The following is a 54,454-nucleotide window of genomic DNA, read 5'->3' on the forward strand; positions in this document are numbered from 1 at the left end:
GCCGGAATTGCGCAGCAGTCTGCGCTGGATCTTCCCTGTATGCGTCTTCGGCAGGTCGGACATGACGTGAACGATGCGCGGGTATTTGTAGGCGGCCAGGCGTTCCTTCGTGAACGCGATGAGCTCCTCGGGGGCGGCCTGCTGACCGGTGCGGAGCGAGACGTAGGCGACGACGGTTTCGCCGCGGTAGTCGTCAGGTTGGCCGACGACGGCGGCCTCGAGCACGGCCGGATGTTCGTAGAGGACGTCCTCGACTTCACGCGGCCACACCTTGTAGCCGGAGGCGTTGATCTGGTCCTTGATGCGGTCGACGAGGTAGATCCAGCCGGCGCCATCCATGACACCGACGTCGCCGGTGCGCAGCCAGCCATCATCGAAGGCCGCTTCGTTGGCTTCGGTTCGGCCGAGGTAGCCGGGCGCGACCTGCGGTCCGCGCAGCTCGAGTTCGCCGGCGGTGGTGTCGGTGATGACGGACCCGTCGGCGACGTCGACGATCCGCGCTTCCAGCCCCGGGAAAGGCACCCCGATGGCCAGGGTGTCGGTGGCAGGGTCGACGGGTGCCTCGGTGTTCGGTGGGACACCGATGACCGCCGAGGCGGTTTCTGTCATGCCGTAGATGTTGTGGATGTAAAGGCCGAATCGGTTCCGGAACCGCTCCACGGTGGCTGGGGGCACCGGGGCGCCGCCGGAGTAGAGGTAGCGGACGCTTCTGAGGTCGTCGGCGGTGGCGGTCTCGTGTTCGAGCAGAGCGTTGTAGACGGTGATCGACCCGATCGTCACGGTCACCTCGTCTTCACGCATGGCCGTGACGATCTTCTCCGCACTGACGCGGCCGATGAAGTCGAGCGTGATCGGGTGGATGAGTGAGGTCGCTGCACACGCCACGGCTCCGGTGATGTGGAAGAGCGGGGCGATCGCGAGCATGACGTCACCCTCGCCGAGGCTCATCCACGCCCCGTACGAACGTGCCACGGCGAGGATGTTGCGGTGGGTGGCGATCGCCCCCTTGGCCGGGCCGGTGGTCCCGGACGTATAGGTGAGCAGGCCGGCATCGTCGAGGCCGGGCAGCAGGTCAGCGCGGTGGGTCCCTGCGTCGGCGCGGTGGGCTGCGAGGACGTCGGACCACGCCTCGACGGTGATTCCGGGTTCGGGATCGGCCGCCTCGGCGCCGGTGGACGTTGCGGGGGTCGCGCTTGCATCGGTCGAGGTGACGGTGGTGTCGCCGGCGTATTCGTCATCGTTCGTCGTGAGCACCCAGGTCACGGAGCTGCCGGTCAGCGTTGTCCGGACCTGGTCGAGGTCGCCTTTGTCGCAGATGATCGCCGAGGCGGCCGAATCGTCGATGAGTGCGCGCAGTTCGCGGCCGCGGTACATCGGGTTGAGGACGAGGGGGATGACGCCGATCTTCCACGCCGCCAGCAGTGCCACGGCGAACTGCGGGACGTTCTGGAGGTAGATGCCGATGATCGACGACTTGTGCAGACCGCGGGCGAGGAATCCGCTGACCAGCGCTTCGGCTTCGCGATCGATGTCGGAAGTCGTGAAGGTTCGACCGCGGTAGAGGACGGCACGCTGGTCGGGTGAAGCCGCGACACGGGCGCGCCACGCATGGGCTGCGGATTCGTCGTGGATCTCCGGGTCTTGGCCGACTCCGGCGGGATAGATTCGCGTCCACACATGTGCCGTGGAAGCGGTGTCTTCGACTGCCATCAGGTGTCCGTCCTTCGTACCTCGTCGTACTCGGGCAGGAGGTGCTCATTTAGCGTTTTAACCCGCCCGACCGATCGCTCGCTCGGTGTTGAATGTATCGTAGGTCACGAAACGTTTCGGGCGCAAGAGGCGACCGAGCGGGCATACACGTGGCGGACGGGGCAAGCGCATGGTCGACTAGGCGGGCGTGTGGTCGACCAGCTGGGCGCGAATCAGTCGCGACGATCAGGCGGAAGCCTGTGCGAGGATTGCGGGGCACCTATTCGGGGATCCCCTGGGCATCTCCCCGCTGATTTGCCCGTAGATTAGAGATGACTTCAGACGATGCAATTGATGAGCAAGGACGACTCGTGAGCGACACATCCGCGACCCACTGGCGTAACTACGACACACCGCTGCTGTCGCCGATCCTCGCCGCCGCACTCGAGCGATTCGTCACCGGAGGATTCCACGGGACGAGCATCCGACAGCTCGCCGGAGCCGCCGGCCTGTCGGTGCCCGGCCTCTATCATCACTTCGCGTCGAAGCATGCGATTCTCGCCGAGATCGACCGGCTGGCCATGGAGGACCTGTGGCAACGCAGCATCGCAGCCTTGGCCGATGGTCCGCAGACCCCGCTGGCGAGGTTCGACCGCCTCGTCGAATGCCTGCTGCTCTTCCACGCCCACCAGTCGGCTTTGGCGTTCATCGCCTTCAGCGAGATCCGCGCCCTTCAGGGTCAGCACCGGCAGGCACACATCGCCGCCCGTGACCGGCAGCAGAAGCTGCTCGACGAGGTGCTCGAAGAGTGCGTCGCCGACGGCACATTCACAACGGAGCACCCGCGCGATGCGTCTCGGGCGATCACGACGATCTGCACGGGCGTGTCTCAGTGGTATCGCCCCGACGGCGAACTCGACCCGGCGGGGGTGGCGAAACGCTACGGCGAGATCTGCGCGCATGCGGCCGGGCTGCCGGCCGAGTAACCGGACTGCCGGCGGAGAAACCGGACTGCCGGCCGAGTACGACGAAGCAAGAGCTTGACGAAGCAAGAGCTTGCGGACTCGCCGATGAATTGACCCTCGCAGCTGTCAGCCACAGAGAGAAATGGTCGCAATCGGATACATTTCAGCCCTTGAAAGTATCCGATTGCGACCACTGCTTGAGTCTTCAGTGCCTCCGCGACCCGGCAACGGCGGCCTCAGGCGCTGTCCGCGCCGTCAGACGCCCCGCCGTCGGAAGCCCCGCCGTCAGGCGCCCGTGTGTCAGGCGCTGCCGCCGGCGGTGATGACGCCACCGTCGGCGGTGAGCACCTGGGCGGTGATCCAGTCGGCATCGGCCGAGGCGAAGTAGGCCACGGCCGCGGCGATGTCCTCGGGCGTGCCGAGGCGCTTGACGGGATACGCCGAGGCAACTTCCTCCTCGCGTCCTTCGTAGAGGGCGGTGGCGAAGTTCGTCTTGACCACGGCCGGCGCCACGGCGTTGACGCGGATATCGGGCCCGAGCTCGACGGCCAGGGACCTCGTCAGATGGGAGACGGCGGCCTTGGAGATGCCGTAGAAGCTGATGCCTGGGCTCGGGCGCTCACCTGCGACCGAGGAGATGCTCACTATCCGGCCCTTGTTCTCGCGGAATCCCAGCTTCTCGTGGTGGACGGCTCCCTGGACCCATGCGAGGGTGCCGAGCACGTTGACATCGAGGATCTTGCGAGCGGCGTCGAGGTCGAGGTCGATGAGCGGACCGTAGACGGGGTTGATGCCGACGTTGGTGACGAGCACGTCGAGACGGCCGAACTTCTGGGCGATCGTGTCGAAGACCTCCGCTCGGTGCGCCGGGTCGTCGGATTTGCCGGCGATGCCGATCGCGGAGCCTTCAGGGAACTGCGCGACCGCCTCCTGCAGCGCCTCGGGCTTGCGGGCGGTGAGGACGACCGTGGCGCCTTCGTCGTTGAGACGCTGCGCGATGCCCAACCCGATTCCGCGGCTGGCTCCGGTGACGAGGGCGACCTGTCCCTCGAAGCGGCGGCCCGAGCGGGGCGAGGTTTCGGTGCGATCTGACATAGATGAACTCCAATGTTCCCGTAGACGACGAGCGGCCCTCGCAGTGAAGCGAGCGTTCGTTCAGTGACCTGGTCTCATCGTATGCAGGTCTGCGACCGAAGACAAGGAGAACCTGGCGCATGCTCGAACGGGCCCGGCGCCGACCGCGGGGACAATGGAGGAGTGAACCATCTTGAGCATCACCTCGGATTCCGCTCCCGGGCATCCGCTGCTCCGAGCCTTCTCCCCGCTTTCGGTCGCGGCGCAGCGGATGATGGCCGCACGGTACGCCGAGGGGATGAAGCAGCTGCTCTCCTCGACCCTGGATCGTCACAGACGCAGCTGAACCCCGCACCGGGGCCCGCGGCTCAGACGCCGGTCCGCTGCAGAGTCCCGACGACACGGCGAACGGCCGCGACCACCTGGCTCGGCGCCTCCAAGTGCGGAGAATGCCCGCAGTCGTCGATCACTGTGACCGCAGCGTTCGGGAAGACGCGCTCCCACTCCTCGGCGTTGGCCGGAGTCCGCTTCTCATCGAGCCTGCCGTGCAGCACCTCGACCACCAGATCGCTCGACTGACCACTGGCGAGCAGGTCCAATTGCGCCTGACTGCGCAGGATCGAGGCCGCCGTAGCGGCTCCGGCGCGCCTGCTGAACTCGATCATGTCGTCGATCCAGCGCCGAGGCGCTCCCGGCGCCACGTTCTTGAGCGCGAAGCGCTCCCACACCTCGTCGGTCGGGCTCTCGCGCAGTGTCTGAAGGATCTGGCCCACAGCGCCGTGACCGATCATATTCGGACCCGAGTTGATGAGAACCAGCCCGGAGACCAGCTCAGGGTGGTTGAGTGCCGTGACCGCGGCGATGGTGCCGCCGGTCGAATGGCCGACGAGGATCGCCGGCCCTGTGCCGCCCCGGATCCTCTCTGCCACACAGTCTGCTGCACGAGGGATGTCGCAGTGGGGAACGTCGAGCATCCACTCGACGCCGTCGACGTCGAGCCCGTCGGCGCGAAGATCGGCATGGGCCCTCACAGCGTCGTATGACTTCGCCGACATCAGCGTCCCAGGCACCAGCAGAACTCGCTGTTCGGTCAGGCTCGGTTGTTCGTCCACACATTCATCATACGAATCACCTGCGAATTCCCCCTGGAGCTGGCCGCCCTGATTCGCGGTCGACCGCGCCCGAGGCGGTCGGAATCGGTCCACTCCCTGGGCCGCCGGGCTCCCGGGTCTGCCGTACCCCCTGACCAGACGGACTCTTGCCGGAGCCCGCTCAGACTCCCGAGCGACTCCTGACCAGCACACCGTCAATACTCTAATCAGCAGTAATGCATGTACATTATTACTGTTTGCGTTATACGATGAGGCCGAACACACGCCACAGACGTCGCAGAGCCACATATCAGTGCGGCCCCAGCGCCGCACCGGCGCCGCCCGGACACCGATCGCGGCCGGCTGCAACTCGGCGCCGCCCGAACGCCGATCGCGGCCGGTTCCGCCAGACCACGACAGACGGGAAGACATTCGCCGATGGAGCAGTCGACCACCGCCGCAGACGATCACCGCCGCTCCCCTGCCCACGACCCTGCCCACGACCGCCTCGAGGAGTTCCTCCCCCGCGACGGGTCCGGGCCGCTGTCGGGGCAGCTCGTCGTCGATTTCTCCCGCGTCCTCGCCGGCCCCTACTCGACGATGATGCTCGCCGACCTCGGGGCGACGGTCATCAAGGTGGAAGGGCCCAAGGGCGATGACACCCGACATTGGGCGCCGCCGGTGCGCGACGACGATGCCACCTATTACCTGTCGGTCAACCGCAACAAGTACGACATCGTCCTCGACTTCGCCGACGCCGAAGATCTCCAGGTCGCTCAGAAGCTGGCGGCCCGTGCCGACATCATCGTCGAGAATTTCAAACCGGGCGGTCTGAAGAAGTTCGCACTCGACTACGACGGCGTCACGGAGTCCAATCCGGACGTCATCTTCGCCTCGGTCACGGGGCTCGGCCCGCGGAATCCGCTTCCCGGCTACGATCTGCTCATGCAGGCACTGTCGGGTTTCATGTCGGTGACCGGCAGCCCCGAAGGATCGCCCTACCGCGCCGGAGTCGCTGTCTTCGACGTCATCACCGGACTGCACACCACGATTGGCGTCCTCGCCGCCGTCGCACACAAGACGCTGACCGGCGAGGGCCAGCTCGTCGAGACCAACCTCATGTCCTCGGCCATGTCCGGCCTGGTCAACCAGTCCGGCGCCTATGCCGCCGCGGGTGTCACTCCGACCCGGATGGGCAACGCCCACCCGAGCCTGTACCCGTATCAGCCGATGGCCGCGAAATCCGGTGAGCTCATCATCGCCGCGGCCAATGACGGCCAGTTCGCCATCCTCGCCGAGGTGGTCGGACGACCCGATTGGTGCGACGATGCGCGGTTCGCCACCGCGAAGAACCGCAACGCGAACCGGGACGCCCTCGAACCCGAGCTGCTCGAGGCCCTCCAAGCCCACACCGCACAGGAATGGTTCGACAAGCTCTCGGCCGCGGGCCTGCCCTGCGCCCCGATCAATACGATCGCCGAAGGCGTCGAACATGCGAAGAGTCTCGGTCTCGAACCTGTCGTGGAGACCGGCAGCGGCGAGCGCATCATCCCGACGGTGCGCAATCCGATCACCCTGTCGAAGTCCGAGGTCTCCTACGATCTCGCCCCACCCGAACTCGGTGCCGATTCCGACCGCATCCGCGACTGGCTCGACACCCTCTAGACCGCACCCCACCCGGCACACCAGCAGCTCCACACACCCGCACCGCAGCGACCACCGTTCGAAGGAGACACACTCATGGACACCACAGAACTCGATGACATCCTCGCCGCAGTTCGCGAATTCGTCCGCGAGAAGGTCGTTCCGCTCGAGACGCAGGTCGAGGACGAGGACGCGTTCCCCGAGGCGATCATCAGAGAATCCGCCGAGATGGGCCTCTTCGGCTGGGCTCTGCCCGAGGAGTACGGCGGCCTCGGACTCAACGCCGAACAGGATGCCCTCCTGGCCATGGAACTCGGCTACACGACGCCGTCGTTCCGGTCGCTGTTCGGCACGAACAACGGCATCGCCGGGCAGGTGCTCGTCAACTACGGCACCGACGCACAGAAGTCCGCATGGCTGCCCCGCCTGGCCTCCGGCGAGGTCGTCGCGTCCTTCGCGCTGACCGAATCCGAGGCCGGTTCCGATCCTTCGGGCCTGCGGACGAAGGCCGTGCGCGACGGCGACGACTACATCATCAACGGCTCCAAGCGCTTCATCACCAACGCCGAGGCCTCCGACGTGCTCATGGTCTTCGCCCGCACCGACCCGAACGCCACCGGGTCGAAGGGCATCTCCGTCTTCCTCGTGCCCACCACGGCAGAGGGTGTGACCGTCGGCCCGCACGACCACAAGATGGGTCAGGCGGGCGCCTGGACCTCGGAGATCTTCTTCGACGATGTCCGCGTGCCCGCTGCCAACCTCATCGGCGGTGAAGAGGAGAAGGGCTTCTACGCGGCCATGGCCTCACTGAACAAGGGCCGGCTGCACATCGCCGCGATCTGCGTGGGCCAGTCCATCCGCATCCTCGACGAATCCGTCCGCTTCGCCGCCGAGGCGAAACAGGGCGGGGAGCCCATCGCTCGCTTCCAGCTCGTCCAGGCGATGCTCGCCGATATCTACACCGACACCGCCGCAGCGAAGTCACTCGTGCTCTCGGCCGCACAGCGCTGGGACGAAGGCACCGATCGCAAGCTCGGCCCCTCCTCGGCGAAGCTCTTCGCCTCCGAAGCACTCGCCCGCATCGCCGACAAGGGCGTGCAGATCCAGGGCGGAATGGGCTACATGCGCGAATCCGCGGTCGAACGCTTCTACCGTCACGCCCGGCTGTTCCGCATCTACGAAGGCACCTCCGAAGTCCAGCGCGTCGTCGTCGCCCGGCAGCTGCTGGGCGGCGCGCACAAGCCCCAGTTCAACCTCTGATCGAGCCCGTCTCTGACGAAAGGAATCACCATGACCGAATCCACCACCGCAGCGAGCACCGGCATCACCGTCACCGAAACCGGCGGGGTCACCGCCGTTCCCGGCCTGCTGACCGGGAAGGTCGCCGTCGTCACCGGCGGCGGGCAGGGGCTCGGCCTGGCGATGGCCCGCAGCCTCGTCGACTCGGGCGCGAAGGTCGTCCTCGGCGATATGAATGAAGAGAACCTGCAGGCGGCCGTGACCGAACTCGGCGGTGAGGGCTCCGCGGCCGGGGTCGTGTGCAATGTGTCCGACCTCGATGCCGTCGAGAAACTCGCCGAGGCGGCCACCAGTATCTTCGGCGGCGTCGACATCTGGGTCAACAACGCCGGCATCACCCGCGACGCGACGATCCGGAAGATGACCGAGGCAGAGTTCGACGACGTCATCTCCGTCCACTTGCGCGGCACCTGGAACGGCCTCAAGGTCGCCACGGCGCTCATGCGCGAACAGGACCGCGGCGGGTCGATCATCAACGTGTCCTCGATCAGCGGCAAGGTCGGCAACCCCGGACAGTCGAACTATTCGGCGGCGAAGGCCGGAATCGTCGGCATGACGAAGGCCGTGTCGAAGGAGGTCGCGTTCAAGAACATCCGCATCAACGCGATCCAGCCCGGCTTCATCAACACCGCGATGACCGCGGCCATGCCCCAGCACGCCATCGATTCGAAGCTCGCCGACATTCCACTGGGGCGTGCCGGTGAACCCGAGGAGGTCGCCTCGGTGGTGCTGTTCCTGGCCTCGGGCCTGTCCAGCTACCTCACGGGCACGGTCACCGAGATCTCCGGCGGCCGCCACATCTGAGATTCGCCGAGGCGGGGCGACGTTCGGGCCCGCCTCGGCGAAGTCAGTCTCATTGTGCTCAGTCCTCGGCGGTCCGCCGGCCGGGCAGGCGGACGACGCCGAAGGCGAGCATGCCGACGATCGGCAGCAGCGGCCAGATCCAGGTCACACCGTGCCCGTCGACCATCCCGGTATCGGCCATGATCGCCAGGCCCGCGCAGATCGCGGCCGAAGCGGCGATCGGCATCCATGTCGGGGGTGCGGGACGGTCGTCGGGCTGCGGTGATTCGAAGCGACCGAAGATCGCCACGAGCACTCCGGTGATCGCCAGCAGCGCGATGGCCCACAGCGGCCGGGTCAGCCACCAGATCCCGGTCAGCGGTTCGGGCAGCACAGCGTCGGCGTCAAGGCCGATGAGGACATTGGCCAGTGCCGTGAGCGCGGTCAGGTGCCAGAGGAACCAGGTCATGATGCGCTGATTGACCATAACGGTGACGAACCACAGACCGGGGCTGCGCAGCAGTGCCGCCAGTGGGCGCCTCAGCATGAGGACGATGCCGGCCTGGGCCATGCCGAGGAAGGCCATGGTCACGCGGGTCGGCGAGGAATTCGAGATGGCATCGGTGCCTGCCGTGATCATCGACACCGGGTAGGGGCCGAATCCGACGAGGAGCCCGAGGCCGATCGCGCCGATGGCGAAGAGCGCCGCGCAGCGTTTGAGGCTGGTCAGGCGGTCGTCGAGCCAGGCGTAGCCGAACTGGTGGAAACTCGCCCACACGAGCAGGTAGTTCGGGTAGCCGGCGAGTGTGCTCTCGGTGGCGATGCTGATGACGTCGATGACTCCGGCGAGGCCGATGCCGACGATGATCGACCACCATCCCCATTTCTCCCACAGGATCAGGCAGGGTGGGGCGACGATGACGACGAGCAGGTACGCGGCGAGGAACCAGGTCGGCACCAACGCCATCTGGGAGGCCAGCTGCACGGCCCCGGGCTCGGCCCCGGCGGCCACGGCGATGACGCAGGTAGCCAACCACACGAGCAGCAGCGGGATGAGCGGCAGGCCGAGGCGGCGCAGGCGAGCTCGCAGCCATTCGGCATATCCGATGTTCCGCCGCCTCGCCGAGCGCCACGACAGAGCGTTGGAGTAGCCGCCGACGAGGAAGAAGATCGGCATCACCTGGAACACCCAGGTCAGCGGGTGCGTCCAACGGGCTTGATCGAGCAGACCATGCGGGTTGATGCCGCCGCCGACGCTGACGGCGATGATCGTCCAATGCCCGAGGACGACGACGGTGATCGCGGCCGCGCGGAGGAAGTCGACTTCGCGGCTGCGGGTATCCGGGGTGGCCTCATCGACCTTGAGAGCCTGAGCCAGAAACGAACGAGGCATGAGCGGGGATCCTTCACGGTCAGCGGCCGGGGCCGGTTTCGGCCTGGCCGAATCAGTGGCCCGGCCGGGCGGGGCCGGTTTCGGCGTGGGCGGCCGGGCCAGCGGTCAGGCTTCGTATTTGATCTCGCCGCCGACGACGGTGAGCGCGACACGGGTGTCGCGGATCGCCTCGGCGTGGGCGAACAGGGCTTCTTCGGAATCGTAGCCGAGGAGCCCGTCGGTTCCGTCGACCTCCGCCCGATCCGGTCGTGTCGATGTTCCCTGCACTGTCGCCTCGGCGCTCACCCCTTCGGCCGCACAGGAGTCGGCGTTGAACCCGTCGGCCCGGCAGGAGTCGGCGTTGAGCCCGTCGGCCGCGCACGGATCCGTGTCGACGACGATGAAATCGGCGTCCATGCCCGGTGCCAGATAGCCGCGCCGCGCTTCCAGACCGGCGGCGAACGCCGGCCCCTGCGTGTGCAGACGGATGGCCTCGGGGGCACTGAGCCGACGCGCGGGCTGAAAGCTCGTCGATGCGTCCCCTGAGATGTTCGCCCTGGTCATCGCCGCATAGATCGCGGCAAACGGGTTCGCCGGTTCGACCGGGCCGTCGGAGCCGAACACCACATGCGCACCCGCATCGAGCAGATCCGGCCAAGCATAGGCGGCCAGCTGCGCGGACTCGTCGACGAGGTGGAGCAGATGGAGATCGGAGATGCAGTGCCGTGGCTGCATCGAAGCGACCACCCCGTATTCGGCGAACCGGGCGACGTCGCCCGGTTGGATGAACTGGGCGTGTTCGACACGGTGGCGCATGGTCCGACCGAAACGCTCTTCGGCGGCACGGGTGGTCTCGCGCAGACGTTCGAAGACTCCGAGCACATGGTGATTCGCCTGGTCGCCGATAGCGTGGACGGCCACGGAGATTCCCGCCTCGGTGGCGATCCGAGCCTGGTCGAAGAGCTCGTCCTCGGTCATCTGTGCGATGCCGAAGTTCTCCGTGTCCCCGTCTGTTTCGGGGAAAGGTGAGGACATATGCGAAGTGTGCGAGCCGAGCGCCCCGTCGGAGAAGAGCTTGAGTCCGCCGCACTGCAGCCAGTCGTCACCGTCACCGGTGTGCCACCCGGTTTCGATCGCCCATGGCAGCTCAGGGCCGCGCAGGTACAGCGTCACCCGCATGTCCTGCCGGTCGGCTTCCCGCAGGTCGTTCCACCCCAGCGTCGCGGCGATGCCGTCGAAGTCGTGGATGCCGGTCAGGCCCTGGGACAGGAACAGCTTCTGTGTGACGGCCAGCCGTTCGACCTGTTCCTCGCGGCTGGGTTCGGGAATGAATCGGGCGACGAGATCGGTGGCATCCTCGCGCACCAGGCCGGTGAGTTGCCCTTCACCGTCGCGCACGAAACTGCCGCCCGACGGGTCCTGGGTCGTCGAGTCGATGCCGGCGATCTCGAGTGCGTGGGCGTTGACCCACAGGGTGTGCAGATCGAGTGACCACATGGCCACGGGGTGATCGGGCACCTCGGTGTCGAGGAGCGCCTTGTCGGGGTAGCTCGGGTCGTCCCATTTGTTGAGGTCCCAACCGGAGCCGACCACCCAGGAGCCCACCGGGAGGGAATCAGCGCGTTCACGGATGGCCGCGACCGCCTCGGCGAGGGATTTCGTCTGGGACAGGTCGAGGTCAGTCAGGGAATCGGCGTACATGATCGAGTGCATGTGCCCGTCGACGAATCCGGGGAGGATGACCTGCCCGCCGCAGTCGATCTCGTCGATTTCGAGGCCGGGGATGACCGTGGTCGCTCCGACCCCGCCCGCCGAGGCGAGCGCCGCCGTCGTCGACGATTCCGCGGCGGCGATGTCGAGGAGTTCGGCCCGGGTGCCGACGGCGACGATGGTCTCACCGTCGACGAGGATCGCATCGGGTGCGACGGATGGGCGGGTATCGTCGGAGTGGGCGGCATTATCCGGGTGGCCGGCGGTCGCGGGGTGAGTGGATTCGTCCGGGCGAGCGGCATCGTCCGGGTGGGGATCGGCACTGTCGGGGCGAGCGGCGGGCGCAAAGGTGCGCACAACGGCGTTGGAGAACAGACGCATGGGCACCAGTCTAAGTGCCGCCTCAGCTCCCCCACGAGCAGCCTTTCTACCGGGAGTAGAATGCTGGGCATGGCCAACTTCTTCAGCACTCAGGACACCCGGCTCGCGGCGGGAGCACGCATCCTTCTGCCGGCGGTGTGGCTCGGGCTCATCATCGGTATCTCGCTCATCGAGGCGCCGCTGAAGTTCACCGCCCCGGGGATCACGATTCCGCTGGGGCTGGGCATCGGGCGTCTGGTCTTCGGGGCGATGAACTGGGTGGAGCTCGTCATCGCGGTGATCCTGCTGTGGGCGATGCTGAAGACCGGTGTCGACCGTGTCTATCGAGCCCTGACCAGCGGTCTCATCGGCATCCTCATCATCAAGGTCATCGTCATCCGCCCCCTGCTCAATGAACGCACGAATGCCGTGCTCGCCGGCACCGACGACGGCGGATCGGCCCTGCACCTGTTCTACATCGCCGCCGACGGGCTCCTCATCATCGGCCTCGTCACCACGCTCGTCGTCGCCGTCCGTCGTTGGGTGACGGTGCGGCCCGCTGCAGGGTGACGTTCCGTCCCGTCGCCGTCCGACGCCGGGTGACACTCCGCCCCGCTGTGGATCGCCCCACCCAACCACCAGCCACCAGCCACCAGCCACCAGCCAGCTAACCGGCCAGACCGGCCGAACGTGTCAGTAGTAAACGGCCAGCGGCCCGCGCGGACCGTCGATGACTTCGACCGGGGTGTCGAACACCCCGGACAGCACCTCGGCGGTCATCATCTTCTCGGGAGTGCCGAACTCGACGACCTCGCCGTCCTTCACCGCGCAGATGTGGTCGGCGTAGTGACCGGCGAAGTTGATGTCGTGGAGGACGATGACGATGGTCCGGCCCATCTCGGCCGCGGCTCGGCGCAGGTGCTGCATCATCTGCACGGACCGCTTCATGTCGAGGTTGTTCAGCGGTTCGTCGAGCAGCACATAGTCGGTGTCCTGCGCCAACACCATCGCCACATAGGCCCGCTGCCGCTGCCCTCCGGAGAGCTCGTCGATGAACCGGTTCTCCAGTTCACCGAGCTCGAGAAAGTCGATGGCCTGGGAGATGATCTCCTCATCGGCGGTTGTCAGACGCCCCTGCGAATGCGGGAAGCGCCCGAACCCGACGAGCTGCCTGATCGTCAGACGGGTGATGAAGTGGTTCTCCTGACGCAGGATGGACACGATCTTCGCCAGGTCCTTCGACTTCGTCGAACTGACGTCGAAACCGGCCACCGAAATCGACCCCGAGTCCAAGCCCAGCAACCGGCCGATCATCGTCAGCAGCGTCGACTTTCCGGCGCCGTTGGGGCCGACCAGAGCGGTCACTCCTCCGGCCGGGATCTGCAGGTCGACGGGCCCGATCGAGACCTCGTCGCTGTAGGATTTGCGGACCGAGTCCAGCGTGATCACAGGCGCCCCTTTCGCAGGATGACAAGCAGGAAGGCGCCGCCGCCGACGATCTCGATGATGACCGACACGACCCCCTCGGCGTAGAAGATGTTCTTCATGACGAAATACGCTCCACCCAGGACGACGAACCCGATGAGGGCCGCCATCGGGAAGAGCCGCTTGTGGTCATAGGTGTCGGCGAACTGGTAGGCGAGCATCGCGACGAGGAATCCGAGGAAGACCATCGGGCCGATCATCGACACGGACACCGCCATGAGGATGGACACGAAGAAGAGCACTTTGAGCAGTTCGCCCTTGAAGTTCAGCCCCAGGTTGCTCGTCATATCCCGACCCAACGCGAGCACGTTCAACCGCGACGAGCTGAGGTAGAGGCCGAGGCACGCGAGCACGCACAGTGGGATCGACACCGGCAGGTAGCTCGAATCCGAGTTCGAGATCGATCCGAAGAGCCGTGCGGAGAGGATGTCGAATTCGCTCGGCGTCAGCGTCCGCTGCATGAATGTCGCGACCGAGCCCAGTCCCCCGCCGATGACGACGCCGATGAGCAGCATGAGTGCCACCGACGAGTGCCGACCGGACAGCAGCCACCCGTAGAGTGCCAGCGACAGCCCGACCATGAGCGCCAGTTGGACGACGAATGGGACGAGCCCCTTGAGTTCGACGATCGCGGTGACCCCGAAGAAGTACATCGCCGAGGTCTGGATCGCCACGTACAGGGACTCGAATCCCATGATCGAGGGCGTGATGATCCGGTTGTTCGTCACCGTTTGGAAGGCGACGGTCGCGAAGGACTGGCACAGTGCCACCATGACGATGACGACGAGGTTCGTCAGCCGCAGCTTCGCGATCAGCCAGAAGCCGGGGTCGTTGATGGGCATGGGATTGTCCCACGCCAGGATGCCGCCGGCGATACCCGCCGAGGCGAGCGCGAGGACGATGATCATCGTCCAATATCGGCGCACCGACCTGGCCGTCGGCAGCGGTCCGGACGCACGCTGAGCAGAGGCACCCTGAGCAGCGGCGGAACCTCGCCGAGGCGGCTCACCGTCCCGCACGTCCGCAGCGGCCCGGCCGGCCGCCTCGGCGTCGGTGTTCGTCATGGGGTCTGCGGGGATTTCGTCCTTTGCGCGCACGGCACTCACCCGACCTTCCGCTGACGCAGCAGCAGGGCGACGAACACGGCAGCGCCGACGACGCCGAGGATGAGGGAGACGGGGACTTCGAAGGGCATGACGATGATCCGACCGATGAGGTCGCAGACAGTGACGATGGCGATGCCCAGCAGGCACACCCACGGCAGATTCGAGCGCAGGTCGTCGCCGCGGACGAGTGAGACGATGTTGGGCACGATGAGTCCGAGGAACGGCAGGTTGCCGACGACGACGGTGACCACGCCTGTGGCGACGGCGACGAAGACGGTTCCCAGCAGCAGGATCTGGTTGTAGTTGAGGCCGACGTTCGTGGCGATCTCCTTGCCCAGGCCGGCCACGGTGAAGCGGTCGGCGAGGATGAAGATCGCGACGACGACGGCCGCGACGATCCACAGGGTCTCGTACTGGCCGCGCAGAATCGAGGTGAAGCTGCCTGCGAACCAGATGCCCAGGCTCTGCAGCATATCGGTCTGAACGGCGACGAAGGTCGACACGGCACCGACGACGGCGCCGAGCATGATGCCGACGATGGGCACGATGAGCGAGGATTTCAGTGACACTCGCCGGAGGAAGAGGAAGAACACGAGGGTGCCGACGAAGGCGGCGATGATCGCTCCGACCATCCGCGCGACGATCGAGGCATCGGGGTAGACGATGACGGTGAGCATGAGCCCGAGGCCCGCCCATTCGGTGGTGCCGGTCGTCGTCGGTTCGACGAAGCGGTTCTGGGTGAGCAGCTGCATGACCAGCCCGCACATCGCCATGGCCGCTCCGGCCAGGACGAGGGCGATGGTGCGCGGAATCCGCGTGATCTGGAACATCTGAGCACCGCCGTCACCGCCGAAGATGTCGTAGACACCGGTGAACAGCGAGACCGCGAGCAGGAGGGCGACCCCGAGGACGCCCAGCAGCAGCGGCCATCCGAAGAGGGGTCCCTTCGCCGAGGCGGCCCCACGTGGAGACTCATCCGGCCGGTTGCCTCGGGAGTCCTTCCGACGTCGGGCCGCCTCGGCGATGGTCATCACTTCTGGTCTTCGAGCTTCTCAGCGAAGTCGTTGAAGAACTCCGTGTAGGTCTGAATGCTCTCGTTGAGGTAGGTGTCCTCGGGGAAGTACACGATCTTCTCGTCCTTGATCGCGGGGACGTCCTTGAGCGCCTCGGAGTCCTCGAGCACCTCGGCGGCCGGGGCCGAGCCCTCATCGCGCTTCTCCGGCGCGAAGGAGGCATCACGGTCGAGGACGATCATGAGGTCGGGGTTCGACTTCGCGATCGCTTCGACGGAGACATCGTCGCCCTGATGGTCCTCGGTGCCGTCCTCGACCTCGAGGGCCGGGGCGAGGTCGAGGATGTCGAACACGGGCCCGACGGTGCGTCCGACCGAGGGAGCGGCATAGCCGATGTCACCGGCCGAGGTGATCAGCCCCATGGCCTTGTCATCACCGTCATAGGCGGACTTGGCGCGGTCGATGGAAGCGTCGAAATCATCGACGAGCTTCTTCGCTTCGTCCTGCTTGCCGAAGATCTCGCCGAGCACCGTGGTCTGACGGCGCAGCTCGTCGTCGAAGTCCTCGTCGTCGCGGGGATCGAGTTCGAGCACGACCGCCTCAGGGGCGAGCTTGGCCAGATCGTCGTGGAACTGGGCGAAGCGCTGGCCGTTGATGATGAGGTCGGGCTTGGCTTCGACGACCTTCTCGAGGTCGGGTTCGCGGTGGTTGCCGAGGTCGAGGATCGACTCGTCCTTCGTGTAGTCGAGGTCGTCGCTCATGAGGGACACGGCTCCGCCGCTGAGTTCGACGCCCCAGTCGCTGAGAGTTTGGAACGTGCGGTTGTCGGTGGCGACGACGGACTCCGGCGGGGAGTCAACGGTCTGTTTGCCGTTGTTGTCTTCGACCTCGATCGTGGTGTCAGCGCCGTCGGCCTGTGCCGAATCGGAATCAGAGGAGCCGCAGCCGGCCAGAGCAAGAGCGACAACGCCTGCCAGGGCGCTCAGTTGAAGGCGAGTCGAAACCATGGGGTCCTACTTCCTGGGATGAACGAATCAGAGAAACGTGTGCACACACTGAAAGTAAGCTTAGCCTATGCTTTGAAAATAAAGTCAAAGAAATATGACGTTATCTGCATCACACCTGATGAGCGGTTTGCGGCGCAGAGAGCCCAGCGCGGCTCGGCCGGCGCGGGCGGGGCGAGGTCGGTTCAGATGGCGGCGACGAGCCGATCGACCTCGGCCTGGGCGTCGGCTGCGGCGGTCGGACCGCCTGCTCCCCCGCGGCTGACCTTGAGTCCTGCCTCTTCGACGATGACCGCACCGCCGGCGTAGTCGTAGATGCCCAGGCCCCGTTCGGCGTAGCCGTTGACGCGGCCTTCGGCGACCATGCACAGGTCGATGGAGGCCGCGCCGCAGCGCCGGAGATCGTCGTAACCGCTCATAAGGTTCTCGAGTTTGGCCAGCTGTGGGCCGCGATTGTTCCCGGTGTAGGCGAACCCGGTGGCGAGCAGCCGTCCGGACAGCCCGCTCGGCGTACCCCGCAGCCGGCGGGCGGGAATATTCGCCGAGGCGGCCGTTCCGTAGTCGGCCAGTCGACCCTCGACCCGGTAGGCGCCGAGGCCCTCGGCCGCCAGCCAAGTGGCACCCAGCCCCGGTGAGGCAACGAGCCCGATGCGCCAGCCGCCGAGACCGAGACCGGGATCGGTGTCCGGCTTCTCGCAGACACCGACAGAGAAAGCATGGTGTTCGATGTTCCGGACATAATTCACGGTTCCGTCGATGGGGTCGACATGCCACTCCAGCGCCGGGCCGTCGTCGCTGAGGTCGGCGAGCAGCCGCGCCTCGGCATCGTAGGCATGGAGCCGGCGAAGGATATCGGCCGAGAAGAATTCGACCGGGTCGAGTGCGTCCGCCCCCTCCTCGCCGACCATGAGATCGTGGGGCCTGACCCGCGAGAGGTACCCGCGGACGAGTGCCTCGATCTGCGCATCGGCCTTGGTGACGAGGTCGTTCGGCGAGGTCTTCGTGTCGACGACCCGCGCATCGAGGCTCGCTCCGAGCAGTGACCTCCAGGCGAGCATCTGCTCCCAGGCCATGACAGACAGGTCGGACGCGATGCGAATGAGGGGAAGGTCGACGATCTCAGCGGGCAGTGATTCGGGCTCGGAGTTCATATCGCCACTCTAGACAAGACGCCTCTCACCACGCCTGCGGGTCCGGAGTCCGGTCGGCCGCACGCCGAACGCCCCGGACCCGCGGTGCAGCCGAACGCCCGCTATCGGGGCGTGAACAACCGGTCCGCCTGTAACAAGACTGCAATACTGCGGCGAGTATGTCGTTCTTGTATCTAAGCCGCTGATAGCCGCATCATGCCGTGGGAGCTCACCAATTGACCTGCCCACGAACCCGCCCGCAGCTGCCGGTGTCGGTCGCGGGGAACTTCAGTTTCGCATCGACAGATCGAGCGAATCAAAACATGATTATCCATATGGGCCGAACTGCCGGTTCCCGTCATTACACACCACCTGCCCCATTGTCAGCACAATGAAAATTCCTGTCGCCGAACGGCTCCGAGAATCGGCCATACAACGGTCAGGTACCGCCCATGCAATACACAAGGGCGGTGACCCCATCTCGCCGATGGATCACCGCCCCTGTTCGAGCGCGGGAAGAATGAAGGTCCGGGGAGTCGATGCTTCTTGCCTCGACCCCTTGATTCCGGGCTCAGACGGGGTCTGCGACCTCCGATTTCGGTTCGCTGCGCTTGACCGGTCCGTGCCGACGCACGATCTCCTGCACCGCCTGCGAGGAGGTGCCGGCCGCCTCGGCGATCGCCCCGAAAGTCGCGCCCTCTTCGCGCGCCCGAAGAATCGCCATCACATAGTCGGTGTTGATTTTCGATCGCTGCCGAGCGACCTTTCTGACCGCCCCGACTAATGCGGCCTGATCTACTGTCAATTCACGAGCTCGACGAGACATGGCTTCTTCCCTTGCATTCATGTAGTGGCCCCTTGCCACGAATTGGTGTAGTCCCATTAGATACCACGAATATGTCAATACACCAAGAATTCCCGGATATAGGAACTCAAACTCCACAAAGCCGTCGTTCTGAGCTTGTCTGATAACGAAACGATAACGGTTCCGGTGTTGCCCGATGACCCTGACGACCCTGCAGGTGTGGGCGGAGGATCTCGAGAGTGAAAGGGTCTCGATGTTCCGGCAACCCAAGTGGCACAATGCGAACATGACGACTATGGCCCATCCCACCGGAGCGAATCGGGCGACCGTCGACGAAGACGAGTCCACGACAACGCTTCCCGCCGCCCTCGCGACCGAGTTCCGCGCAGTCGGCATCCGCGACTTCAGCATCGACGACACGGACCGTGCCGCCTACTCCTCCGATGCCTCGCTCTTCAGGCTTGTGCCCGCCGCCATCGTCTTTCCCCACGACGAAGAGGAGGTGCGTGGCGTCCTCACGATCGCCCGCCGCCTCGGCGTGCCGATCACCAGCCGCGGAGCCGGCACCTCGATCGCCGGCAATGCCATCGGCCGCGGCATCGTCCTCGACTTCTCGCTCCATATGAATACCGTCCTCGACCTCGACCCCGACGCACAGTCGGCCTGGGTTGAAGCCGGCTGCATCCACGCCCACCTGCAGGAGAAGGCCAAACCGCACGGTCTGCGCTTCGGTCCCGATCCGTCGACGCACACCCGCTGCACCATCGGCGGAATGATCGGCAACAACGCCTGCGGCCCCCGCGCCCTGGGCTACGGACGCACCGGCGACAACATCCTCGCGCTCAAGGTCATGCTCATCGACGGCACCGTCGTCACCCTCGACGACGCGGACGCCTCCGCGACCTTCCCGCGTCTGCACGAACTCGTCGCCGAGAACCTCGGCACCATCCGCACGAACTTCGGCACCTTCTCCAGACAGGTCTCCGGCTACGGGCTCGAGTCGCTCCTCCCGGAGAACGGCTTCGACCTCCGCCGTGCCTTCGCCGGCACGGAAGGCACCTGGGGTGTCGTCCTCGCCGCGAAGATGCGCCTGGTCAAAGACCCGAGCTTCACCTCAGCTGTGGTGCTCGGCTACGAGGACATGGTCGCGGCCGCCCATGATGCGCCGCTGCTCAAGGACTTCCCCGTAGCCGCGTGCGAAGGTCTCGACTCACGCATGCTCAACCGAGTCATCGACACCAAAGGCGCCGAGGCGGTCCCCACGCTGCCCGAGGGCGCGGGCTGGCTCGTCGTCGAACTCACCGGTGAGGACGAAGCCGAAATCGAGCAGGAGACCCAGCGCCTCATCGCCGAATCGCAGGCCCTGGACTCCTCGGTCCTCGACGCCGCGGCCGCCGCCGCGGTGTGGGCGATCCGCGCCGACGGCGCCGGTCTGGTCTCGCGCACCCCCGATGGTCGCGACGCCCACGCCGGGTGGGAGGATTCAGCGGTCCCGGTCGACCACCTCGGCGATTATCTGCGCGATCTCATGGCTCTGCTCGACGAACACGGCCTCTGGGGGATCCCCTACGGTCACTTCGGTGACGGCTGCCTGCACATGCGGGTCGACTTCCCGCTCGAGCACCCGACCGGACCGCAGGTGATGCGCGACTTCATGGTCGCGGCGACGAAGCTCGTCGCCCGCTACGGCGGTTCGGTCTCCGGTGAGCACGGTGACGGTCGGGCACGTTCGGAGCTGCTGAGCCTCATGTACACACCGGCGGCGATCGATCTGTTCGCCCAGGTCAAGAAGCTCTTCGATCCGCAGCATCTGCTCAACCCCGGTGTCATCGTCGACCCGGATGCGCTCAATGAGTCGCTCCGACTGACGCAGCTGCCGTTGCGGCAGGAGCTTCCGGGACAGTTGGCGATGGCCTATGAGGGTGAGTCCGCGGGCTTCGCCTCGGCGGTGCATCGGTGCACCGGCGTCGGCAAATGCCGCGCGGATTCGGCGGCCGCCGGCGACATCATGTGCCCGTCCTACCAGGCCACACGCGATGAACGGCATTCGACCCGGGGACGCGCTCGGGTGTTGCAGGAGATGGTCTCGGGCGATCTGCTCGAACCGAAATGGGACTCGCCTGAGGTGCACGAAGCTCTTGACCTGTGCCTGTCGTGCAAGGCCTGCGGGACCGAGTGCCCCACCGGAACGGACATGTCCACGTATAAGGCCGAGGTCCTCTACCAGTCCTACAAGGGCAAGCTGCGGCCGATGAAGCATTATTCGCTCGGGTTCCTCCCGCAGCTCGCGCGCCTGGTCACACCGGTGGCACCGGTGCTCAATCGGGTGTCGGGCCTGCCGGGACTGTCGACCGTGGCGAAACGGATCTCCGGCATCGATGTGCGCCGGTCGATTCCGCAGTTCGCGGCCACGACGTTCCGCAGATGGTGGACATCCACCGCCGAGGCGGGGCCGCGTTCGGGCGCGGACGCCGCGCCCAGCGCGAAGGCCCAGACATCGGGGGCCAAGTCATCGGGTGCGCAGACATCGGGTGCGCAGTCGGACGAGTTGCGGTTGGTGCCGCGGCCGAGCGCCGAGGTGATCCTGTTCGCTGATTCCTGGTCGAACCATTTCGCTCCGCGCATCCTCGCCGCGGCCGTGGCCGTGCTCGAGCACGCCGGCGTCACAGTGCGGGTGATCGATCAGACGGTGTGCTGCGGCCTGCCGCTCATCTCGACCGGGCAGCTCGATGCGGCAAAGGCGAATCTCGCGGAGACGATCACCGCCCTCGACGCCACCGGTGATGTCCCGATCGTCGGCGTCGAACCCTCCTGTCTGGCCACGCTCAAGGACGATTCGGCCAAGCTGCTCGCCGATGACGCCTCGCGTCGGGTGGCTGCGCGCGTGCAGACCCTTGCCGAGTATCTGCTGAGCATCGGTGCCGAACTGCCGGATCTGTCCGGGGTCGACGCACTCGTTCAGCCGCACTGCCATCAGTCGGCGATCTTCGGCACCGCTGCCGACAGAGAGCTGATGGCCCGGACCGGCGCCAGCACCGAGTTCATCGGCGGCTGCTGTGGCCTGGCCGGGAACTTCGGCGTCGAGGAAGGGCATTACGAGACCTCGGTCGCCGTCGCCGAGGTGGCCCTGTTGCCGGCGCTGCGAAAGCGCGGCAAGGCGGGGACGGACGACTCACGGCTGGAAGTGGTGCTCGCCGACGGGTATTCGTGCCGGACTCAGATCACGGATCTCAGCGACGCCGAAGGCGTGTCATTGGCCGAGCTGATCGCCTGGGGGTGGGGGCTGGAACCGCGCCGGTAGCGCGGACGAAGCGCCGCCTCGGCGAGAGCGGATCTGCACCTCGGCGACGCGGATGGTCGATTCGACGCTTACGGCGCCGCCTCGGCGAAGTGCGCTCAAGCCTTCGCGGTGAGGACCGGGACCTCGGCTTCGAGGAGGATGCGCTGCGCTTGGGAGCCGAGGATGAACTTGCCGATGGCCGAGCGCTTGCGCAGTCCGATGACGATGAGCTGCGCTTCGTGTTCGACGGCGAGGTCGTTGAGCGTGCCCGGCAGATCGTCTTCGTGATCAGGCTGGAGCACCTCGACGTCGATATCGGATTCCCTGCCGAGGTCGACGATCCGTTTGATCTCGTCCTCACCGATCTCCGTCGGCGTCCCGCTGGCACCTCGTCGCTGCGAGTTGATCACGACGGCAGTGCTCGACCGCAGCTTGGCTTCCGCGAAACCCGCACGCAGAGCAGCCTCACCCTCGGGAGCAGGTAGGTAGCCAATGAGAATCGTCATGGCCCCCAGTATATGGACTCTCCGATGATTCGTTCACTTCGGGACCATCGCAAGGTCAGATTCATCGTCACTGACGCCCTCACTTGAGTGCTCACGCCCCCACTCGCCCCTCCCAGAACTACGTGACGGCGGCCCAGCAACCTTGCGCAAGGTTGCTGGGCCGCCGTCGGGTAGTAATTGGTCAGGCTACGGAGGCCTCGGTCGCGGCCTTCTTCGACACCCGGTCGACCAGGTGCTCGGTGTAGGCCGGCATCGTGAGGAACTCCGCGAAGGGCTCGTCGAGGGCCGTCGTGCGGAAGATCTCCACTGCCTCGTCGAGGTGATCATCGGGACGACGATCCATCGCCGCCAGCTCCTCGCCGAGGTAGCGCTCAGCCAGGTGACGGGTCAGCTTCTGCCCATTGTCGAGAGTCACCTCATGGTGGATCCACTGCCAGATCTGCGAGCGGCAGATCTCCGCGGTCGAGACATCCTCGAGCTGGTTCTCCAGCGCCACGTGACCGTTGCCGCCGAGCCATTCGTTCATGTACCCGATGGCCACACGGATGTTCACCCGCACGCCCTCTTCGGTCACGATCGGCTCGAGACCGGTGACGTCGAGGATGTTCTCACTGGTCACCTGCACATCGGGACGCATGTTCTCCAGCTGGTGCGGCTTCGAGCCCAGAGCCGCGTCGAACACGGCCAGAGCGGCCGGCACGAGCGCCGGGTCGGCGACCCAGGTGCCGTCGAAGCCCTGCCAGGCCTCACGAGCTTTGTCCTCACGCATGCGTTCGAACTCGGCAGCGACGAACGCTTCGTCCGGATGGTCGGCCATGAGGTTCGACATCGTGCCGATGGCGTGCGCACCACGACGGTGGCAGGTCGCCACCAGACGATCGGTGAACGCCTTCATCAGCGGCAGGTCCATCGTCAGGCGCTCCCGGTCGGGCAGCACGTAGTCGGTGGCGTTGCGCAGGTTCTTCACCACGGAGAACAGGTAGTCCCAGCCGGCAGCCTCGAGACCGGCGCAGTGCTCGCGCAGTTCGAAGAGGATCTCTTCCATCTGGAACACCGCGGTGATCGTTTCGATGTGAGCGGTGGCGCGGATGGTGCCCTGCTCGATGCCGAGCATGTTCTGCGCACGGACGAAGATCTTGTTCCACAGACGTGCTTCCTGCGAGGACTCGAGCTTCGGCAGGTAGAAGTACGGGCCGGAGCCGGCGTCGATGAGGTGGCGGGCGTTGTGGAAGAAGTACAGACCGAAGTCGACCAGTGCACCGGAGGCGGCGAATTCGCTGCCGCTGTCGTCGACGTAGAGCAGGTGCTTCTCCGGCAGGTGCCAGCCGCGGGGACGCAGCCCGATCGTCGGCTGCTGGTTCGGGTTCTTCACTCCGGGCAGCTGGGCGCGGATGGCGCGGTAGAGATTGAGCTGACCGCCGATGATGTTGGCCCAGGTGGGGCTCGTGGCGTCTTCGAGGTCGGCCAGCCACACCTTCGCCTGCGAGTTCAGCGCGGCCACGACTTCGGTCTCGGTGACCGGGCCGGTGAGTTCGACGCGGCGATCTTCGAGTCCGGGAGCTCCTGCCGAGCCGGCGACGGTCCAGGACCGGTCGGCGCGGATGCGGGCGGTCTCCGGCTTGAAGCGCGGGAGGGTTCCGCCGTTCATCTCGGCCTGGCGATTGCGGCGTGCCCGCAGCAGATCGGCGATGGTGCCGGCGAACTCGTCGTGGAGTGTGGCGATGAACGTCAGAGCGGGCTCCGAGAGGACGGTGCCGAAGCCGGTTTCGAGCGGCGCGTTGATCTTGATGTAAGACATGGGCTTCTCCTCACCCGTCGTAGTGTGCTGCCGGAGTGTCAGTGCTGCCGGAAGGTGTCATTGCAGTGGAAGTGATGCGGTGCTTGTGTGGTGCTGTGGGGGTTCGTGCCGTGTAGTAAGTGGTCGCTGCCATCGGTGGGTGTGACGGCGCGGACCGACAATGCAAACCCCGTGAAAACATTGCCGATCCGCGCCGGGTTCCAAGCGGCCAATGGCCGGTGCCGCACCCGGGCCGCGAAGCCCGGGCGGGCGGGGCTCCGAAGAGCCGGTCGGACTCAGCTGAACTGAGCGGTCTCGGTCGAACCGGCCAGAGCCGTCGTCGAGGACTCCGGGTTGAGCGCGGTCGAGACCAGGTCGAAGTAGCCGGTGCCGACCTCGCGCTGGTGGCGGGTTGCGGTGTAGCCGCGATCCTCGGCGGCGAACTCGCGCTCCTGCAGCTCGACGTAGGCCTTCATCTGCTCGCGGGCGTAGCCGTGGGCCAGATCGAACATCGAGTAGTTCAGGGCGTGGAAGCCGGCCAGGGTGATGAACTGGAACTTGTAGCCCATGGCTCCGAGCTCGCGCTGGAACTTCGCGATGGTCGCATCGTCGAGGTGCTTCTTCCAGTTGAACGACGGCGAGCAGTTGTAGGCCAGCATCTGGTCCGGGTACTCCGCGTGGATCGCATCCGCGAATTCCTTCGCGGCGGCGAGGTCCGGGGTGGAGGTCTCCATCCACAGCAGATCCGCGTAGGGAGCGTAGGACAGACCGCGGGCGATGCCTGCTTCGATGCCGTTGCGGATCTTGTAGAAGCCCTCGGAGGTGCGCTCACCGGTGACGAACTGCTGATCGCGCTCGTCGATGTCCGAGGTCATGAGCGTGGCCGCCTCGGCGTCGGTGCGGGCGATGACGAGGCTGGGCACGTTCTCCACGTCGGCAGCCAGACGCGCCGCGTTCAGCGTGCGGATGTGCTGCGAGGTCGGAACGAGGACCTTGCCGCCGAGGTGGCCGCACTTCTTCTCAGAACCGAGCTGATCCTCGAAGTGCACACCGGCCGCGCCGGCATTGATCATCGAACGCATGAGCTCGTAGACGTTGATCGAACCGCCGAAGCCTGCTTCCGCGTCGGCGACGATCGGAGCGAACCAGTCATCGACCTGCTTGTTGCCTTCCGAGGTCTCGATCTGGTCGGCACGCATGAGCGCATTGTTGATGCGGCGAACCACCTGCGGAACCGAGTTGGCCGGGTAGATCGACTGATCCGGGTAGGTCTGGCCGGCTGCGTTCGCGTCGGCGGCGACCTGCCAACCGGAGAGGTAGATGGCGTTGAGACCGGCCTTGACCTGTTCGACGGCCTGGTTGCCTGTCAGCGCACCGAGTGCGTTGACGTATTCGCCGGACTTGATGTCGCTTGAGCTGATCTGCTTCCACAGGCGCTCGGCACCGTGACGGGCCAGCGTGTGCTCCTCGATCAGAGACCCGCGCAGTTTGACGACGTCCTCGGGCTCGTAGTCGCGAGCGATTCCCGACCAGCGGGCGTTGGTCGCCCAGTCGCGGCGGATCGCCTCAGCATCATGCAAGCTGTTCTGCGTGGTGTTCTCAGTCATTGTCCTTCACTTTCCCTTTCGTTCGGGGTTGTTGATGTATCCAGTCTGCGGGGGCCGCAAGGGTTCAGGTAGGGGATTTTCGGATGAATAAGTGCGAAATTTCCGGTTTCAGAAATTTCCTCGTTCTGTCATACTGATTTTCACGCATGTGAACCAGCGCACAGAAACGATTGGAGCCGCCTTGGTCAGCATTAGAGCGGAAGTCGAAGACGAGGAACAGCAGACCGATCCCTTGAGCATCGGCAGAAGAATACGGTTTTTTCGAAAACAACGCGGGCTGACACTGAATGAGCTGGGACAGGAAGTCGGGCGTGCAGCCTCGCAGATCTCGACGATCGAGAACGGTAAGCGAGAAGCTTCTGTCACGCTCCTCGCCGCCATCGCCAAGGCCCTGAAGACCGATGTCGCCGACCTCATCGATCCCGCCCCGATCGACGACCGGCAGGCTCTCGAACTCGAAGCCGAACGCAATCAGGCCTCGCCGATGTACTCCTCCCTGGGACTTCCGCAGGTGAGGATCAAATCGCTGCCGGCGGATGCGCTCGAGGCGATCGTCGGTCTGCAGCGTCAGCTCGGCGAGGTCCTCGAACGTCGCGCGGCCACCCCCGAAGAAGCGCGGCGGGCGAACCGTGAGCTGCGCGATCGGATGAAGGAGAAGAACAACTACTTCGCCGAGCTCGAGGCCACCGCCGCCGAGTTGCTCGACCTCGTCGGCTACGAATCGGGCACGGTCTCGCAGCGGCAGACGGCGCTCATCGCCGAGAAGCTCGGATTCAGCCTCCACTACGTCTCGGATCTGCCCGAGTCGACCCGGTCGATCTCGGACACCGCGAACAAACGGCTCTACCTGCCCAACTCCGATGCCGCTTTCGACCCGCGTTCCCACCTGCTCATGAGTCTGGCCCCGCACGTGCTCGGCTATGACTCCCCGAAGGACTTCCATGAGTTCCTCCAGCAGCGGGTGGAGGCGAACTATCTGGCTGCCGCAATCCTCCTGCCCGAGTCTGCGGCCGTGCCGATCCTCGAAGAGGAGAAGAAGAAGCGGGTGCTCTCGGTCGAGCACCTGCGCGATATGTTCGGCGTCGGCTACGAGATGGCCGCCCACCGGTTCACGAACCTCGCCACCGAACACCTCGGCCTGCCCGTCCACTTCATGAAGGTGCACAACTCGGGCACGATCCACAAGGCGTACTCGAACGACGGCCTGCCCTTCCCCACCGATCCGCTCGGCGCGATCGAGGGTCAGTTCGCGTGCAAACGCTTCACCTCACGCACGGTCTTCCGCGTCGCCGACCGCTTCAGCCCCTACTACCAGTACACCGACACTCCGCACGGTTCGTATTGGTGCACTGCCCGCGTTCTGCCCGGCGGTGATTTCGCGATCAGCGTCGGCGTCCCGTTCGCCCACGTCCGGTGGTTCGAAGGCCGCGAATCATCGATCCGCTCGAAGTCCGAATGCCCGGACCCTTCCTGCTGCCGGCAGGCACCGGCAGACCTCGCGGAGAAATGGGAGGATCAGGCGCTTCCGTCAGCGCGCATGCACGCCTCGCTGCTGGCCGCTGTCCCGCCCGGTGCGGTGCCCGGCGTCGACGACACCGAGGTCTACGAGTTCCTCGAACGGCACTCCGACTGAACGCGGCCGCGGCTCACAGTGTGCTCATATCCCGGGTTTCGGCGAGCAGCTCGGCGAGGTGGCCGGGGAGGAGCTCTCTCCACCACAGGTACTCGTGGCCTCCGGAGAACGTGTCGCATCGTGGGCTGAGCCCGCGACGGGTGAACTCAGCTCTCGCCTCGGTGACGGAACGGGCGATCTCCGATTCCAAGGCGCCGTGGTGGATGAGGAATTCGGGACTGGTTCCTGTCCGGAAGTGCTCCCAGATTCGCTTCTCTTCCGAATCAGAGGCCCAGAACGAGGGTGAGAGGCTGATCGCGCGGCACGCCTCCGGATGCCTCAGGGCGAAGTAGGTCGCGGCCAGTCCGCCGTAGGAGGCCCCGGCCACGATCGTCCGATCGCGGGCATTCGGCGCCAGCGAAGCGACGAGGGTGAGGACGTCGTCGCAGAATCTCGGGTTCATCACCAGGTCAGAGGCCCGCAAGGCGAACGCCTCACCCCGGTCGGCCCCGCTGTCCGCTGCGGTGTCGATCGGTGCGTGATCGACCGCGATGACGAGCGAGGGCGGGCCGACGAGTTCGTCGATCGTGGTGAGCAGACCGCCGTCGACGAAGGCCTTCCCGTCGAAGACGACGAGCACCGGCGCCGAGGCGGATGCCCGCTTCGGCTGGTACGTGAGAACCCGCCTGGCGGTGCCGTCGAGCACTTCGATCCGTTCGCCGAGGTGGGGCGGCCTCCCGTCGCCGCCCGAAGTTCCGTCGGCCGCCTCGGCGTCAGGGGCCGCTTCCGCAGTCCAGATGAGGGGTTTGGCATCGGGTGCGGAGACCTCGAAGACGGGGCGTCCGAACAGGTCTGCAACCGTGCGCAGCCCGGTGCCGGCCGGGAGGAACGCATTCCCGTAGGCTGCCAGCCATGTGTCCCGGTCCGCGATCTCGATGCCGCGGGGCACGGGCATGAAGGTGAGACTGCCCCGGAATCCGCGGGGGACGCGGAGGTCGACGATGTGGGCCGGACCGCTGTCCGTCTGCTCGAACGCCATGACTCCTTCGGGCACACGCCGACGGTCGGTGATGCCGTTGAGAGCAGCGAACAGGTCCTGATCGGACCTCAGAGACGGGGCGTTCGCCTCGGCGATGTCCGCGCCTGCGGGCAGGCTCAGGCGCAGCGACCAGTCATCGCCGTGATCGGTCCAGGAGCACAGTCTGCCCATCATCGCTTCGTCGACTTCTCGAGCTTCGCGGCGATCGGCTCCGCGAGCTCCGGCAGAGCAAGGGCCGAGACCGAGCGCAGTCCGCGCCATTCCTCATCGGTCGGCTGATAGAAGCGACCATCCTCGACCGCGGGCAGAGCGGAGAAGACGGAGAGCTCCTCGTATTTCTCGCGCAGCCCGGCGTCGGGGAAATAGCCGACGATGACATCCGAATCGAGCACGTCGAGCTTCTCAAGGGAGAGAGTGTCAGGCACCTTCCCTGCAGTCATCTCATCGGCCACCGGGTCGAGTTCGAGCCCGAGTTCGCTGAAGAAGCGGACGGTCGCGGAGTCCCGGTCGGGCAGCACTCCGACCTCCTCGGGGCTGCGGAAGAGCGCCACGAGGAAGGACTTGCCCTCGAGTGCGGCGTGTGACTCCGCGGCCTGGTCGATCGCTGACTGCGCGGCTTCGATCGACGTCTCGCCGTGTTCCTGCTGATCGATGACTTTCGAGACCCGCTCCGTCTGGGATTTCCAGCTGTCGGCCGCGCCCTCCTCGGCGGTGGTCAGTGTCGGCGCGATGTCAGTGAGCTGGTCATAGGTGTCCTGGCTGAGGATGCTGCCCGTGGCCAGAATCATGTCGGGTTCCCAGGAGGCGATGTCTTCGAACGGGATCGTGTCTTCGGTCGTCCATTCGAAGAGTTCGGGCGTCTCTCCACCGAGCCCGTCGATGGCGTCCTGGGCCCACGGCATCACGGGTTCGACGGGAGCCTCGGCCATCGCCACGGGCACGACGCCGGAGGCCAGCGCCGCATCGGCGTCGGAGACCGACAGTGCCACGACCCGCTCGGCCTTGGTGATCTGGACGGCTCCGAAGGCATCTTCGACACGTCCGGCGGATGCTGATTCGCCGTCAGTCGTTCCGCTTCCCGTGCAACCGCTCAAAGCGATCAGGAGTCCTGCGGACGAGACGAGCAGTCGGCGCCTCACTGCCGTTGCGGTCGAGGGGGACGGGCTGTTCGGCGTCATGTGCACGGTCTCTCCGATGTCAGGTTTGGATAGCCTAAGCTAAATTAGCATACGGGTCGGAGATGGCCCAGCACAGCCTGCGCAGACCTCCGCGCTCAGTGCTCGTCTGCTCCCAGCAGACCCTGACGCTCAGCGCCCGCGTGCCCCCGCTGCTTCACCGACGATCCGTTCGGCGATGGCCAGCGCCGAGGTGGCTCCCCAGCGTGGGACTGCCCTGACCGCGGTCAGCCGCCCGCGAGTGGCGATGATGAGTTCATCGAGCAGCTCGCCATCGGAGTTCATCGCCTGCGCCCGGACGCCGCGCGGCCCGGTTTCGACGGAGTCCCCGTCGATCGTCGGCACGTACTTCTCGACGCTGTCGATGAATGCCTTCCGACTGACTGTCGTCTTCGCCCCGTGCGCGGCGGTGCGCGCGGTCTGGGCAGCGAACTTCCAGAAGCCGGTGAACTTCGCGGTCGACCCCATATCGCCGAGGTCGAAGCCGCGCCTGTCGTACTTCTCCCGACCGAGTGAGACGAAGGTGTTGGGCCCGAGCATCAGCGAGCCGTTGACCCCTCTGACCATCCCGGTCTCGGCGAAGGGCGCATCCGGATCGGGAACGGAGCCGATGATGCCGCGCACCGCCTCGGCGGAGGCCGCCGGGATCTCGTAATAGTCGCTGGTGAAGGGCACGATACGCGGATCGGCCTCCAATCCTGCGGCTGCGGCCAGGCGGTCGGCCTGCAGTCCGGCGCAGACGAAGACGAGGTCGAAGGTGCCGATCGTCGTCTCGGGCATCTCGCGGCGCGCCCTCTTGCCCGATCCGGTCGAATCGTCTCCGGAGCCTCGAGTGCCGTCGCCTGCTCCCCCGCCGGGTCCGTCCTGGTCAGCCGGGCCCCGATGGTCCTCACCGCGTCCGCCACCGGACCAGGAGCTCGAGAACTTCTCCGTCCAGTCGTGCAGGGTGCCCTCGACCTGCCGGAACCAGTCTTGGCCTCCGAACCGGCTGCGCAGCTCCTCGCCGAAGTCGACGACCGGTCGCGTATCCTCATTGCCGTAGTAGGTCCGCGGTGCCTCGTCCACCTGCTCATCGGCAGCCGTCGCCCGCCCTCTGATCCGCACCTCATTGCTCATGATGTCGAATCCGGTGACCTCGGTGGCGAAGCGGAATGTGCCGCCGGCGGCGCTGACGTCGGAGGCGAGCGCCCCGGTGAGGGCACCGAAGTCGGTGACTGCCGCGTGCGGCGAGTACAGTCCGAGCACGCCCCTGGCCTCGGGTTCGACCTCGCTCATCTCCTTGCGCTCGAGCAGCCGCACTCCGGGGATGCCGTTGTCCTTCGCGCGAGCGAAGATCTCTTCGAGCCGATCGGCCTCGTCGGTGTTCTGGGCGACCATGAGCTGCCCGCACTCGCGGTAGGGGATGCCGCGTTCGGACACGAATGGGACCAGCAGCTCGACGCCTCGGCGCGCGAGTTCGGCCTCGGCCGATCCGGGAATCCGGTCGAGCCCCGAGTCGACGATTCCCGTGGTGTGGCCACTCTGATGTGCGGCGACGTCATCCGCCTTGTCGATGACAGTGAGTTCGGCGTCGGGGAACCGCGCTGCGATCTCCCTCGCCGTGGCGACGCCGAGGATGCCGGCGCCGACGACGGCCACTCGTGAAATACTCATACAGCAATCTTGTCACCGTTCGAGACGAAGGAGAAGGATGACGACCGTCCTGGATTGGCCCGGCAAGCACGCGGCTTTCACCCTCGGCCGTCGCCTCGTCTCCGAGGGCACCAGCAGGAGCCTCGGTGAGGGTTCGTCGGCCGAGGGCACACGACGACCCGGCGCCCGCCTCGGCGCCGGTGATCGCGGTGCGCAGCTGCGCGACGGTGACGGCACCCCTCGGACCCCGGATCTGCGTGAGAACCTCCTTCTCGTCGGCGACAATCTGCCGGCCCTCACCGCCCTGCTCGCCACGCATCGGGGGCAGGTCAAGGTCATCTACATCGACCCGCCGTACAACACGGGCAATGCGCACACGTACAAGGACCACGGGCACGACCATGCCAGCTGGCTGTCCTTCATGGCGCCGAGGCTGCTGCTGGCTCGCGAGCTGCTGCGCGAAGACGGAGTGCTCTTCCTCCACCTCGACGATGTCGAAAGCGCGTGGGCGCAGCTGCTCGGGCACGAGATCTTCGGCGAGGACAATGCGCTGGGCACGCTCATCCATCAGCGCGCCAAGGGCGGGGGCAATGCTCCGTCATTCGTGCGCGGGCACGACTACATCCACGTGTGGGGGCGCGATGCGAGCCGGGTCGGGCCCTTCCTCACGGAGAAGAAGTCACCTGCGAAGCTCGAGATGATCGACGGCCGGCGCATGCTCGTCGAGACCGATGTGCTGCGGGCAGGATTCGGCCGCTACGCCCGAGGGTCGGAGCGGCGGCTGATGTACGAGGACATCCTCGAGGTCAAGGGTGCGAAGAAGCTCGCCGAGGTGGACGCGAAGCTGGCATCGGGCGAGTACATCCTGCGGCCGTGGGGGAAAGCGGGCAAGCACGCGGTGGTGCGAGTGACTCCGGCCGAGAAGGCGAGCTCGAAGATGTATTCGATCATCAAGGCGCTCGGCGGGCAGAACGACCTGGAGCCTCTGGGCCTCGGCGGGGTGTTCAGCTATCCGAAGCCGGTGGAGCTGGTCAAGGCACTGGTCGCCTCGCAGACCTTCTTCGATCCTGAGGCGATCGTTCTCGATTTCTTCGCCGGGTCCGGCACGACGGCCCAGGCGGTGATGGCCGCGAACGAACGGGATTCCGGGTCGCGGTCGTTCGTGCTCGTGCAGACGCCGGAGCCTCTGCGGTCGAAGAACGCCCGCGCCGTGGTGGCTGCGGGTGAGGCCGCTTCTGCTGCTGAGGTTGCTTATGCGGGTGAGACTGGTACTGCGAGCAGGGCTGCTTCTGCGGGCGGCCGGGCGACTTCCGACAGCGGCGACAAGGCCGACCGCGCCTTCCCGACGATCAGCGAACTCACTGCCGAACGGATCCGGCGCGCAGCCGAGATCCACTCTCCCGGCCTGCAGTTCACTCAGCTCGAGGTCGTCGAATAGGACTGGCCGTGGCGTTTCGGTCGACCCGTGATGGATTCCGAGCGGACCTGCGCAGCTGCCCTCTGCGCACCGACGGTCCGCGTTTCGGCACCGTTTCTGAGACAGCCCGTGCGAACTGCCGGACTGCTCAGCCGGGACTCGGGTCGACGTCGTAGGGTCGAAGTGAGTTCGATGCTCATCCGAAGCGTCTCGTCCATCGCAGCCTTCGAGCACCCGGGCTCGCCGACAAATGACGTCTCTGCAGACACTGCTGAAAAGGAGCAACCATGTCAGTCGTCGCCATCAACGCACTCACCGTCCCCGAACCGGCCCGCGCCGAACTCGAGAAGCGCTTCGCCGACCGCAAGCACTCCGTCGATGAGGCCCCGGGCTTCGAAGGCTTCAAACTGCTGCGTCCGGTCGCCGGCGGCGACAAGTACTTCGTCTACACCCAGTGGGCGACCCGTGAGGACTTCGAGAACTGGAGGGCCAACCGTTCCCCGGCCCACGAATCCATCGGGAAGAAGCCGGTCTCCGAGCAGGCCGACCTCCTCGAGTTCGAAGTCGTCGACCTCGGCGACTGATGAGCATCCGCCTCGGGGCAGAGACCACGTCTGCCCCGAGGCGACCGGTGCGCTTTCGTCCACTGAGACAGTGTGAAGTTCACTGACCGGAAACGCTCAGAATCCTGCTACTGTGCATCTCAGTAATGACGGACTGCGAGAGGCATGCCATGAGTCAGACCCACACTGAAACGGACGACAGAGGCCACGGGTTCGTCCGAGCGCTCGGCACGGTCGACGCCCTCTTCATCGGCTTCGGCGCGATGATCGGATTCGGCTGGGTCGTCCTCACCGGGGAATGGCTCAACGGCGCCGGCACCCTCGGCGCGATCCTCGCCTTCATCGTCGGCGGCATCATCATGTGCTTCGTCGGCACGGTGTACTCCGAGATGGTGGCCGCCATGCCGCACGCCGGAGGTGAGCACAACTACCTCATCCGAGCGATGGGCCCTCGCGTGTCCCTCTTCGGCTCCTGGGCGATCACCGGCGGCTACATCAGCGTCGTCATGTTCGAGGCGGTGTCGGTGCCGAAGACCGCCCTCTACCTGTTCCCGAACCTCGAACAGATCAAACTCTGGAACGTGGCCGGCTTCGACGTCTACCTCACGTGGGCTCTGGTCGGCACGATCACCGCGATCGTCATCGCCTGGATCAACATCCGCGGCGTCAAGGTCGCCTCTCTCGTGCAGACCTTCGTCGTGTGGTTCCTCATCATCGTCGGCCTCATGCTTCTCACCGGAGGCTTCGTCGGCGGCAAGATCGAGAACACCGAACCGTTCTTCACCGGAGGCGGCGCCGGCTTCATCGGCGTCATGGCCGTTGTTCCGTTCCTCTTCGTCGGCTTCGATGTCATCCCGCAGTCCGCCGAGGAGGTCAAACTCCCACCGGCCAAGATCGGCAAGCTCGTGGTGCTGTCGGTCGTCATGGCCATCGCCTTCTACGTGATCATCATCGGGACGACGTCGATGGCGATGCCCGCCGCTCAGCTCGGCACGCACGACCTGGTCACCGCCGATGCACTCTCCGTCATGTTCGGCTCGGCCATCTGGGGCAAGATCGTCATCGCGGGTGGCCTGGCCGGAATCATCACCTCCTGGAACGCCTTCCTCATGGGCTCCTCGCGACTCATGTGGGCGATGGCCGCCGCGGGTATGATCCCGAAGTGGTTCGGCAAGCTCCACCCGAAGTACCGCACCCCGTCGAATGCGATCATCTTCATCGGTCTCCTCTCCGCCATCGCCCCGTTCTTCGGCACCGCGGCGCTCGGCTGGATCGTCGACGCCGGTTCACCCGCCATCGTCATCGCCTACTTCCTCGTCAGCATCGGCTTCCTCGTCCTGCGCAAGCGCGAGCCGAACATGGAACGTCCGCTGCGCATCGGCGGAGCGCGCAACGGCGGATTGGTCATCGGAGTCATCTCCTCCGTGCTCACCTTCATCCTGTTCATCCTCTACATCCCGATCACCCCGGTCTCCGCACAGCTGGAATGGCAGTCGTGGGTCGGTTTCGCCGTCTGGCTCCTCGTCGGCATCTGGTTCATGTTCCGGCTGCCCACCGGCATCAAGGCCGGCCCGAACGCGGAGAACGAACTCCTCGCGAAGGTCAAGGCCCTGCGCGGGAAGTGAGTCGCGGAGTCGCCGTCTGCCAGTGGTGCTGGGCGGCAGCGATGAAGGGGCTGCAGGCATGCGAACGCGGCCGCCGGCTGTGCGCAACGGCGACCGCGTTCGGTCTCGAGAGCGAGAGTCGCCTCAGACGGCGGCGTCGAGGCCGCGCATCTTCAGACGCTCACGCTGGTTGGGGTTGACGCTCGGGCGGAAGGGCATCTCGACCACCTCGGCGCGAACCGGAACCCCCGGGGTGTCTGCGAACGGCTCCGGCAGATGCACCCAGTATTCGGTGCCGAGCGCGGACGCCTCGACGGGCACATGCGCCATCGCGATGTTCGCCTCGAGCTCCGGTGAGTACCACGGTGAGGTCACGTAGCCGACGGCCTCACCCTCGGCACTGGCACTGACGTGCCAGAAGTCGGGCGCATAGTCCGTGATCGGCTTCCCACCGACCAGCAGACCCACCAGCTGCGTGCGATACGGCGGAGTTCCGGCTTCGATGAGCCGACGCACCTCCTCGAGGCGGGTCTTGCCGATGTAGCCGGCCTCCTTCTTCCGCGGCACCTGGTAGGACAGGTTGACCTGGAACGGCAGGGTCTCGAAGTCCATGTCCTGGCCCCACGACAGAATGCCGGCGGCGATCCTGCGGTGGTGGCTGGGCGCAACGACCTTGAGGTTGTAGGGTTCACCGGCGTCGAGCACGGCGTTCCACATGTCCTCGGCGTATTTCGTCGCGTCCTTGAGGTAGATCTCGTAGCCCTTCTCCCCGGTGAACCCGGTCTGGGAGATGATGACGTCGTGGCCGCCGACCTGGGCCTCCATGAGGCCGTAGCTCGGCAGGTTCCGTCCTTCCTCGCCGACGAGATCGGCGATGACGTCGACGGACTTCGGACCCTGGACCTGCACCGGCGCGACGTCGATCTCCTGGATCGTGACATCGAAGCGGTGGCCGACGTTGACCCCCTGCAGCCAGAGCATGAGATCGGTGTCGGAGAGGCTGAACCAGAATTCGTCGATCGCGACCCGCAGCAGGATCGGATCGTTGAGGATGCCGCCTGCCTCATTGCACAGGATGACGTAGCGGGCACGCATCACGGGGATCTTCGTCGCATCACGGGTGATGACGAAGTTGACGAACGCCTCGGCGTCGGGACCCTTGACCTGGATCTGCCGTTCGACGGCCACGTTCCACAAGGTCACATCGTTGACGAGGGACTGGTACTCGGCCATCATCCCGCCCTCTTCGCGGGGAATGTAGCCACGTGGGTGGTACATCCGGTTGTAGATCGATGCCCGCCAGCATCCTTGCTGCATGGACAGTTCCCAGTACGGGGACTTGCGGACGCGGGTGTCGATGAGCATCTCGACCGGGGTCGGGCCGGATTGACGTAGGTTGATCGGGACTTGTCTGTCGCTTTGGTCCACTGTGGGGACGTTGTTGTCCATGGTGTTCCCCCTGCTCGCACAGTTTTATATTATGGAACTCAATTCCCATATCATGGGTATAATGAGTGTAGGATCGAAGACACCGGGACGCAAGGGACTCGGAATCCGAGTTTCATGAATCGACCTCCGCGAAGGAGACGAAGATGTCACAGGAAACGCTGCGCACACTTCTCAGCACCGCTCGCTACGAGATACTGCCCACGGCGGGAATCGTCGAACGCGTCGGCGAGTACGTCGCGCCCGGCCGCGAGATCACGGTCACCGCATCGACGGGGCTGACCCTCGAAGCGACCCTGTCGACGGCCGAGCAGCTCCAGGCCCTCGGCTTTCGCGCCGTCCCCCATATCGCCGCACGGATGATCCAGGGCCGATCCGAGCTCACCGAGATCGTCGATCGACTCGCCGAGGCGGGGGTCGACCGGATCTTCGTCCCCGCCGGTGACGCCACTCCCCCGGCCGGCGGGTACGTCGGAGCGCACGACCTCCTCGTCGACCTCTCTAGCATGGCCGCCCCGTTCCAGCACATCGGCGTCAGCGCCTACCCGGAATCGCATCCGGTCATCGCCGATGACGTGACCATCCAGGCGATGTGGGACAAGCGCGACTACGCCACGCACCTCGTGTCGAATCTGTGCTTCGACCCGGCGGTCGTCGCATCATGGGTGGCCAGAGTGAGGGCGCGCGGCATCGAGCTGCCGCTCATGCTCGGCATCGCCGGCAAAGTCGAGCTGACGAAGCTCGCTCGGGTGGCGACGAAGATCGGGGTGGGCGAGTCCACGCGGTTCCTGCGGAAGAACACCGCGACCTTCACACGGATGGCCAAGCCCGGCGGCTACAACCCGCGGAAGTTCCTCGACAAGCTCGCTCCGGTTCTCGATGACCCGGCCATGGGCGTGGCGGGTCTGCACATCTACACGTTCAATCAGATCAAGGACACGGAGATCTGGCGGCGCAAGCAGCTCGCGCCCCTCGGAGGGGCAGAGGAATTCACCAGCCTGCAGTAGATGCGGGTCGGATCGGCTGCGCCGCCCTCTTAATGGTGGGTGACCTTGCGCTTGAGGCTGCGGGACAGCAGTCCCGCCTCGTCGGCGAGCAGAGCGCCGAGGCGGTCATGGTGCTCGGCGATGCGCATCGTCGGCCCCGAGATCCCCACGGCCGCGACGACGTCGCCGTCGACACCGAACACGGGTGCCGCCAGGGCGTCGAGGCCGATCTCGAACTCCTCGTGCACGATCGCGTATCCGCGCTCGCGCACCTCGGCGAGGTCATCGGTGAGCTCTTTGCGCGAACCCAAGGTCCGTTCGGTGCGACGCTCGAGCCGACCGGTCGGCAGCGGAATGATGTCGAAGGCGTACATGACCTTCCCCAGTGCTGAGCAGTGCGGCGGGACATCGACATCGGCCCAGTTCGTCGCACCGAGGACGAAGGTCGAATCGACCTGGGCGATCTGCACGACCCCGTCTGCGCTCGGCACGGCCAGGTTGACCGTCTCGCCGGTCTCCTCACTGAGGCGCTGCAGGGTCGGATCGGCGGCGGAGACGAGGTTCTCCACACGATCGAAACGCGAGGCATAGGTGGCGAAGAGGGAGCCGCCGCGATAGAGGCCGTCACCGTCACGCTCGACCAGACCATTGCGCTCGAGCGCGGAAAGCAGACGGGAGACCGTCGAACGGGCCAGCTCCGTGGCCCCCACCACCTCGGTGTAGGAGATCGGTTCGTCCGCCTTCACCACCAGCGACAGGATCTCTGCCGCCCGGTCGATCGACTGGGTCCCATTGGTCATCGTGCTCAACTCCGTCGGGGAAAGTAGGCCGGCGGGCTCTCGTCCTGCCGACCGCACTCACCCTACCCCACGCCCGCAGGAGTCTGTTCGGGTTGTGCCACGTGCGTTACAGTTTCGAAATGAGCAACAGCGCATCTCGCCGGGACCCCGCACCCGAGCCCACTCCCACCTCGGCGCCGGGCTCCGTCCAGTCCGTCGATCGGGCGGTGACGATCCTCGAGATCATCGCCCGCACCGGGCTGGCAGGAGTCACCGAGATCGCCAAGGAACTCGGCGTCCACAAGTCGACGGCCTCACGCATCGTCTCCACCCTCGAGGCCCGGGGACTGGTCGAGCAGGATCAGCTGCGCGGCAAGTACCGACTCGGCCTGGGCATCCTGCGGCTGGCCGGTGCCACGACCGCGCGCCTCGACATCGTCCAGGAGGCCAGACCGATCACGAAGATGCTCGCCGAGGAGACCGGGGAGACGATCAACATCGCGGTCCTCTCCGACGGCGCCGCCCTCTATCTCGATCAGGCCTCAGGCACGTCCTCGGTGCAGAGCCACAACTGGGTCGGCCAGCGCATTCCCCTGCACGCGACCTCGAACGGCAAGGTCCTGCTCTCGGGCCTGAGCGAAGCCGGCATCCGCTCCGTCCTCGGCACCCGGCTCCAGTCCTACACACCTCAGACCGTGACCTCGCTGCCCCGGTTGATGACAGAGATCGCCGAGGTGGTCGAGAGGGGGTCCTCGGTCGTCATCGATGAGCTCGAGGTCGGGCTCACCGCAGTCTCCGCTCCCGTGCGCAATGCGCATGGCGATGTCATCGCTTCCATTTCGGCTTCGGGGCCGAGCTTCCGCTTCACCGACAAGGAGGTCGAATCGGCCAGGACGATGCTGGTCAGGGCCGCCGCCGACATCTCCTCGCGGCTGGGCTGGCGCGAGCACTGAGCCTGTCGGAAGAAAACCCTTGATGACCAGCTGCGTGCTCTTCGTCGGCGCACACCCGGGCCGCGGCTTGCTGACCCGATCGCCTGCAAAGCGACCTAGCCGCTTCATGCCCCGCTGCTTCAAATCAACCCTTTGCCACCGCCCGAGCCCGCCACCGGCCACAGTGCCGTTAATCTACCGCTTGGCGGGCAAAGATACATGAGGCAAGCGGGGAGTCACTCCAATCGATCAACCTGAGTCTCCCCGAAACAATCGCCCAGGAGATCTCGCCGCTGATGGAGACCTGATGAGCCACAAGAAGAGCCGGCAATCGCGATGTCAGAAATTCGAGTCGCCCAGCAGCGAAGCAAACCCGAGCTGTGAGTCGACCTCCTGAGATCGTAAACCGCCTCGGCAACATTTTCACGACACATGTGAGACATACAAATCAAGTGTCCAGCAAAAGATTCTCTATAGTAGATGACACCAACCCCAGGGAGGGGTTCATGAATTCCTGACGAACCCTTTGGAGCTATAAAACCGCGGATCAGGAGGAACCTAATATACTGCCAATCAGAACGATTTCTAGAATGAACAGATCATTAATGCAAATAGAGCAACTGCGGCTGCCGGAAGCGACATGTGATACCGTCAACAACGTCCAAGCATCCCCAACCTAGGACACGTAGTGAACAGAATTGCATCCAAATCAGCCACCGGGTTCATCGCGGCAATATCCCTTGGGGGCTCTGATAGTCTCTGCGTCTCCTGCGATCGCTAGCCCATCAGATTCGCCAGACACATCTGCCAAAAGTGAATCAGTCCAGCAAACCCAGAAGCCAACCGGCTCATCATCCATGATGAAAGCGGGAGAGCTTCGTAAAGAACTGAAATCGAAGGGTTATGAAGCTGGGGCCACCAAGACTATCGAAGACGAAAAAGTTACAACGTACAGCACGAGCGTCCAAGACTTCACGATAGAGTTCCTCGTGCCCGAGAATGATAACACCGAGGTGAACCTGAGCCTCCCGAGCGACAACGAGAACTCATCTGCGGCCGGCACTCAAAAGGTGAATTTCGGATGGGACAACGGCCCGCGCCTTTACATGACTGGCACTGACTTCTGGAACCTCGGCGCCACAGGCGTAAAGGAAGCATGCGGGAAGCTGCCCGCCGGCAGCGGCCCCTGCTCGGACCTCGTGGACAGCGTCTGGGAGGACATCCTCACGGGACCAGGTAAACCACTTCGTGATGACACTTGCTACGACCTCAGCCAGACACTGAATGTCGGCTGGGAAAAGGTAGACGCAAGTAAGTGCAAATAAAGATGGCTAAGCATCGAATCGGGACGCTGACATTACTAGCGGTTACCTGCGTATATGTATTTTACTGCATCATCATTCCGGTCACCAGCGGCCCCATTTCGATTACCTTCTTGGCAACCCCTGCGCTGAGCTTGATTATATTGTTTACTATACTCTCGGGTGGCATCAAAGAAAGTCGATTTATAAATCGCGCTTCCGCATATCTCTATCTTTCGACCGCGATCGTCGCGTTAGCGGTGGTTCTAGCGGCCGTAAATGCCGCCGACGGACTGGTGACTTCGGTCTCGGGAATGCTTCTCTTACTTCTGATCGCGGTTGTAATTGACAAGAATCGGGCAAACAAGACGCCGATGAGCGGCTAGAAGCCCTAAACGCTATGCAATGAATGTCAAACAAACGCAACCAGGTAATCACTGAACAGAACCGAAGGGTTCGCCCCCAACCAAGGCCAGGGGCGAACCCTTCGTCGCGTCGGCCATTAGGTGAACTACCGTTCTCGCTCTGCCCCAAGGATCGTTACAGGGCGCAATATTGCACCGCCGTCGCGGACGGCCCAGGCGATGCACTATTGCCACTATTCGGCCCCACCGGCAATCTCCCGATTCGCACGACGGAGAGCAGTCCGGCGTAGAGACCTGTCATCACGACGACTGCCCCGGAAAGGGAGATGGTACCGCTCGCAGCCCCACAAGGATGTTCGCGATTGAGTTGAAATCTTCTTGGCTGCCTCCACTCGACCCGCTCCTGCTGGAGGAGTGATTTCACTGCTCCGCACTGCATTCGCCTCGTCCCGCCCTCAGGCTGGTTTGACAAGATGAGGGAGCTGTTGCCGCCAGCACCGGACAACCCTTGACACACCCTCGGCGGCGAGGCACGATCAGGATACGAAGTTCCACATAGCGCACCAAGTTGCACAGTTCGCAACATCGCAGGTGAAGGCAGAGTAGCCTTCAGAGAGGAGCCAGCCCATGGCTTCCGTCCCCGCCCAAGCCAGCGTCGTCGTTGTCGGAGCCGGCATCGTCGGCAACAGTCTCGTCCATCATCTCGCCGAACTCGGCTGGACCGACATCGTCCAGGTCGACAAGGGTCCCTTGCCGAATCCCGGCGGATCGACCGGGCATGCCTCGAACTTCATCTTTCCCGTCGACCATTCTCGGGAGATCACCGACCTCACCCTCGACAGCATGCGCCAGTACAAGGAGCTCGGCGTCTTCACCGAGTCCGGCGGCTTCGAGGTCGCCCGCACCGAAGAGCGCATGCAGGAACTGCGACGGCGCATGGCCTCGGCGCGAGCGTGGGGAATCGAATCCGAGCTGGTCAGCCCCGCCGAGGTCGCTCAGAAGGTGCCGTTCCTCGACCCCGATGTCATCGTCGGCGCCTTCTGGACGCCGACGGTCGGAGTCGTCGACTCCGTGCGTGCCGGGACGATGATGCGAGAATCCGCACAGGCCAAGGGTGCCCTGACTGTCTCGCCCAACACCGAGGTGACCGATATCGAAGTCGAGGACGGTCAGATCGTCCGCGTGCACACGTCGAAGGGCGCCATCGAGACGAACCGCGTCCTCGTTGCCTGCGGTGTGTGGAGTCCGCGCATCGCGGCCATGGCCGGTGCCGCTATCCCCCTCACACCCGCAGTGCACCAGATGATCAGTGTCGGCCCGGTGCCGCAGCTGGCCGAGACCTCCGGCGAGATCACCTTCCCGATCGTGCGCGACATGGACACCTTCTGCTACGAACGTCAGCACGGCTCGGACATGGAGATCGGCTCCTACGCCCACCGCGCGATCCTCCACGAGCCCGATGAGATCCCCTCGATCGAGGCCGCGAAACTCTCTCCCACCGAGATGCCCTTCACCGACGAGGACTTCGACCCGCAACTCGAGCAGGCACTTGAACTCATGCCTGAAGTGCTGTCGAACCCTGAGGTCGAGATCCGCTACGCCATCAACGGACTGCTCTCGCTGACACCCGACGGCCCCGCGATCCTCGGCGAATCTCCCCAGGTCAAGGGCCTGTGGTCGGCAGCCGCCGTGTGGGTCAAGGAAGGACCAGGAGTCGGTCGGGCCGTCGCCGAATGGATGACGACCGGGCTGCCGGAGATCGACGTCCAAGCCGCCGACATCGCCCGCTTCCATTCCCACCAGCGCACCCGCGCACACGTGCGGGCACGGACCTCGGAAGCGTTCAACAAGACCTACGGCATCGTCCACCCCGGTGAACAGTGGTCCTCCGACCGCAATATCCGCCGCTCGCCCATGTGGCAGCGGGAGAAGGACCTCGGAGCGGTCTTCTTCGAAGCCGGCGGGTGGGAACGACCGCAGTGGTTCGAATCGAATGCGCCCCTGCTCGACGAGTTCGGTGACGCCGTCATGGAGCGCACGGCCGAATGGGACGCCCGCTGGTGGTCACCGATCATCAACGCCGAACACCTGGCCATGCGTGAACGCGCGGGCCTCGTCGATCTCTCGAGCTTCGTCATCTTCGACGTCTTCGGACCCACCGCTCTCGATGCGGTCCAGCACATCGCCTTGGCGCAGATGGACGTATCCGTCGGTCGCGTCGTCTACACCCCCATCCTCGATGAGGGCGGCGGCTTCCGTTCGGACCTGACCATCATGCGCCTGGCCCACGACCGATTCCGCGTCGTCACCGGTGCCGCCCACGGCATGGTCGATGTGAAGTGGTTCTCCGACCGGCTGCCCGAGACCGGCGCGCAGATCGCCGATCTCACGAGTTCGTGGACGACGATCGGACTGTGGGGGCCCAGAGCACGGGACATCCTCGGCGCGCTCACCACTGCCGATATCTCTCATGAGGGCTTCAGGTTCGGTACCGCACGAACCATCGAGGTCGGTTCGCTCGAGGTGCTCGCCTCCCGCATCTCCTATGTCGGCGACCTCGGCTGGGAGCTCTATGTGCCGATGGAGTCCGGGCTGGCGCTCTGGGACGCGCTCATGGAAGCCGGTGGGCAGCACGGGCTCGTGCCCGTCGGTCTCGGCGTCTACGGTGCTTCCGGTCGGCTCGAGAAGGGCTACCGGGCCTTCGGCGCCGAACTCGACTCCGAACGTACCGTCGTCGAAGTCGGCATGAGCAGGCCGAAGGTCAAGTCCCAGGACTTCATCGGCAGGGCCGCCCACCTGCGCCACCGCGAGGAGGACCCGCAAACCGTGCTCTGCTCACTCACCGTCGACGATCACACGAGTTCAAGCGGTGAGAAGCGCTACATGCTCGGAGGCGAACCCATCGTCTCCGCGGACGGCCAGCCGCTGGTCGACGGTCACGGCCGCCGGGCCTATGTCACTTCGGCGGGTTCGGCTCCGAGCCTCGGAAAGCACGTCCTCATGGCGTTCCTCCCACCCGCCGAGGCGGTGCTGGGCAACCGTCTCCAGGTCGTCTACATGGAGGAGTTCTATCCGGTGACCGTGGCAGCGGTCGATTCGACGCCGCTGTTCGACCCCGACAACGAGTGCATCAGGAGATAGCCATGAACATCCTCGTGTGCATCAAACGCATCCCCGATATCGCCGGGCAGATCACCCTTGACGGTGCGGAAACCGGCATCGACGAATCCGGTCTCGGCCACACCATGTCCTCCCATGAGGAATGCGCCGTCGAGCTCGCCATCCAGACCGCCGCGGCCACCGGTGGCAAGGTCACCGTGCTCACCCTGGGCCCTGCCGAGGCGGTCGAACAGCTGCGTGCGGCGGCAGCCGTGGGCGCGAACGACGGAATCCTCATCGAAACGGCCGATCCCGATGCCTTCGGACCCGAGGACATCGCCCAGGTCATCGCCGATGTCGTCCGCGATCGTGCCGAACAAGGCCAGGAGTTCGATCTCGTGCTGCTGGGCAACGATGCCGCCGACACCGGCGACTTCCAAGTGCCGATCCGGCTCGCCTACGAACTCGAATACCCGGTGCTCACGAGCATCCAGACGCTGAGCCCCACGGACGGCTCCGGCGGCGCGGCCGCCTCGGGCGGGATCGAGGCCCGCGGGATCGGGCCGGCCGGTGCCGAGCTCTTCTCCGTCGACCTGCCCGCCGTCATCGCCGTCCAGGAGGGCGGAGTCGACCCCCGCTACCCCTCGATCACCGGTCGGATGAAAGCGAAGAAAGCGCCCATCGCCGAATACGACGCACCCGATCCCGGAGCGGGCAATCCACGGATGAGGCTCGAGCTGCCGCCGGAGAAGACGAGTGCGGTGACCATCCTCGGCGAGGGCCCCGATGCGGCACCCGCCTTGGTCGATGTTCTGGAAGAGATCGGGGTGCTTCGGTGATGACTCTCGTATTCGTCGAAACAGATGAGACCGGTGCGGTGCAGCTGACTTCCGCCGAGGCGGTCACCTTCGCCCGCACCCACGCCGCCACCCTCACCTCCTTGCTACCCGACGGCGGCGCAGCAACCTCGCGCGAGGTATCTGGGACGCCGTCGGGTAGTCCTGAAGGGGTGGTGGTGGGGCCGCTCAGCGACGCCGCCGTCGACGAGCTGGGGCGGCTGGGGGTGAGCGTCATCCACCACCTCCAGCATCCCGATCTCGAGGAGTACTCGGCGGCGGCCTGGGCACAGGCCATCGTCGACATCGCCCCTGACTCCGGCACGCTGCTGGCTTCGGGAACACCTCGAGGCATGGAGCTCATGGCCCATGTCGCGGTGCGCACCGGTGAGCGGATGGCGGCGAATGTCATCGCCGTCGACGAGGAGGGGCTGCTGCGGCAGGTCTACGGCGGGACGGCGTTCGAACGGCTCCGGCTCGACGGCGAACTGCAGGTCCTCACGGTCGCCGGTCACGCCTGCTCTCCCGAGGAGACCGCGCCGACGACACCGCAGATCTACGACTACGAGCTCGAGGTCACCGAGGAGGACCTGCGCACCCGAGCGACACGGACCGAGGCCGAGGCCGCCGACGACACCTCCGGACTGAGTCAGGCACGGGCCGTGGTCGGTGCCGGACGCGGAGTCGGTTCGGAGAACGGTTTCGGCGAGGTCCTCGAACTCGTCGACCACCTCGACGGAGCTCTGGGCGTCTCACGGGTGGTCACGGGGCTCGGCTGGCGGCCGCACGCCGAGCAGGTCGGGCAGACCGGCAGCCGGATCTCACCCGATGTCTACATCGCCTGCGGGATCTCCGGGGCCATCCAGCACATGGCCGGGATCGAGGGCGCGAAGACCCTCATTGCGATCAACACCGACGAAGAGGCGACCATGGTCCAGCGCGCGGACTACGCGATCATCGGCGATCTCCATGAGGTCGTCGGCGCCGTCAACGAGGAGATCCGCAACCGCCGAGGCTGAGGCTCGCTTCCTCCATGTGGGCCGTCACGGGCCAGGCGGGATTTCCCATTCGGAACGCTCTCCTGATTAACTGTGGAACGATCGTTCAGTTCGAGCACCGCTGCGCTCACGGCTGCCGCAGCGGACATGGAGGCATGCGTGAAGACATTCGAATACTCGCCCGAGGTCCGCTGGTCGGATCAGGACATGCTCGGGCACGTGAATAACGCACGGCTGATCACCATCGTCGAAGAGTGCCGTGTGCGGTGGATGCATGGAATCCGGGCCGGTCACATCACCGGCGGGGGTCTGCTCGTGGCCCACCAGTCCATCGATTACCTCGTGCCCGTCATGTACGGACCGAAGCTGACGATGACCGTGACGGTGAAGAAGCTCGGAAACTCCTCGTTCACCGTCAACACCCGGGGAGACCAGGATGGACGTCAGGTCTTCGACCATGACTGCGTGCTCGTCCACATCGACCGGGACACCTCCGAACCGACCCCGCTGACGTCCGATCTGCGCGCCGTGTTCGGGGAGTACCTGCAGGACTGAGCCTCGCCGCAGCGGCGACTGCTCCGCTCGCCCGAGGTTCACCGAGACTGCCCGGGCGCTTCGCGCCCGCACGGACCGTGATGGTGCGAACATGGCCGATCTGTTCATGCTCACCCGCCGCGCTCCCGCATAGCCTGAAGGCATGAAACTCGACGCGATCTCAATCATCACTGCCGATATGCCCGCAGCTCTCACCTTCTACTCCGCGCTCGGACTCGAGCTCACCGACGGCGGTCCGGAGGCGCCACACACCGAATTCTCCTCGGGCAGCCTCCGCATCCTCCTCGACACCGAGGCGGTCATGCACAGCATCGACCCCGACTGGACGTGGCCGACCGGCGGCCACAAGATGTCCCTGGCCTTCGACTGCTCCACGCCCGAGGCCGTCGACGCGACCTTCGCCGAACTCACCGGCGAAGCGGCGGGGCCCGCCGTGGCCGGGGTCGTCCACGAACCCTGGGACGCCTTCTGGGGACAGCGCTATGCCGTGGTCTCCGACCCCGACGGCAACAAGGTCGACCTCTTCGCGAGTCTCGGGTAGGCGCGCCGGCCCCGTCACCGCCCGAGCAGGGAGCGCTCATCGCGCCACAGGTGCGCCGCATCCGCGTAGCCGGCACGCGCCGCAGCCGCGGTGCGGGTGTGGCCGGCAGCGAGGAATGCGCGAGCCGCCTGCCAGCGCAGGACCTTCGTCAGATGCTTCGGCCCATACCCGAACCACTCCGCCGAGAGCCTGCGCAGCTGCCGAGGCGAGTACGCGAAGTCCGCGGCCACCTCGGCGACGGTCCTTGCCGGTGAGGCCATCCCGGCACCGAGGAGGCCGGCCATATCGATGGGGCGCCGGTCGAAGACGGTGCGGTCTGTCAGGACCGTCGCGATCGCGAGCAGCTCACGGGCGTGCGCACTCATCGGCTCAGCTGCGGCCTCCCCCGCCCGCCGTCGTGGCGAACCCGGCTCGTCGATCCCAGCCGCGCGTGCTTGGGCGGCGGCGACGATGCCCGGGGCGACGACTGCCTCGAGCGGGGTGACGCGATCGGCCAGCTCCGCCGCCGAGGTGGCCAGCAGTTGGGGAAGCACACCCGGACCGAAGCGGAGTCCGATCACGGGTTCTGGGGTGCCGGCGAAGCCGCGAGCGGTCGAATCGGCGCCGGCGATGATGATCGTCGGTCCGATGCGGATGAGGTCCATGCATCCGTCGGGGACGATGAGCGACTCCCCCGGCGTCTGCCCGATCGAGACCCACAGGCTCGCCTGCAAGCGGGGGATGTGGGTCTGTCGGTACACGGACTCGGCTCTCCTCGGCGGTCGGCGGTAAACTCGGAGACGAAATCTGGTGCGGGCGGAAGCGGTCTGCCCCCAGAATAGCGCGCTCGTCTCGCGTCCGGCCGGACGGCGAAGCGAACAGGAAGGAATGATGGCTGCCGCATCCCCGTCGCCGGTCTCGGCTCGCCGGCGAGCACGCCATGTCACCGTCTTCCTCGACGTCGACGGCGTCCTCAACTCCTATCCGGTGCCCAAACTGCGCATCATGACCGAAGGCCGGAAGAAGCTGCGGGCGTGGAACTACGAGCTCCACTACCGAACGGCCGTCGTCGAATTCTTCGATCGCATCGTCGAAACCCATGACGTCGACGTCGTCTGGCTCTCGACCTGGTCAAAGCGGTGCAAGTCCGAGCTCGAACCGAAATTCGGTCTGCGCAACTCCTTCGACGTCATCGAAATGCCCGATGAGACCCATAACCGTTTCGCTCACGACCCGCAGCAGTGGTGGAAGGCCCGCGCCATGGAGGACTGGCTGTCCACGCACGAACACGGCCGCGCGATCTGGATCGACGACGACCTGGCCTGGCCGGTCACGCGCGAATACTTCCTCAGCCGGTATTCGACGAACCGACTCAAACTCATCGCCCCGGACTTCGCCCACGGCCTGACGAAGGCCCACCTCAAAGCGATCCGGGAGTTCGCCTACCCGAAGGACGCTTCATGACGCGCATCGGTCTGCTCGATTCCGGACTCGGACTCCTCGGCACCGCCGATGCACTCTTCCACCTCGCTCCCGACGCGGACCTCGTCCTGGCCATGGATCCGGACTTCTCTCCCTACGGCAGCCTGAGCACGGAGACCCTCGAACAGCGGGCCCTGCATTCGGCCGGGGTGCTCGCCGAATGGGAACCCGATGCCATCGTCATCGCCTGCAACACCGCCTCGGTGCAGGCACTCGAGGCCGTGCGCGCCCGCTATGAACCGCGCATTCCCGTCATCGGCACCGTCCCCGCGGTGAAGATGGCCGCCGGCACGGGACAGGACTTCGCGATCTGGGCGACCCCGGCGACCACCGGCAGCGACTACCAACAGAACCTCATCGATTCCTTCGCCGCCGACCTGCACGTGGCCAAGGTCGCCTGCCCGGGATTGGCCGAGGCGATCAACGCCGCCGACCTGGAGAAGATCGACACCGCCATCGAGGATGCCTTCACCCAAATGGGGCCGGGAATGGAGACCGTGGTGCTCGGCTGTACCCATTACGGACTCGTCGCTGACCGCATCATGGCCGCCCGCGCGGGCGCCCTCACCGTCTTCGACTCCCCGATGCCGGTGGCCAAACAGACACTGCGCCGCATCGGCCTCGAACCCGCGGGAATCGGCGAGGAACAGCCGGGCACCGGACGCGTGCTCGCCACCTTCGCTTCCGGGCGCCGGGTGAACCTGCCCACCTCACTGGCGGCCTACCCGGCCGGCAAACGACTGCTGGCCCGAGAGTCGCAGGAGGGCTGAGCGCCCCACCCCCTCTCAGGGTGAGCCGTCGACGCCCCTCCCACGAAACCCCGCGCTCGGCAAAAGTTTCGTGATTATAACCGACCCTGCCATCAGAGGCAAACGAGTGCTAAAATGAGGGGACCGTCAGTCGTCAAAGGAGGCGATTCGACATGTTGGCGCTCGGAATCCTTGCCGCACTTGTCGCACTCGGAGCCATCACGCTGGGAAACAGCCTGAGGATCGTCAAACAGTATGAGCGCGGGGTGGTCTTCCGCCTCGGCAGAGTGAATGCCGAGCCCAAACCTCCCGGGCTGACGGCGATCATCCCGTTCGTCGACAATCTGCAGAAGGTCAATCTCCAGATCGTCACGATGCCGATTCCCGCTCAGGAAGGCATCACCCGCGACAACGTCACCGTCCGCGTCGACGCCGTCATCTACTTCAAGGTCGTCGATCCGCGCAAGGCCGTCGTCGATGTCGAAGACTATCAGCTCGCCGTCGGGCAGGTCGCGCAGACCTCGCTGCGGTCGATCATCGGCCAGAGCGAACTCGACGATCTGCTCACCAACCGCGAACGCCTCAATCAGGGCCTGGCGATCATGATCGACAATCCCGCCGTCGACTGGGGCATCCACATCGACCGCGTCGAGATCAAGGACGTGGCCCTGCCGGAGACGATGAAGCGGTCGATGTCGCGCCAGGCCGAAGCCGAACGCGAACGCCGCTCGCGGGTCATCATCGCCGATGGTGAGCTGCAGGCGTCGAACAAGCTCGCCCAGGCCTCCGAGGCGATGGCCCACACCCCATCCGCCCTCCAGCTGCGCCTGCTGCAGACCATCGTCGAAGTCGCCGCCGAACGGAATTCGACCCTCGTTCTGCCCTTCCCTGTCGAACTGCTCCGGTTCCTCGAAGGCAACACTCCGACCTCGCCTCCCACTGCCGAGGCGGGGGCGAAACCCGATTCGAACTCCGCCGAGGAGGAGGCGACGTCCACCCCGGACACGGCCGCGGCCAACACCGCACCGACCACCGACCTCGACGCCATCGTCCAAGCGATGTCCGAATCGCTCAAACTCACCGGCCTCATGCCCGAGCAGGAACGCGTCACCTCGGATATGCCCGAGCAGGAGCGCACGACCTCGGACACCGCGGAGGCGGAGGAGCATCTCGGGCACGCCTGATCGAGACCATCCTCTTCAGCATCCGTCCAAATCCGAGGACTAGGCTGAGGCCATGGACCTCAAGCGCACAGGAAGAACAGTCATCGTCAACGGCGTCATCGCCCTCGTGATGGGTGTGCTGATGATGGCTTGGCCCGGTGCCTCCGCCGAGGTGGTCGTGCGGATCTTCGCCTGCTGGCTCGCCGTCATCGCCGTCTCCTCCCTCGTGTTCGCCCCGCGTGGAGGACGCACCGGCAGCCTGGTCACGCGTGCGGTTCTGCTCATCCTCCTCGGCGTGCTCATCTTCCTCACCCCGATGCTGTTCGCCTCGATGGTCACGGTGCTCACCGGCTTCGCGATCGTCTTCTTCAGCATCCTCGCTCTCACCGTGTCCTTCTTCATCCGACGCATCGGTGTCGGGTCCTGGTGGGTGCTCACGACCATCGGCATCCTCGGCATCATCCTCGGCGCGTTCTTCCTCTTCGCCCCGAGCGCCGGGGTGACCGCGCTGATCTTCACTCTCGCCGCGTTCATCATCCTCGTCGGCATCGCCCTCATCGCTCTCGGTCGGCGCCTGCGCAGCACTGCCCGGCAGATGCAGGCCGATCCGCACCGCAACCGTCCCGACGACGGCGGCGGGGACGTCATCCGCGGCGAGATCATCGACTGAGTCCGGCCGCCTCGGCGAGCCTCTCCCCTCTCTTCTGACTTCTGCGATCGGGCCCGCGCATGTCCGGGCCCGGTCACGTCTGTGGGCCCGCTTCCGCTGCCGCGGCCCCGTCTCGGGGTTTCGTGGCCGTTGTCACAGCCGGTCTTTCCTCCTGCCCCAACCGACCTCACCACCTCCCGCGCGAACCCGCTCGCATAGCATCTGACCTGGAATTTCGCGTGAACCTCAGGCGAATTGCACCGAATGTGCATGTTCATTTCGCGCGCGTCCGATTCGGTGTTCACCCTCCGTTCACCTTTCCCGTAACCTGGCGGTCATTCGGCCTGCGAATCATGGGAGCAGACACAGCCTGCATCCAGACCTTCGCTAGGAGATTCGAATGACCCAGGTTCTGGCCCCGGAGCGCCGCACTCCGCCGCCTGCCCTCGGCCGCAGCAATGATCGCCTCTGGCATCTGGCCTTCGGCGGCCTGCTCGCGATCACCCTCATCGCCTTCACCCTGTGGTCCTTCGACTTCGTCGGTCGCGACGCACCGCGCATGGTGCTCGTCACCACTGTCATCTTCGGCGCCTTCATGGCGTTCAACATCGGCGGCAACGATGTCGCCAACGCCTTCGGGACCTCCGTCGGAGCCGGCACACTGACGATGAAGCAGGCACTGCTCATCGCTGCGGTCTTCGAAGTCAGCGGTGCCCTGCTGGCCGGCGGCGACGTCACCGACACGGTCAAGAGCGGAATCGTCGACCTCAGCGGAGTCGCGATCAACCCGATGGATTTCGCGTTCATCATGATGGCCGCCCTCCTCGGTGCCGCACTGTGGCTGCTCGTGGCAACCCGGATGGGCTGGCCGGTGTCGACGACGCATGCGATCATCGGCGGCATCATCGGAGCTTCGCTGACGATCGGCTTCGTCACCGGCACCGGCGGGCTCTCCATGGTGCAATGGTCCGAGGTCGGCCAGATCGCGATCTCCTGGGTGCTGTCGCCCGCGCTCGGCGGACTCGCTGCGTTCTTCATCTACGGGCTGATCAAGAAGTACGTGCTCGGCAATGCGCTGTCACACACCCTCAAGCCACATATGCTCTCCGCCGTCGCTCCGGCCGAAGGCTCCGTCGACGCCCAGATCGACTTGGAGACCACCGGGGCGGACGTCACAGGAGCCGGTACGGGTGCGATCGGCACTCACTCGGCTCTGCAGCGCTGGGTTCCGCTCATCGCTGCCGCCGGTGCGGTCATCATCACCGCGATGCTGCTGTTCAAGGGTCTGACGAATCTCGACATGAGCGTGTCCACCGTCGGCGGAGTCCTCGTCATGGCCATGATCGGCGTGGCCGTGTGGCTGGCCGTGTTCGTCTTCGCCAAGACCCTGCGCAAGCAGACCGTGCCCCGCGCGACCTATATCCTGTTCTCCTGGATGCAGGTGTTCACCGCCTCCGCGTTCGCCTTCAGCCACGGTTCGAACGACATCGCGAACGCCGTCGGCCCTTTCGCCGCCGTCCTCGATGTGCTCCGCACCGACAGCATCAACGCCGAGGCGACCGTTCCGTTCGCGGCCATGCTCACCTGCGGAATCGCCCTCATCGTCGGTCTTTGGTTCATCGGTCGGAAGGTCATCGCGACCGTCGGAACGAACCTCACCGAGATCCACCCTGCCTCCGGATTCGCCGCGGAGCTCGCGGCCGCCGGAATCGTCATGGCCGCCTCGGTGAGTGGACTGCCCGTGTCCTCGACGCACATCCTCATCGGCGCGATCATCGGTGTCGGCCTGGTCAACCGGTCGGCGAACTGGAAGCTCATGAAGCCGATCGCCCTGGCCTGGGTCATCACCCTGCCGGCAGCGGCCGCCATCGGTTCGATCGGAGTGCTCGTCCTGCGCACCCTCATGGGCTGATACCCGTTCTGAACACGCCCCGCCGACTTCACTGAGAATTCGGCGGGGTAATTTTTTCGTCCACACCCTGGTGGGCGCGAGAGGACCCGTGCTATCTTATTCGGCATGGGAACATTGAACAGCAGCGCAATGACTGCGCCTTGCTTCTACATTCGTCACCGCCGCGCTGTCAGCGCGCTCGACGAAGATTCTGTGATCGGCTGACCGACGACGGCCGCCTCGATCTCCTCCTGCAAGCGCGTTGTCCTCCCGGATCGTCATCGGCATCCGGGTGCTGCGGCAATCGGCTGATCCTTTTCCGTCCCCACTGACCGTTTTGATCGTCAATGATCGACCAGGTCATCGCGGACCGATCTGACTCACCACCATTGCGCTGCCTCGGGTGCCTCCACCTTCTTTCTGGAGCACATCCCATTGCGACCCCACACGACACGTACACACTCGACACATTCGAAGTCGAGACATTCACGGTCGAAGCACGGCGGGCGACACGAACTCGGCCAGAACTTCCTCCGCTCACGCACCACTATCGACACGATTGCGAGCCTGGCTCGCTCCACCTCCGGACCGATCATGGAGATCGGCCCCGGCGACGGAGCAGTCACGACCAAGCTCTACCGGCTCGGCCGAGAGCTCACACTCGTCGAACTCGACGAAACGAGGCTTGATCACCTTGAAGACTCATTCCCGCGGGCCGAGGTCCGGCACGCCGACATCCTGACCACCCGGCTCGACCGGCCGGTCATCGTCGGCAATCTGCCGTTCCACCTCACCACCCCCATTCTCCGCAGACTGCTGCGCTCGAGTCAGTGGCAGCAGGCCATCCTGCTCACCCAATGGGAGGTGGCCCGCAAACGTGCCGGAGTCGGCGGATCGACCATGATGACCGCCCAATGGGCACCATGGTTCGACTTCCGCCTCGTATCACGCGTCCCCGCGGATGCATTCACCCCGAAACCCAGCGTCGATGGCGGCATCTTCACCATCGATCGCTGTCCCACCGGATCGATCCCAGCCGGTGTTCGATCCGATTATCAACAGTTCGTCCGGTCGGTCTTCACCGGCCGCGGGCGAGGAATGAAAGGAATCCTCTCAACGATGAGCATCACCGATCACCGCACGCTGCAATCGACCATGGACCGCAACGACATCAGAGGAGACACCTTGCCCAAGGACCTCACCCCCGACCAGTGGACCGGACTGTTCACCGAGCTGACCGCCGATTCCGGCCGCACAGAGACCACGGCCTCGCAGAAGACTGCGAAGTCCGCACAGCGCCGAACGGATCCGAAGAAGGGAAAGACCATGCGAAAGAACAGAAAACCCAATCAGAACCCCATCACCGAGGCGGTCCCGGAGAAGCCGTTGATCACCGGGGAGCTGCCCATCATCGGCGCCGAACAGGCGACCGAGAAGCTGCAGGCGTCCATCCCGGGTGCCGATCCGAAGGCGAAGAGCCATGACAAGGGTCATCTGCAGGCCGAACGCGGTTTCATGAATCAGCATCAGAAGCCGCAGCAGCCTCAACCGAGGTGGAATCTCCCGCGCAGGTGAAATAACCCTGCAAGGCGTCCCGGTTCGAGGTACCAACTTCGCGCCGGGACGCTGCTTCAGTCACACAGCGCGGTCGTGTACCCGCCACTCGACGGGGCCGGATCCTGCGACTGGGAGAACGCCCTCGTAGTTCAGGTTCCCGGTCTCCTTGGACCTAGCCAGTATTCTGCCTACGTCGGCTAAGGAGTATGGTTGTCAGCTCTCTCACCGTCTTCGGCGATCAAGAATCTGTGGTCTGGTCTTTCATGAGTTCTCTCCACTAGCCTCGATTTTTCATGGTGTGGCTCGCGCCCATGATTCTCGCGCTATGGAGCGCATTCGGTTCCGGTTGTGCCATTCGGGTATGACGCGACCACCGTGTCTCGCCACGGTTCGGCGGGGACCCA

44 protein-coding genes and 1 pseudogene (1 of these 45 only partly in view) are annotated in these 54,454 nt (G+C 65.4%); 25 read left to right on the forward strand and 20 right to left on the reverse strand.

The window, feature by feature from the left end; genetic code table 11:
- Nucleotides 1-1,710, reverse strand: partial view of a class I adenylate-forming enzyme family protein gene (locus ACPUD7_RS09015; protein WP_425119704.1) — the 5' portion only. It extends 24 nt beyond the left edge of the window; the window shows 1,710 of its 1,734 coding nt (coding positions 1-1,710); its start codon is at nt 1,708-1,710; the stop codon falls past the left edge of the window.
- Nucleotides 1,711-2,060: 350 nt separating this feature from the next.
- Between ACPUD7_RS09015 and ACPUD7_RS09020 the strand changes: the two genes are divergently transcribed.
- Nucleotides 2,061-2,675, forward strand: a complete 615-nt coding sequence (locus tag ACPUD7_RS09020; RefSeq protein ID WP_425119705.1) for a TetR/AcrR family transcriptional regulator — start codon at nt 2,061-2,063, stop codon at nt 2,673-2,675.
- Between the two features lie 279 nt (nt 2,676-2,954).
- Here the strand turns inward: ACPUD7_RS09020 and ACPUD7_RS09025 are convergent, their stop codons facing one another.
- Complete coding sequence (locus tag ACPUD7_RS09025) at nt 2,955-3,749, reverse strand: SDR family oxidoreductase (RefSeq protein ID WP_425119706.1); 795 nt, start codon at nt 3,747-3,749, stop codon at nt 2,955-2,957.
- A gap of 172 nt (nt 3,750-3,921) precedes the next feature.
- Between ACPUD7_RS09025 and ACPUD7_RS09030 the strand changes: the two genes are divergently transcribed.
- A complete protein-coding gene (locus ACPUD7_RS09030; protein WP_425119707.1) occupies nt 3,922-4,074 on the forward strand; it encodes a hypothetical protein in 153 nt (50 codons plus the stop codon).
- Between the two features lie 22 nt (nt 4,075-4,096).
- Here the strand turns inward: ACPUD7_RS09030 and ACPUD7_RS09035 are convergent, their stop codons facing one another.
- Nucleotides 4,097-4,840, reverse strand: a complete 744-nt coding sequence (locus ACPUD7_RS09035) for an alpha/beta fold hydrolase (protein ID WP_425119708.1) — start codon at nt 4,838-4,840, stop codon at nt 4,097-4,099.
- A gap of 417 nt (nt 4,841-5,257) precedes the next feature.
- Between ACPUD7_RS09035 and ACPUD7_RS09040 the strand changes: the two genes are divergently transcribed.
- The 3 genes from ACPUD7_RS09040 to fabG all read left to right on the forward strand — a co-directional run bounded on the left by ACPUD7_RS09040 (nt 5,258) and on the right by fabG (nt 8,566).
- Nucleotides 5,258-6,484, forward strand: a complete 1,227-nt coding sequence (locus tag ACPUD7_RS09040; RefSeq protein WP_425119709.1) for a CaiB/BaiF CoA transferase family protein — start codon at nt 5,258-5,260, stop codon at nt 6,482-6,484.
- Nucleotides 6,485-6,559: 75 nt separating this feature from the next.
- The gene (locus tag ACPUD7_RS09045; protein ID WP_425119710.1) at nt 6,560-7,723 is read left to right on the forward strand and encodes an acyl-CoA dehydrogenase family protein; all 1,164 of its coding nucleotides are present in this window, start codon (nt 6,560-6,562) and stop codon (nt 7,721-7,723) included.
- 30 nt (nt 7,724-7,753) lie between these two features.
- A complete protein-coding gene (gene fabG / locus ACPUD7_RS09050; protein ID WP_425119711.1) occupies nt 7,754-8,566 on the forward strand; it encodes a 3-oxoacyl-ACP reductase FabG in 813 nt (270 codons plus the stop codon).
- Nucleotides 8,567-8,624: 58 nt separating this feature from the next.
- Here fabG and ACPUD7_RS09055 read toward each other — a convergent pair whose 3' ends face one another.
- Both ACPUD7_RS09055 and ACPUD7_RS09060 read right to left on the reverse strand, forming a co-directional pair.
- Nucleotides 8,625-9,938 carry an acyltransferase family protein gene (locus ACPUD7_RS09055; protein ID WP_425119712.1) on the reverse strand — a complete coding sequence of 438 codons (1,314 nt, stop codon included), beginning with the start codon at nt 9,936-9,938 and terminating at the stop codon, nt 8,625-8,627.
- 105 nt (nt 9,939-10,043) lie between these two features.
- Nucleotides 10,044-12,008 carry an amidohydrolase gene (locus tag ACPUD7_RS09060; RefSeq protein ID WP_425119713.1) on the reverse strand — a complete coding sequence of 655 codons (1,965 nt, stop codon included), beginning with the start codon at nt 12,006-12,008 and terminating at the stop codon, nt 10,044-10,046.
- 69 nt (nt 12,009-12,077) lie between these two features.
- On the opposite strand from ACPUD7_RS09060, the gene ACPUD7_RS09065 reads away from it, so the two are divergent.
- Nucleotides 12,078-12,557: a hypothetical protein gene (locus ACPUD7_RS09065; RefSeq protein ID WP_135540696.1), complete on the forward strand. Its 480-nt coding sequence runs from the start codon at nt 12,078-12,080 to the stop codon at nt 12,555-12,557.
- 123 nt (nt 12,558-12,680) lie between these two features.
- On the opposite strand, the gene ACPUD7_RS09070 is transcribed toward ACPUD7_RS09065, so the two are convergent.
- The 6 genes from ACPUD7_RS09070 to ACPUD7_RS09095 all read right to left on the reverse strand — a co-directional run bounded on the left by ACPUD7_RS09070 (nt 12,681) and on the right by ACPUD7_RS09095 (nt 18,572).
- Nucleotides 12,681-13,436: an ABC transporter ATP-binding protein gene (locus tag ACPUD7_RS09070; protein ID WP_135540694.1), complete on the reverse strand. Its 756-nt coding sequence runs from the start codon at nt 13,434-13,436 to the stop codon at nt 12,681-12,683.
- Entirely contained in the window at nt 13,433-14,536 is a 1,104-nt protein-coding gene (locus ACPUD7_RS09075; protein WP_135540790.1) for an iron chelate uptake ABC transporter family permease subunit, read from the reverse strand. The genes ACPUD7_RS09070 and ACPUD7_RS09075 overlap by 4 nt, the downstream gene beginning before the upstream one ends.
- A gap of 38 nt (nt 14,537-14,574) precedes the next feature.
- Nucleotides 14,575-15,609 carry an ABC transporter permease gene (locus ACPUD7_RS09080; RefSeq protein WP_135540789.1) on the reverse strand — a complete coding sequence of 345 codons (1,035 nt, stop codon included), beginning with the start codon at nt 15,607-15,609 and terminating at the stop codon, nt 14,575-14,577.
- Nucleotides 15,609-16,598, reverse strand: coding sequence for a siderophore ABC transporter substrate-binding protein (locus tag ACPUD7_RS09085; RefSeq protein WP_135540692.1), 990 nt, complete (start codon nt 16,596-16,598; stop codon nt 15,609-15,611). Before ACPUD7_RS09085 ends, ACPUD7_RS09080 begins: the two co-directional genes overlap by 1 nt.
- Nucleotides 16,599-16,780: 182 nt before the next feature.
- Entirely contained in the window at nt 16,781-17,746 is a 966-nt protein-coding gene (locus tag ACPUD7_RS09090) for an inositol monophosphatase family protein (RefSeq protein WP_135540690.1), read from the reverse strand.
- A 550-nt stretch (nt 17,747-18,296) separates the two neighbouring features.
- Nucleotides 18,297-18,572, reverse strand: a complete 276-nt coding sequence (locus ACPUD7_RS09095; protein ID WP_425119714.1) for a hypothetical protein — start codon at nt 18,570-18,572, stop codon at nt 18,297-18,299.
- 253 nt (nt 18,573-18,825) lie between these two features.
- Between ACPUD7_RS09095 and ACPUD7_RS09100 the strand changes: the two genes are divergently transcribed.
- Nucleotides 18,826-21,831 carry an FAD-binding and (Fe-S)-binding domain-containing protein gene (locus ACPUD7_RS09100; RefSeq protein ID WP_425119731.1) on the forward strand — a complete coding sequence of 1,002 codons (3,006 nt, stop codon included), beginning with the start codon at nt 18,826-18,828 and terminating at the stop codon, nt 21,829-21,831.
- A gap of 95 nt (nt 21,832-21,926) precedes the next feature.
- Here ACPUD7_RS09100 and ACPUD7_RS09105 read toward each other — a convergent pair whose 3' ends face one another.
- The 3 genes from ACPUD7_RS09105 to aceA form a co-directional block, all read right to left on the reverse strand.
- On the reverse strand, nt 21,927-22,316 hold the full coding sequence (locus ACPUD7_RS09105; protein WP_135540688.1) for a universal stress protein: 390 nt from the start codon (nt 22,314-22,316) through the stop codon (nt 21,927-21,929).
- A 181-nt stretch (nt 22,317-22,497) separates the two neighbouring features.
- Nucleotides 22,498-24,114: a malate synthase A gene (gene aceB / locus ACPUD7_RS09110; protein ID WP_135540686.1), complete on the reverse strand. Its 1,617-nt coding sequence runs from the start codon at nt 24,112-24,114 to the stop codon at nt 22,498-22,500.
- Nucleotides 24,115-24,389: 275 nt separating this feature from the next.
- Nucleotides 24,390-25,700: an isocitrate lyase gene (aceA, locus tag ACPUD7_RS09115; RefSeq protein WP_135540684.1), complete on the reverse strand. Its 1,311-nt coding sequence runs from the start codon at nt 25,698-25,700 to the stop codon at nt 24,390-24,392.
- A 181-nt stretch (nt 25,701-25,881) separates the two neighbouring features.
- Between aceA and ACPUD7_RS09120 the strand changes: the two genes are divergently transcribed.
- Nucleotides 25,882-27,333, forward strand: coding sequence for an XRE family transcriptional regulator (locus ACPUD7_RS09120; protein ID WP_135540682.1), 1,452 nt, complete (start codon nt 25,882-25,884; stop codon nt 27,331-27,333).
- A 13-nt stretch (nt 27,334-27,346) separates the two neighbouring features.
- Here ACPUD7_RS09120 and ACPUD7_RS09125 read toward each other — a convergent pair whose 3' ends face one another.
- The 3 genes from ACPUD7_RS09125 to ACPUD7_RS09135 form a co-directional block, all read right to left on the reverse strand.
- Nucleotides 27,347-28,612 carry an alpha/beta hydrolase gene (locus ACPUD7_RS09125; protein ID WP_135540680.1) on the reverse strand — a complete coding sequence of 422 codons (1,266 nt, stop codon included), beginning with the start codon at nt 28,610-28,612 and terminating at the stop codon, nt 27,347-27,349.
- Nucleotides 28,522-29,529 carry an ABC transporter substrate-binding protein gene (locus ACPUD7_RS09130; RefSeq protein ID WP_425119715.1) on the reverse strand — a complete coding sequence of 336 codons (1,008 nt, stop codon included), beginning with the start codon at nt 29,527-29,529 and terminating at the stop codon, nt 28,522-28,524. The genes ACPUD7_RS09125 and ACPUD7_RS09130 overlap by 91 nt, the downstream gene beginning before the upstream one ends.
- Before the next feature lie 129 nt (nt 29,530-29,658).
- A complete protein-coding gene (locus ACPUD7_RS09135; protein WP_425119716.1) occupies nt 29,659-31,179 on the reverse strand; it encodes an FAD-dependent oxidoreductase in 1,521 nt (506 codons plus the stop codon).
- Between the two features lie 37 nt (nt 31,180-31,216).
- On the opposite strand from ACPUD7_RS09135, the gene ACPUD7_RS09140 reads away from it, so the two are divergent.
- From ACPUD7_RS09140 to ACPUD7_RS09150, 3 genes are all read left to right on the forward strand, one after another.
- The gene (locus ACPUD7_RS09140; protein ID WP_425119717.1) at nt 31,217-32,596 is read left to right on the forward strand and encodes a DNA methyltransferase; all 1,380 of its coding nucleotides are present in this window, start codon (nt 31,217-31,219) and stop codon (nt 32,594-32,596) included.
- 266 nt (nt 32,597-32,862) lie between these two features.
- Nucleotides 32,863-33,159 carry an antibiotic biosynthesis monooxygenase family protein gene (locus ACPUD7_RS09145; RefSeq protein ID WP_135540676.1) on the forward strand — a complete coding sequence of 99 codons (297 nt, stop codon included), beginning with the start codon at nt 32,863-32,865 and terminating at the stop codon, nt 33,157-33,159.
- Nucleotides 33,160-33,308: 149 nt separating this feature from the next.
- Nucleotides 33,309-34,763, forward strand: coding sequence for an APC family permease (locus ACPUD7_RS09150; RefSeq protein ID WP_135540674.1), 1,455 nt, complete (start codon nt 33,309-33,311; stop codon nt 34,761-34,763).
- Nucleotides 34,764-34,886: 123 nt separating this feature from the next.
- Here the strand turns inward: ACPUD7_RS09150 and ACPUD7_RS09155 are convergent, their stop codons facing one another.
- Nucleotides 34,887-36,191, reverse strand: coding sequence for a glycine cleavage T C-terminal barrel domain-containing protein (locus tag ACPUD7_RS09155; RefSeq protein WP_135540672.1), 1,305 nt, complete (start codon nt 36,189-36,191; stop codon nt 34,887-34,889).
- A 143-nt stretch (nt 36,192-36,334) separates the two neighbouring features.
- Between ACPUD7_RS09155 and ACPUD7_RS09160 the strand changes: the two genes are divergently transcribed.
- Nucleotides 36,335-37,195, forward strand: coding sequence for a methylenetetrahydrofolate reductase (locus ACPUD7_RS09160; RefSeq protein ID WP_135540670.1), 861 nt, complete (start codon nt 36,335-36,337; stop codon nt 37,193-37,195).
- Nucleotides 37,196-37,224: 29 nt separating this feature from the next.
- Here ACPUD7_RS09160 and ACPUD7_RS09165 read toward each other — a convergent pair whose 3' ends face one another.
- Complete coding sequence (locus ACPUD7_RS09165; protein WP_135540668.1) at nt 37,225-37,974, reverse strand: IclR family transcriptional regulator; 750 nt, start codon at nt 37,972-37,974, stop codon at nt 37,225-37,227.
- A 119-nt stretch (nt 37,975-38,093) separates the two neighbouring features.
- On the opposite strand from ACPUD7_RS09165, the gene ACPUD7_RS09170 reads away from it, so the two are divergent.
- The 7 genes from ACPUD7_RS09170 (at nt 38,094) to ACPUD7_RS09200 (ending at nt 46,580) form a co-directional block, all read left to right on the forward strand.
- Nucleotides 38,094-38,906: an IclR family transcriptional regulator gene (locus tag ACPUD7_RS09170; protein ID WP_425119718.1), complete on the forward strand. Its 813-nt coding sequence runs from the start codon at nt 38,094-38,096 to the stop codon at nt 38,904-38,906.
- Nucleotides 38,907-39,742: 836 nt separating this feature from the next.
- The gene (locus tag ACPUD7_RS09175; protein WP_425119719.1) at nt 39,743-40,210 is read left to right on the forward strand and encodes a hypothetical protein; all 468 of its coding nucleotides are present in this window, start codon (nt 39,743-39,745) and stop codon (nt 40,208-40,210) included.
- Between the two features lie 968 nt (nt 40,211-41,178).
- A complete protein-coding gene (locus tag ACPUD7_RS09180) occupies nt 41,179-43,692 on the forward strand; it encodes a GcvT family protein (RefSeq protein ID WP_425119720.1) in 2,514 nt (837 codons plus the stop codon).
- 2 nt (nt 43,693-43,694) lie between these two features.
- Nucleotides 43,695-44,489, forward strand: coding sequence for an electron transfer flavoprotein subunit beta/FixA family protein (locus tag ACPUD7_RS09185; protein WP_425119721.1), 795 nt, complete (start codon nt 43,695-43,697; stop codon nt 44,487-44,489).
- Nucleotides 44,489-45,505: an electron transfer flavoprotein subunit alpha/FixB family protein gene (locus ACPUD7_RS09190; protein ID WP_425119722.1), complete on the forward strand. Its 1,017-nt coding sequence runs from the start codon at nt 44,489-44,491 to the stop codon at nt 45,503-45,505. Before ACPUD7_RS09185 ends, ACPUD7_RS09190 begins: the two co-directional genes overlap by 1 nt.
- Before the next feature lie 138 nt (nt 45,506-45,643).
- Nucleotides 45,644-46,039 (forward strand): acyl-CoA thioesterase, encoded by a 396-nt coding sequence (locus ACPUD7_RS09195; protein WP_135540655.1) that lies wholly within the window; start codon nt 45,644-45,646, stop codon nt 46,037-46,039.
- Nucleotides 46,040-46,181: 142 nt separating this feature from the next.
- A complete protein-coding gene (locus ACPUD7_RS09200) occupies nt 46,182-46,580 on the forward strand; it encodes a VOC family protein (RefSeq protein ID WP_425119723.1) in 399 nt (132 codons plus the stop codon).
- 14 nt (nt 46,581-46,594) lie between these two features.
- Here the strand turns inward: ACPUD7_RS09200 and ACPUD7_RS09205 are convergent, their stop codons facing one another.
- Nucleotides 46,595-47,320, reverse strand: coding sequence for a helix-turn-helix domain-containing protein (locus tag ACPUD7_RS09205; RefSeq protein WP_425119724.1), 726 nt, complete (start codon nt 47,318-47,320; stop codon nt 46,595-46,597).
- Between the two features lie 130 nt (nt 47,321-47,450).
- Here ACPUD7_RS09205 and ACPUD7_RS09210 point away from each other — a divergent pair, with 130 nt between their 5' ends.
- The 6 genes and pseudogenes from ACPUD7_RS09210 to erm all read left to right on the forward strand — a co-directional run.
- Nucleotides 47,451-48,023, forward strand: coding sequence for an HAD domain-containing protein (locus ACPUD7_RS09210; RefSeq protein ID WP_425119725.1), 573 nt, complete (start codon nt 47,451-47,453; stop codon nt 48,021-48,023).
- Nucleotides 48,020-48,811 carry a glutamate racemase gene (locus ACPUD7_RS09215; protein WP_135540649.1) on the forward strand — a complete coding sequence of 264 codons (792 nt, stop codon included), beginning with the start codon at nt 48,020-48,022 and terminating at the stop codon, nt 48,809-48,811. The genes ACPUD7_RS09210 and ACPUD7_RS09215 overlap by 4 nt, the downstream gene beginning before the upstream one ends.
- A 152-nt stretch (nt 48,812-48,963) precedes the next feature.
- The gene (locus tag ACPUD7_RS09220; protein WP_425119726.1) at nt 48,964-49,974 is read left to right on the forward strand and encodes a slipin family protein; all 1,011 of its coding nucleotides are present in this window, start codon (nt 48,964-48,966) and stop codon (nt 49,972-49,974) included.
- A 52-nt stretch (nt 49,975-50,026) separates the two neighbouring features.
- A complete protein-coding gene (locus ACPUD7_RS09225) occupies nt 50,027-50,623 on the forward strand; it encodes an HdeD family acid-resistance protein (protein WP_135540646.1) in 597 nt (198 codons plus the stop codon).
- Between the two features lie 379 nt (nt 50,624-51,002).
- Entirely contained in the window at nt 51,003-52,514 is a 1,512-nt protein-coding gene (locus ACPUD7_RS09230) for an inorganic phosphate transporter (protein WP_425119727.1), read from the forward strand.
- A 414-nt stretch (nt 52,515-52,928) separates the two neighbouring features.
- Nucleotides 52,929-53,747, forward strand: a pseudogene (erm, locus tag ACPUD7_RS09235) (23S ribosomal RNA methyltransferase Erm); the annotation flags it as partial.
- Nucleotides 53,748-54,454 lie beyond the last annotated feature (707 nt).

This window comes from Brevibacterium sp. FAM 24630, from assembly GCF_049804075.1.
Taxonomy (GTDB): Bacteria; Actinomycetota; Actinomycetes; order Actinomycetales; family Brevibacteriaceae; genus Brevibacterium.

Bases quoted from the DNA above. Each gene is read 5' to 3' on its own strand.
- ACPUD7_RS09135 (WP_425119716.1), bottom strand. From the start codon at position 31,179: ATGAGTATTTCACGAGTGGCCGTCGTCGGCGCCGGCATCCTCGGCGTC.
- ACPUD7_RS09230 (WP_425119727.1), top strand. From the start codon at position 51,003: ATGACCCAGGTTCTGGCCCCGGAGCGCCGCACTCCGCCGCCTGCCCTC.
- ACPUD7_RS09190 (WP_425119722.1), top strand. From the start codon at position 44,489: ATGACTCTCGTATTCGTCGAAACAGATGAGACCGGTGCGGTGCAGCTG.
- ACPUD7_RS09210 (WP_425119725.1), top strand. From the start codon at position 47,451: ATGGCTGCCGCATCCCCGTCGCCGGTCTCGGCTCGCCGGCGAGCACGC.
- ACPUD7_RS09180 (WP_425119720.1), top strand. From the start codon at position 41,179: ATGGCTTCCGTCCCCGCCCAAGCCAGCGTCGTCGTTGTCGGAGCCGGC.
- ACPUD7_RS09170 (WP_425119718.1), top strand. From the start codon at position 38,094: ATGAGCAACAGCGCATCTCGCCGGGACCCCGCACCCGAGCCCACTCCC.
- ACPUD7_RS09090 (WP_135540690.1), bottom strand. From the start codon at position 17,746: ATGAACTCCGAGCCCGAATCACTGCCCGCTGAGATCGTCGACCTTCCC.
- ACPUD7_RS09155 (WP_135540672.1), bottom strand. From the start codon at position 36,191: ATGGACAACAACGTCCCCACAGTGGACCAAAGCGACAGACAAGTCCCG.
- ACPUD7_RS09125 (WP_135540680.1), bottom strand. From the start codon at position 28,612: ATGGCGCGGACTGCGCTCGGTCTCGGCCCTTGCTCTGCCGGAGCTCGC.
- ACPUD7_RS09140 (WP_425119717.1), top strand. From the start codon at position 31,217: ATGACGACCGTCCTGGATTGGCCCGGCAAGCACGCGGCTTTCACCCTC.
- ACPUD7_RS09220 (WP_425119726.1), top strand. From the start codon at position 48,964: ATGTTGGCGCTCGGAATCCTTGCCGCACTTGTCGCACTCGGAGCCATC.
- ACPUD7_RS09215 (WP_135540649.1), top strand. From the start codon at position 48,020: ATGACGCGCATCGGTCTGCTCGATTCCGGACTCGGACTCCTCGGCACC.
- ACPUD7_RS09165 (WP_135540668.1), bottom strand. From the start codon at position 37,974: ATGACCAATGGGACCCAGTCGATCGACCGGGCGGCAGAGATCCTGTCG.
- ACPUD7_RS09045 (WP_425119710.1), top strand. From the start codon at position 6,560: ATGGACACCACAGAACTCGATGACATCCTCGCCGCAGTTCGCGAATTC.
- ACPUD7_RS09040 (WP_425119709.1), top strand. From the start codon at position 5,258: ATGGAGCAGTCGACCACCGCCGCAGACGATCACCGCCGCTCCCCTGCC.
- ACPUD7_RS09200 (WP_425119723.1), top strand. From the start codon at position 46,182: ATGAAACTCGACGCGATCTCAATCATCACTGCCGATATGCCCGCAGCT.
- ACPUD7_RS09080 (WP_135540789.1), bottom strand. From the start codon at position 15,609: ATGACCATCGCCGAGGCGGCCCGACGTCGGAAGGACTCCCGAGGCAAC.
- ACPUD7_RS09185 (WP_425119721.1), top strand. From the start codon at position 43,695: ATGAACATCCTCGTGTGCATCAAACGCATCCCCGATATCGCCGGGCAG.
- ACPUD7_RS09100 (WP_425119731.1), top strand. From the start codon at position 18,826: ATGGCCCATCCCACCGGAGCGAATCGGGCGACCGTCGACGAAGACGAG.
- ACPUD7_RS09075 (WP_135540790.1), bottom strand. From the start codon at position 14,536: ATGACGAACACCGACGCCGAGGCGGCCGGCCGGGCCGCTGCGGACGTG.
- ACPUD7_RS09025 (WP_425119706.1), bottom strand. From the start codon at position 3,749: ATGTCAGATCGCACCGAAACCTCGCCCCGCTCGGGCCGCCGCTTCGAG.
- ACPUD7_RS09225 (WP_135540646.1), top strand. From the start codon at position 50,027: ATGGACCTCAAGCGCACAGGAAGAACAGTCATCGTCAACGGCGTCATC.
- aceB (WP_135540686.1), bottom strand. From the start codon at position 24,114: ATGTCTTACATCAAGATCAACGCGCCGCTCGAAACCGGCTTCGGCACC.
- fabG (WP_425119711.1), top strand. From the start codon at position 7,754: ATGACCGAATCCACCACCGCAGCGAGCACCGGCATCACCGTCACCGAA.
- ACPUD7_RS09085 (WP_135540692.1), bottom strand. From the start codon at position 16,598: ATGGTTTCGACTCGCCTTCAACTGAGCGCCCTGGCAGGCGTTGTCGCT.
- ACPUD7_RS09145 (WP_135540676.1), top strand. From the start codon at position 32,863: ATGTCAGTCGTCGCCATCAACGCACTCACCGTCCCCGAACCGGCCCGC.
- aceA (WP_135540684.1), bottom strand. From the start codon at position 25,700: ATGACTGAGAACACCACGCAGAACAGCTTGCATGATGCTGAGGCGATC.
- ACPUD7_RS09095 (WP_425119714.1), bottom strand. From the start codon at position 18,572: ATGAATGCAAGGGAAGAAGCCATGTCTCGTCGAGCTCGTGAATTGACA.
- ACPUD7_RS09105 (WP_135540688.1), bottom strand. From the start codon at position 22,316: ATGACGATTCTCATTGGCTACCTACCTGCTCCCGAGGGTGAGGCTGCT.
- ACPUD7_RS09150 (WP_135540674.1), top strand. From the start codon at position 33,309: ATGAGTCAGACCCACACTGAAACGGACGACAGAGGCCACGGGTTCGTC.
- ACPUD7_RS09160 (WP_135540670.1), top strand. From the start codon at position 36,335: ATGTCACAGGAAACGCTGCGCACACTTCTCAGCACCGCTCGCTACGAG.
- ACPUD7_RS09175 (WP_425119719.1), top strand. From the start codon at position 39,743: ATGATGAAAGCGGGAGAGCTTCGTAAAGAACTGAAATCGAAGGGTTAT.
- ACPUD7_RS09060 (WP_425119713.1), bottom strand. From the start codon at position 12,008: ATGCGTCTGTTCTCCAACGCCGTTGTGCGCACCTTTGCGCCCGCCGCT.
- ACPUD7_RS09130 (WP_425119715.1), bottom strand. From the start codon at position 29,529: ATGACGCCGAACAGCCCGTCCCCCTCGACCGCAACGGCAGTGAGGCGC.
- ACPUD7_RS09065 (WP_135540696.1), top strand. From the start codon at position 12,078: ATGGCCAACTTCTTCAGCACTCAGGACACCCGGCTCGCGGCGGGAGCA.
- ACPUD7_RS09055 (WP_425119712.1), bottom strand. From the start codon at position 9,938: ATGCCTCGTTCGTTTCTGGCTCAGGCTCTCAAGGTCGATGAGGCCACC.